Below are 57,671 nucleotides of genomic sequence, written 5' to 3' on the forward strand. Positions count from 1 at the left end.
CATCTTCCAGCTCTATTGTAAACCAATAGTCATCCGCGGGAAGCGTCAGACCATTGAAAGTACCATCCCAACCTTCATCAGATGGATTTATTTTTTTAAGAAGTTTGCCGTAACGGTCAAAAATAAATATAATAGATTTAGAATTAAAGTCTTTATTTGCTCCTTTTAAATTCCAGTAGTCATTATATCCATCACCATTTGGAGTGAAAAATTTTGGCGCTCCAAGTATCGCAATACGTTGGCTGACAATACCACATCCATTTTTATCGTTTACATATACTTCGTGTATTCCTGCAGGAACATTATCAAAGAAATTAGATGATTGAAAAGGTCCGTATGAATCATTTAAGCTATATTCATAATTACCAGAACCAGTTACATTTACGGTAACGGTATTAATATCTGTCATGTCAGCAATGTCAATGGTTTGAATCGTGGCAATATTCGAAGCGGTTACCTTTATAGTTCGAATTCTACTACAACCCCATGAATTGGTTACTTTAACTGAGTATATACCTTCTTCAAATACAAGCAATGTGTAATTTGTTCCTATAGAAGGAGAAACCCCAACTTTATTCCAGGCATAGGCATAATTAGTTATTGATGTGCCATCTTGAATTCCGGCATCAAGTTCAACACTAAATTTAGGGTTATCATCACAAATTAATGCATCCTCATTTCCATTTGTATTTAAGCTGATATTGGGTAAAGGATTAACAATAAAAGGAATAATTAGAGACGCAGTACATGTTGTGTTTATCGTGTTTTCAATTGTGACCTTAATGTTTTGTGTAACAGTAACAAATGGATTGGGCAAGGGACTAGGTAATGAATTTCCATTTTTGTCAAAGTACTTAACAATCATCCCAGTTTGCCCGTTCAGAATTGTCGCCTCAAAAGTTGATGTGTCGAAAGCAAATTGCCCATTTTGAAGTAAAGGCTTTGGCTCGTCATCACATACTGTCGTCAAGGAAGTAGGTATTGAAAAAGCTTCCGGTAGATCATCGACAGTAAATACAATTAGTGTTTCATCATAACACTTTAATGTCGAATTATTAGTCACGACCGCTTTAATGGTTTGCGAAGGTGTTGCAAATGTGGCAGGGAATGGACTTGGCAAAGGATTATTACTTGAATCAAAATAGGTCACAGTTACATCAGTTTGACCATTCAATAACGTCGATTGAAGCGCAGCGGTGTTAAAAGTATAAACTCCATCTTGATTGTCGTCACATTGTCTAGGAATAGTGACAGGATTTGCAAAGGGTAGTTTTTCAACTGATAGTTTAATGAAGTCACCAAAGCCAAAGCCGCAATCATTAGTTAAATTATTATTGACTCTTACCCAAATATTTTGAACATTAGGAATGTCATTCCTAAAGTTTTTATATTCAGTAGGATTTATGGCAAGTGAATTTCCAAAAGTGTCATTTTGAACTAAAGCATCGTTCCTGTTTCTATAATATTTAATATTGTGATCTGATAATGGTAAAGGTAGTTTAGCTTCTACATCTGCAATAGCATTGGTTAAATCAAAAGAAGTTATCCCATCTCTTTTATTTGTATTTAGCTCAGCTGTTGATGATCCGTCTGCCGCTAGAGTGTCATCACAAACAGGAGGTACTTTAAAACTATAGCCTAGTGGGAATTGTGACGATGCAACTTTTAATGTTAATTTGGCAATCCTAAAACAACCAGTAATTTTATCAGCTACTCTTACCCAAACATACATTATTCCTTGGGGAGCTGGAAGGGGGGGATTTATATTCTCAAAAGCAAGTGGTGTTGAAATTGGAACAATTGATAATGGATTATTTGCTTCAGCTTGTGAAGTGTAGTATGTGAAATTTTCATTTATAAAATTGTTAGAAATTACGTTGTTTTTCAATGTTAAATTGAAAAATGTTTTTAAATCTGAATCATCATCACATTGTATAATTGTTGTAACATTTACAATTGGTAATGGATTAACTATTAATGTTGTTGGATCAGAATCCAAACCGCAAGAATTTCCGATTTTGTTCAGTTTAACGCGATATTTGAAATCGTTCATTGCATTGGAAACACTTGTAATAGTCATGGTGTTTGTAGTAGCGTTTGAATACGTTGCAGTATTAGATATATCTGTCCAAGTTGTACCATTGGTAGAAAGTTGCCATTGGTAGCTATCACCATTATCAGTTATTGAAATATTTACATTTTCTGATTCACAAGTTGGCGGAGCATCAGGTTGTGTCGTTATTACAATTGGGGCAGCAATAATGTAGTTTTGATTTGGGGTTGTATAGCCAATGCCGCTCGTAACAACTCCATTAGCATCAACAGTTGGAGAAACAGTTCCTCCGAGAAGTTTATCTCCGTCCGGATCTGTAAATCCAGCTTCAAAAACATCACTACATAAATCATTATCACTGTCTAAGTCACGATAATTCGCTATTCCATTACCATCGGTGTCAGTAATAGAGTATTTTAATATTCCAGAATCTATAAAGGTTTCTACAGAATCATAAAGACCATTTGAGCCAAAACTCGCTGGATTGCCATCTATAATTCCGTCTGAATTAGCATCTATGGCATTACTTCCATCTTCTACTAAATCATAAATTCCATCATTGTCACTATCTAAATCTAAATAATCGGCAACTCCGTCATTATCAGTATCTTTTGGAGTTAGTCCATTAGCTCCAAAAGCATCATACAAACCATCATGATTGGCATCGGTAAATAATGTAATTAGGTTGTTTCCTTGAGCCTCAATACTATCAGGTATTCCGTCGTTATCGCTATCTGCATCTAAGTCATCTGTGATACCATCACCATCAGAATCTCTTGGAACGCAAACGGCAAAAAAGCTAAAACTCGCATTGTTTGTATCTGAATCAGATAAGTTTTTATGGGTAAAACTAATCGATTTTGATAAATAGGTTTGAAATTTAAAATCAACTGTCGGAGCTGATCCAGAAGTAGGTAGTAAGATAGTGCTATTTAATCTAAATCGAATTTCAAAAGAAGAATAAACAATAACACCACTTTCATAAATCCCATCATAATTAGTGTCAATTAACAATTGATTTGAGGGGTTTAAAACAGTTATCGTTTTATTGGTATCAGATTTAATTACAAATTCTTCATTAGATAATGATGATGCAGTTGCAGTAGTACTGGGGTTGTATTTTAATCCGACACTGATTGGGTTGTTGAAATCTAATTTGTAGGTTACAGCATTTGTTATTCCTGCGGCTAAGTTGGTCGTAAAGCTATCACCCGAACTTCCTGTGAAAGTATTTGTTCCTGAACCTGAAATTGTTGGAGACCCTATGTATGAATTACTGTAATTGCCAATAGCAACACTACCTGATGGGCTTGAAACAGGTATTGCTTTGTCTCCATAAGACTCTGTGCAATTTGTTATGCCATCATTATCGTTATCAATGTCAATATTATTATTTATTCCGTCATTATCAGTATCAATTGGGCAGTCACTTACTGGAATTTCATCAGATGGAGTTTCCGTTCCACAACTGATAATGAATTTTTTAACCTTATAATATCCAGGTCCTTTTTCTGAAAGGCTTGGTGTATACGTGTTTGATATTGCTCCTGGAATATCCTGACCATTGTAAACCCATTGAAATCTATTGTTTAAAGGGTCTGACGTGATACTTAATTCAACATTAGGCATACAGCCTGTAGTTGTTGAAGTTATGCTACTAAATGTGATTTCTGGTTTTGTATCAAAACCGGAATAATATCCGCCATAGGTTGCAGCGCCATTAGAGCTATAAAAGGAAACATAAACCTGCTTGCTTGATATCACCGCTATATTTCCCGTTGAAATTGGAATCGAATATCTTTCAAAAGTAGACTTCCCATCTATAGTAATAGGTAAAGAGGTCACAGGATCACCGTTTATTAATATAGTTGCTCCAGCTTCAGTTACGATATTTAAACTACCGTCAGTGTAATTTATATTTCCTATTTGTTCAATATATGGAATGTTATCTACAGTATTAGGTGTGGCACAATTTAAGGGTGGTACAAAGAACATGTTTTGATTGGCCGGTGGAGAATAAACAGTGCTGTTTCCGCCAATACATTGGTAAGCAAAAACCTTATTAGAACTTGAAACATATAAACTCCCATTTGTACTAAATTGGCTTCCATCAATCGCGACATAATCACCCTCATTAGCCAGAGTTGCATAAGGAGCTGAAATTCCATTTAGATTAATGATAGTATTTGGTTTATGAGCAATCAAGATAACCCGTTCTAATTCATCTGTACCCGCTCCTTTTACAAAAATATATTCTGTTCCCGTTTTGTCAAATGGAACTATTTGGTCAAAACCTACATCCCTTCCGCTTGGAACTAGATTTCCATTTTGATTTGGTACTAAATTCGCGCTATTGCTTCCGCCAAAAGAACCCGAATTGACTACCACCGGCTTGTCTGCAGTGACTAGTGCACCAATAATTTTGGAACTGTTTGAAGGAACGGTGTTATCTGTATTTTCTAAGGCTAGAACATAGCTTTCGTTTTTGTTTAAAATCACATTTAATGGACCATTAAAAAAGGTTCCGTTTGAAAGTATTGTACCCGGTGGTATATTCGAAATGGTAATTGTTGTGCCATTCTCCGTTGCTAAAATCGAAGCAAAATTCAATAAACTTGTGTCAAAAAGTGGGTTGAGCATAGCGCCTAATCTGAATTCAGTTCCCAATGCACTATTTCCTTTAGATACTAGCCCCCCTGCGTGATTATAGGACCCACTTGGATTTTCGCCTGCATTTACTCTTACGCTGGTATAAATTAAATCATCAGCTTCAATGATATATCCTTTATTACTTATTTTACCCGTACTGGCTTTCGGAATAAATAACTGACTGTTATTCCCTTGCCCAATAGGATGAATTACTGGATTACTATTAGTAACGACTCGTGTAATTGTGTTTCCTCCAATTTCAATAATTTTGACACTAACGTCCGTATTGCTAGGTGTCGAAATGTATACATATTGATCTTCTGCCAAGTTGTTTTGTGCAGTTAAAGGCGGGATATAATGCGTTTTACTAAACTGTGCAAAGGAGCTTATTGATAAAAAAGTAAAGAAAGTTAGTAAAGCATTTTTCATAGGCTAAAAATAGGTAAATAAGTTTTATTTTTTTAAAGTGAAGTGGCCTTTTATGACTTTTCCATCTTCAAAAGTTAAATTAAACCAATAATCATCAGCAGTTAATGGATGTCCATTGAATGTACCATTCCATCCCACACTTGTATGACTTATTTCTTTTAATAATTTTCCATAGCGATTAAATATGGTTATCGTGGATTTTGGTAATAGATCTAGGTTTTCAATATTCCACTGATCATTATAGCCATCTCCGTTAGGGGTGAAATATCTAGGATAATCCAATACATAAAAGACAAAAGGATTTGATAAACCGCAACCATTTTTATCTCTGGCATAAGCGATATAAGTTCCTGCGGCTATTCCTTCAAATTGAGGGTTATCCTGAAAATAGGAACCATCAATTGAAAATTCATAATCTCCCGCTCCTGTAAATTCTATGACAACTGAATTTTCATTTCCTGAGAAATCATTTATGATAGCTCCTGTTATAGTAGCAATCTCCGAAGCGGTTATATAAAAGTTTTTGGTTGTTTCACATCCAGTTGCATTGCGGACTTTGACGGAATAATCACCGGCTGAAGTTACCGTAATACTGCTGGTTGTTGCGCCGGTATTCCATAAGTAGCTGGAGAATCCTGCAGCGACTGATATGTTTGTCGTATTCCCGTCGCACAGACTTCTGTTTACATCTTGAAAATTCGGAGGGTCAAACGTCGCCACAAGGAGTGTGATAGGAGTAAGGGCATAGCAATCGGGACTATTTACGATTCTTGCAAAAATAGTTTGCTGATTGGGAGTCGTATTTTTGTATGCATTTGGGAGCACATTATTTTGTGAAACAGCATCATTTGAATTTAAATAATATTCGACAACTAAGCCTACCGGCAATCCAGTCAAAACTTGAGGTGTTACTTGTGAATTTAAATCAAAAAGAGACAGGCCGTCTTGGGCTGCGTCTACATCACAAATTTTCACGGGATTTTGTGCTGCGATTGTGTTGCTCGAGATTTGCAGGGTAAGCTCTGCATAATTTGTGCAACCATAGCTGTTTGATGCTCTTGCATAAACGATTTGATTTGCTGAAGTGTTATTATAATTCTTAGGGTTTGCTATTGGATTGGTATCAGTTAAATTTTCATAATACACGACAGGTTTCAAACTCGCATCACTGTTTGTTATGGCATTATCCATTTTGGTCAAATCAAAAACTGAAATTCCGCTACCGTTTTCATCGCACTGTACCATCGTCTTGTTGTTTAGGACAATTTCAGGGGTGTATTGAATTTTAATTTCACTGGCGGCAATGCATGTCGACGGATTTAAAGTGATTTCAACTTTGTACGTTCCTGCATCTGTGACGGTATAAGAAGGATTTGTTTCGGTTGCTAATAAAACATTATTTTTAAACCATTTGTAGCTGTAAGAGGAAGGTAACTGTGTGTCAATCAAATAAGTTTGGCCAAAGCAAATGCCATTATCGGTCGATAATAATCGATCGGCGCCTAAATCTATTTTCGAAACAAAGCTGCCGGCTTGTAGGAAGATGGCGGAGTCATAACTTTTAAGGTCGTCATCCGCTATCACCAGTTTAATATGATAGGACTTTCCTGCGATAACGCTTGCTTGGGCAGTCAGCACTTTGGTCTGCCCAGCATAGTTGATCGGACTTGTATTTGTCGGTGATGTGTTTGATTGCCCGAAATATTCTTCGTTTAATGCAGGGCATCCTTCTATTATTATATCAGGTTGGTCCGTTGCGAAATTAGGGATAAGGGGACGTACATTCATAGATGAAACGGGAGTAGTTGTGTTTGGGAGTACCGCTATATTTGTATAGCTGCCTGTAGCATTATTTTCCTTAATCAAAAAGGCGAATCCGTCTGAATATTCGCAAGGAAAAAAATCCTGATATTCATTTGAGGCAAAAATGTAATCAAAGCTGATGAAGTTTGTCAAAGGGATGAAATCGAATTCTAAAACGGTAGCATTAATTGAAATAGTACCTAAAGCCTCATCCAAATCTATATCGCCAAGCCATGAAGAATTTCCCCCACCGCTGCTCCTTACAAAGCGACCTTCCGCATTTTTACTACTCCAAGTACTTAAAACAATACCCGTTGTAAAAGGAAAACTACCTCCTTGGTTGTCAAAAGAACCATAACTATTTTGAGTCCCTGAAAAGGTATCTCCTGAGACAATATAATTAGAAGTTGTGGCGCAAGTACTATTGTTTGTCAGTATATTTACAAGGCTTTCAAGGCTTTCAAGGCTTTGTGCGGTATATGCATCGTTTACCCTTATTGACTGCGCACTTCCCGTCATAGGAATACAGCCGAAAAAAATACAAAGCGTTATTCTTTTTATAAATTCCATAGACTAGTAAAGATACTATAAATCTCTGTTTTTCAATAATTTATAAGACAATAACATAAATATAATTGACCATGACAATACAATTATTAGTGATGAAAAAGGAACACTGTAATCTTTAATACTGTCTACTCCAATTTGAGTACCGATAGTTTTTATAACTGATAATCTAGAAAAAGGCTCAATTATTAAATTCGACATCGACTCTAAGGGGAAAAATTGCGTTATAAAATCAGCCGTTTTATTATCTGGGAAAATTTTGAAATTCAAAATACCTTTGGCAATTCCTTCTACAATGTTCCATACCAAAAGGAACCCAAGGGCAAATGCAGATCGCTTTACCAGTATGCCTAAAAACAAACAAAAGGAGAAAAAGCCAACTAATTTGATAAAGAATGCCACTAAATATTCCATTTGGGAAAAGACTATGGATAACTCTGTATAAGAAGAAAAGACAAACCCCAATATTAAACTCATGACGAACACGAATACAGTAGAACAAAAAGAAAATAGGAGTACGGTCAAAAATTTAGACAAAATGAACTCCTTTTTACTCAAACCGTCAATCAGGTTTTGTTTTAAAGTTCCGTAACTGTACTCATTTGCCATCATGGATACGATAACAATAGCTAAAAATAATTTTAAAATGGCAGCAATATAGGTGTTGAAGTGCCAAATGAAAGGGAAGTTGAATATGCCCATTTCAGCAAGGTGAATTTTAAAAAAACCAACATCAAATTTTATGGATGCAATCATCGCTATAAAAGAAAGTAAAATGAAATAGGTCAACGTTAAAACCCGACTTGCTTTGTTCATCCATATTTTTTGCAATTCAATCGATAATAATCTTTTCATTTTTTTAGTTTTTAAGTTTTGGTTTAGCATTTTTTGTCAATTCTAAAAATTGCTCTTCCAAACTGTGTTTGCGTTTGACCAAATGACTTAGATTAATGTTTTTATCACAAAGGAATTTATTTAAATCTGCGGCCTCTAAGGGACTTTTTAGATAGACAAAAACTTTCCCTTCCTCTGGTTTGATACTCTCTATGGCAGGATGCGTTTTTAAAACTTGGATCAAGGTTTCGGAATCTTCCGCTTGTAGCTCAAAGAAGCCTTCATTAGAAGACATGCCATGTACACTACCGGAATATAAAACGATGCCTTTATTTAATACTAACACATGGGTGCACACTTTTTCGACTTCATCTAGTAAATGAGAAGCAAGTAAAATAGTGGTTCCCTGCGAGGCAATATTTTTTATGATATCCCTAATTTGATGGATTCCCTGCGGGTCTAAACCATTAGTGGGTTCGTCTAGAATTAATATTTCTGGATCATTTAATAGGGCAGAGGCAATTGCTAAACGTTGCTTCATTCCTAAAGAAAAGGTACTGAATTTACTATCTTTTCTTTCATCCAAACCTACAAGTTGCAGTTTTTCTAGAATTTTAGCATAACTGATATCCTTGATTTTGCAAACCAATCTCAGGTTTTCCTGTGCCGTCATATAAGGGTAGAAGTTGGGCCTTTCAATAATTGCACCCACTCTTTTCAAAGCATCATGGGTTTCTATTTTTCCGTCAAACCAACTGTATTCCCCCGAGGTTTTATTAACTACATTTAAAACAATTCCAAGGGTTGTTGACTTTCCGCTTCCGTTTGGCCCTAGAATACCATAAACGTGGCCTTTTTTTATGTCGAAAGAAATATCTTTTAAGGCTTGCACGCTTCCATAGCGTTTGCTGAGATTTTTAATAGAAAGGATGGTTTCCAAAATGTTCGTTTTTATATTATTTATAGGACGAGTAAAATAAGGAATTGTTACCGTTTTATCAAGATTAGTTTGTTACCCGATTAACTTAATTGCATCTTCTAATTTTTTTACGGTAATTGGTTTCATGATATAGTTTTTACAATATCATACTTTTTTATCATTTCGATATCAGAAGGGCCAATGGAAGAAGTAACAATAAAAATAGATATTTCCTTTTGAATAGGTAAAAGCATAAATTCATCAAGGAATTGCCGTCCATCTAAAACAGGCATATTCAAACCCAGCAAGATTACGTCAGGAAGGTTTGAGGAGTTGTCACAATTATGAGCCAGCTCATTTAAAGTAGTTTGAGGATTGTAAAAGGATATTATTTCTTCACAAAGTTTAATTTTTGAAATCTACATACTCATCAATTATATAGGTTGTTTTATTTTTCATTTATATAAATTTTAAAAGTGGTACCATAACCAACTTTGCTTTTTACCTCAATCTTACCATCCATAGCCTCTATTTGATTCTTGGTTATATATAAACCAAAACCTTTTGCATCTTCATTACTTTGAAATGTTCTATACATTCCAAATACTTTATGACCGTTTTTCTTTAAACCTAAGCCTAGTCCATTGTCTTTGAAGCTTATAATAGTGTGGGATTCGTTGATTTCTTAATTAATTGCAAGAAAGGCTTTGCGTTATGGAGATTTGTCTTTAAAGAGGTTTAATTAACGAAGTGAGAATCGTTTTTTAATTGAGTAGCAAGAAATCGTTTAATTGCTTTTCTTATAACAATTGGAAAAAGTTCTGAATTATGAAGGCCTAATAATTCAGAAGTATCATAGTCGCTGAGTTTGTAAGTTCGGGCATTACAGTCTATAATAATTCCCGTTGCCGAGTCAATAATGAGATAGCATCATTAGTACTTGAAAAGATAGAAGAGAATTTTGCTACACTTAATTCTAATTTATGAATCAGGTTCTGTTCTTTCGTAATATCCTGAAAAGGACCTATTAAATGAGTCGGTTCACCATTTTCGAATTGGACCTAGCAAATACATTCGACATATCGCATATTATTTTTAGCCGTTATGATTTGGAATTTTTCGTGAAATGAAAGTCCTTATTCAACTGCTTTTTTTATAATGATTTCGGATCGCATCCTAATTTCTCCTTCCAAAAAAAAAAATTGATTGCATGTCCTCTAATTGGTTCGAAATCTTTAGAAACTTCAAGAATGCTTTTTGTAACAGCGTCCCAATAAACGGCATTGGCTTTTATGTCTATTTTCCATATACCAATTTTATCAGACGCTGCCGCTTTAACATAAATATCATGTTACTCTATCTTAGTAGGTTTAGAATATCGATTTAGCCGTAGGAGCTCTCAAATTTATAATAAATATTTTGCACCATTTTTTTAGGAATTAATTTTAAATTAGTACTTGATATCCAGCCGTGAATAAGGCAAGCCATTGTAGATTTATGATTTTTTTGTTTTTATATGGGGGATTTTAAGTAGTTCAGGATAAAATTATTCTTACGGGGAGTCTGCTGTCGGTACAGCAGCTAATTGTATTTATGAAGGGTAGGTTCACTTGTCTGTTATGCTTTGTTAAAAACTAAGTAGTTTCTGTTTTATTATCATTTAGCTTTAAATTGATGTAAATTTGTAGTAAATTCACCTTAATGAGCGATTCTGAAGTACTATTTAAAAAACCAACCTACCCGATAAATCAATCCCTTTCTGATTATTTAGGTCGTTTTGATCGTATCTCAAAAGTTCCTATTGTCTATGATGATTTGTTGCGTTTCTCGGGTTTCATAAACGTTTACGATAAGCAGGAGGAAGATACCTTATGGATTAGGGTTTATTATAGTGAATTTGAAAGAATGGAAATTGATCTGACTTTGAAAAAGATTTATTCGCTTTTGCATTCAGATGGAAATTTAGAAATTATTAAGTTTTTGAATATCGATTCCATCGATTATTGCACTTTTGGGAATTCGAAGCCTTTTCGAATAAAAGTCAGAAACATCTTAAATGATAATTATACTCATTTTTACGTCAAAAAAGCGGATGCCTCGCGAGTATATGGACTGGAATTGGAGCATATTCTGTCTCCTGATAAAATTAATTTTTTAGTTTATGAGGATACTTTAGTTGAAGAACATATAATGGGAATTGCGGGAGATGTATTTATAAAAACACTTTTGGATGATTGCAGCGAAACCGAAAAATCACAGATAGCAAAAGAATTTGTTAAGTTTAATGAGCGCTGTATGATACGGCTTTTGGGGGATATGAGATCTTATAATTACGTAATTGTCCCGATTCACGATTTTGATCAGGTAGTATATAGAATTCGCCCCATCGATTTCGATCAGCAATGTTATGAGGGGAATTTCAAGATTTATAGACCGCAATTCTTTAAAGAGAATTATCCTATGGTAAAATTAGTCAAAGATAAATTGCAGGATAGCTCCATTGAACAATATAAGAATGAAGAACGTGCCGTATTAGCCAAAAGAATACTTTCGGCAGAAACGCGTATTAAAAGGTTATTGAAGATTATGGGAAATGATCTAATTGCCCCTGATGAACATGTACAAAGGTTAAAGAATGATTTGTACTTATTTACAAATGATTTAAATTTTAAAAATGCCAAAAGGATGGGGAATGTTTTAACTGCAGCCTTTCGATTTGTTACTAGAAACTATAAAAATGCCAATTTATTTAAGCCTGGATTTTGATCGATAAATCAGGTTTTTTAATAACATAATTCTCCAGGAAATGAGGAACCCAATCGCGATTGTAGTACTGTCAATACTGTTATTGTCTTGTAAGCAAGATTCTAAAGTAATAAGCTCATTATATGCTTTTCCTGAAAAATTGAAAGAAGTTTCAGGAATAGCCTATATAGCGCAATCGAAGTTGCTTTGGGTGATTGAAGATAGCGGTAATGCCAATATAATTTATGGGTTAAACCCAACTGGGAAACTTGAAAAAAGCCTCACAATCCAGAATGCTGAAAATATTGACTGGGAAGATATTACTAAGGATAAAGAAGGGAACTTATACATAGGGGATTTTGGAAATAATGAAAATAAAAGAGAAGATTTATGCATTTATAAAATTGAAAAGGATGTTTTACTAAAGAATATTATAAATTCATCTTATAAAGTTTCATTTGCTTATCCTGAACAAAAAAAGTTTCCCCCAAAGAAGAAGAATCTTCTATATGATGTGGAAGCTTTTTTTGAGTTTAAAAATAACTTTTATCTTTTCACTAAAAATAGAAGCTCCAAATTTGATGGTACTACATTTCTGTATAAAGTCCCAAATAGAGAGGGTTTTCATCAGGCTAAATTACTTGGAGAATTTAAAACGGGAGGGAGCTATGAAAATAATGCCATTACTAGTGCAACAATAAGTCCTGATGCATCTAAAGTACTTCTTTTATGTCATAGTAAAGTTTGGCTTTTTCAAAATTTCACTTCAGATAATTTCTTGTCAGGAAAAGTAAACGAACTTCAATTACATCATTTTTCACAAAAAGAAGCGATTTGTTTTAAAGACAATTCAACACTTTTAATTGCTGATGAAAAGAGTAAAAAAACAGGAGGCTTCGTTTATGAAACAACTTTAGAAAGGCTAGAAGCCAAACCCTAAACCAAAAGTGATACGCCCTTCATCATTGGCGCTTTTAAAATAAGTTAGCCTTGTTGTTAAGGTACTAAGACCATTAAGCCATATACCACCACCGATAGATTGATGCCATTTGTTAGATGTTTCTCCATCTAACCAAACTCTTCCATAATCAAAACCACCAAAGATTCCAAAGGACATAGGAATTATACTGTTTTTAATATCTCCTAAGGCATATCGAATGTCGCTACTTTGAAAAAAAGATTGTTTTCCCAAAAAACGTTGGTTTCTAAATCCTCTTAAATCATAATCACCACCCAAAGTTGCCCCTTGATAAAATTCATAATTATTATTCAAGAGTACTTTTCCTTTTAGTAGAGTGGCTAATACAAGTTTCCCTTTAGAGTCAATTTTATGGTTAAAATTAATTTTAGATTCTATAGTAGGAAAGTTGCGCTTACTGTCGTTAAGATTCATTTTCCAGCTTCCATCTATTGAGAATCCCATTCCCATAGTTGGTAAAGACGGGTTATCATAGTTCTCATAGCTGTACTTTATGCTGGCTCCAGCAAATTGTTGACTTTTAAAAACCCTTGGGTTCACACTGTTTGGAATTGCTACAAAACGATTGTTTGTCTGTTCTATATCAAAGCTCTCAAAAGAGGTCTGGAAAAGCAAAGTGCTTCCGTAAAGCCCTATTTTTTTAACTTGGGGTATTAATTTGAGCATTCTTATTCGTACTCTATTATAATCCATACCATTTAGCTCGTCATTATTGAGACTGTTATTTCCATAGCCAAAATAGTTAATAGCAAAATTAGGACTCGTGATTTGGGATTCTAAATTAAAGTCCCATTTCCCAATTATTCTAGGTACATGTAGGTTGTATAGTAATTCAAATCCTTCTGTAGCAAAATAATAATTAGCTTTAAGAGTGTGTTTTCTGGTGTATGGATTTTGTTTAAAATGATTGATAGTGTAGTTTGTAATAATTCCAAGCTTTATTCCATCATCTGGGTTAAAACCAATAGTAGGTATGCCTGAAAATGCATTGTATTTTGGTTTCCTAAAATCATAAAGGTTTGCTGTATAATCATCAGTCAATATTTTTTTAGTTTTTGAGTCAACAGCATAACTGTTTATTTTTGATTTAAAATCAATTATTTTAGTTTTGTGGCCATTTGTAATAGTATATATGTCATGGTTTTGCCCGCCAATAAGTCTGATGTTTATACTTGATTTTTTATTCCCTGTAACTTCAAACTCATCGTCATCATCTAAGCCATACACCCAGATATTCTTAGTTTTTGAATCGGTGAATGATTTGGTGTAAACTAATTCATCACCTTCTTTTTTTATTCGATAAACGCTAATTTCAATTTTACTTTTACCAACATGATTTATTATAAATTTATCATCTTTATGGGTACCAACAATCAAAACAGTTTTTTGCAATACACGGTTGTACTCACTTGCATATTTTACTAACTGTGCTCTTCTTAATTTTAGATTTTGTTTAATTTGAGCTATAGTTTCGTCCTGTACGTCTGTGGGTAAGTTGTCAAAAGCATGATCAATGGCTTCATCAGAGAGGTGATCTTGAATGTATTTAGCTTGTTCGATCCAGTCCTTTTCGGTCGATTTTCTTAAAAGAGCAAGATCTAAAGGATAAGGTTCTCTATTAAACCATTTTACATTTTTAATGTCACTCCTAAAAGTTTGCATATGACGAAGCGTCGGAATATTCATTAGGATAGAAAACAATACCCCATCAAATTTAGAGAAAGCCTGATCTCTGTCACGTGGAATAGGCTTGTAAATAACTTGACCCTTTTTTTTGTGTTCAGCCCAGCGCCATTGGTCATAATGTCGATCCCAGTCCCCAATAAGCATGTCAAATAAACGAGCTTTTATGTATTCGTTTTCGTCAACGGTATATTTTTCGTCTTTGTGTAAATTTTCCAGTAAATCTTCGGTACTAATGATATCATTAGGTTCTCCAAAGGTCTTTAAATCTTTTTGACTTTCAGAGGGACGTTCTTCTACTAAATACAATTCATTGCCAAAATCAGCATTAAACTGTCCTAATTTTTTTTGTTTTGGAATATAATATAAATAAGGATTTGTGTGTAAAACACCAATTTCATCGGCTAAATTACCAACGCCCAATGGCGCATAAGGATGTGAGGTCGTATAAAAATCATAAAGAAAACTTTCGGCGTAGGTATTTTTAAACTCATTCTCTATATATTGATCTTTGAAAGCAACATTTTGCAAAAAACGACCCACACTTTTCTTTACAGCACGCATTACGTATTCCTTGCCATCTGGATCAATCAGTCGTAATGATTTAGTTTGATGACCACCACCAGCTCTCTGTGGTGTTAAACCACCATATAGAGTATCTAGAGATGCTGTTTTAGAATCAATCAAGGTGCCGTAAATTTTGCGGTAATGAGTACCAAAAATAAGATTATGAATAGCACTTTTATCAGTCATTTCGGGGCCATACACTGATGTTTTCTCAGTTGAAGGAAAGTGGTTTGCATATTCAACTTTGATCTTTTCCTTAGGATAAAGTACTGTTTTCTTATAAAGTAGTTGGGTCTGATTGTTGTCTCTACCGAAAAAAGAGACCGTTGTTTCTCCATTTTCATAGACGTCTAATGTAGCATAGCCATTTTTCCCATAGGAGAAATCATTAGCATTAATAGCTCGTGCTGCCGCAGATTTAGATCCTGCACCGCTTATGATTTGTTTGATGTTATCGCTATCAATATATTGCAAATTATGATCATGGCCTGATACTACAATTACATTATCTTGACTTTGTAAAAGAGTTTTGATGCGTTTTACATAAGCAGTATATTGTTTGTTTTGGATATCTTGAGGACTAGCTCCTGTCGTTTTTCTTAATAAATTAATAAAAGAACCTATAACTGGTAACGGAATTTTCTGCTCTAGTGGGAAAATTTGTTTTTTTAAAGAAAACTGTCCGCCATGGCTGCCATTACTCATCAATGGATGATGCATGGCCAAGAGGACTGTTTTGTCTCTGTTTTTACTCAAGATGCTTTCTAACTCTTCAAAAAAAGCTTCTCTACTTTTAATAGAACAGTCATCATTTAGTGTTGGGGTTTTATTCCAGTCTTCAAAAAACCATTGGCTGTCAACAGTAATAAGAAGTAGGTTATCATTTATTTTCTCATCATTAATAGGGCAGCCTTTTCGGGGTGAGAATGATTCTTTATCATCAAAGTAATCCGTGACTATTTCTTCTTGTCTTTCTAGTCCTTTTATGCCATTATACCAATCATGATTTCCTGGGATAAAAACAGTTTTGCCCTTAAAGTTTTTTGAAATCTTTAATTGATTTTCGAGTTTATTGTAAGCGATTTCATAATTTATTTTATCTTCTTTTGGAGGCATTCCTTTTGGATAGATATTATCACCCAGGAATAGGAGCGTACTGTTTTTATTAGCCAGAACAAGCTTTTCATGAAGCGAGTTTAATAGGTTTTTAGCGTTTTCTTCGTCAGCATTGCCCGCATCACCAATTAGGAAGAAAGTATGGTTGATTTTTGAAGTATCGGTTGCGTTAGTAGCCACTTGATTTTCAGTCTTATTTCCGAATTGCGGATGATGTGTCGCACAGGACTGTAGTAAGATTAAAAATAAAGCTAGGGATTGGTATATTTTATTTTTCAAGAAACGATTATCCGAAAACAATTTCATAGTTTAGTGGTATAAAAATTGACTTATGAATCTTATAGAAGAAGCCGAAGATTTTGTTTGTAAATTACTCAAAGATAAACTTTATGATTTATATTTCTATCATGATTGTAACCATACTTTAGAAGTTGTTACTGCAGTTAAAAAACTTTCTAAAGAAGAAAAGTTAAGTCCGTTGGAAAGCGAAATGGTAATTTTAGCAGCTTGGTTTCACGATACTGGATATATACAAGGAAGTGACAACCATGAAAATGAAAGTGTAGACATTGTTTCTAACTTCTTAAAGGAAAAAGATAAATCAGAGGAATATATAAAAAAAGTTTCTAGTATTATAAAAGCGACTACTTACGATTATATACCGCAAACGCTTCTTGAAAAAATAATTAGGGATGCTGATTATTTTCATTTTACAAAGGAAGATTACCCAGTAAAGTGCAATCTGTTAAGAAAAGAATTGGAAGGTACAAACAAAGCGAAGTTTACTGATTTAGAATGGGCTAACGAAAATTTGAAAGTGTTATCCCAAAATCACGTGTATTATACAGATTATGCCATTGCAAATTGGCAGACTTTAAAAGAAAAAAACATCAAACTAATTGAACAAGAAATTCTAAATATGGAAAATGATTTAAACGATCTGCAGGAAGCAAATGAAAAGAAAAAAAAGAAAGCCAAAAAGAAAGGTAAGAAAGAAAAACCAGGTCGCGGAGTTGATACCTTGTTCAGAGTAACGCTAAGTAATCACATTCGTTTAAGTGGGATTGCGGACAGTAAAGCCAATATATTACTATCTGTAAACGCGGTTATTATCTCGATAGCATTATCTTCGTTAATTCCAAAATTAGACAATGCTAATAATTCTCATTTAGTAATCCCGACTTTTATAATGTTGATGTTTAGTGTGGTATCCATTATTTTTGCGATACTTTCAACGCGTCCAAAAGTGACTACTGGAACTTTTACTAGACAAGATATAGAAGATGAGAAAGTGAATTTACTGTTCTTTGGGAACTTTTATAAAATGCCATTGGCAGAATACGAATGGGCTGTAAATGAGATGATGAAAGATAAAGCATATTTATATAATTCAATGATTAAAGATCTGTATTTTCTCGGTGTTGTTCTCGAAAAAAAATATAGATTATTAAGGATTACTTATAATATTTTTATGATTGGAATAATAATTTCAGTCATCGCTTTTGTAATAGCGTTTAATTCTGTCTGGATTTAATTCAGCTCGTCCAGCAATTCCTGATACGTATATCTGTTGTCAGGGGAGTTTGGGTCAACGGTGTTTGAAACTTTTATTCGCAGTGCTTTTAGCCCAGAAACACCTTGCAATTCTTCGACATCAAATTGCTCTATTGAAGGCTCTACCATTCCTTTAAATTGTAGGAACTTGATATACTTTAAGTATTCTATTTCTTCATTATTGTGGGAGTACACAATCGTAATTTTCTCTTTTTGTGTAATTCTTTCCATCGTCCCTTTGATGTTGGCTTTGTCAATACGTTTTTTTACGACCTCATAACGGGCATTATAGGTTCCGTCGACATCAAAACGTTTTTCATCCATTCTAAAACGAATTGTAATAGGGGAACTAAACACTAAAATTAAAGAGGTGACATCCAGTTCATATGGGAGCGCTGATTTAAGCTGATAATGTTCAAGTTCCATTTTGCACAATGTTTGAAGTTGCCACAATCTTAAATTATTCAGATACATTAAATTAAAGGGCTGTGAAGGAGAAATAGAGGCTCCAATATAGAGATTATGCTCGACTCCATCTGTTTTAAATCTTTCGAAATAATGAGGAAATATATTTTGTGCTTCGACTTGCTCCTTGTCTAGAACGGTGGCCATTTTTTTATTGATGATAGACATTGAAGCATCAAATTCTTTCCGTGCTTGATAGAACAAACCGGTTTTTGGATCTAATTTTTCAAAATAGTTATTTATCAATGATTGACATTCGCCCTCAATTTTTGAATTGGATAAAATAGGGTGTATTTCTTTTTGAATGTAGTTTTGAATTTGTTGCTCCGTATCTGCTTTTAATTCTAATTGCAATTCTTTAGAGTAGGATTGCATTTCAAATTTTCGCTGCTCCAGTAAAGGAAGCACGCTGTTAGCCTCTAAATTTGTAAAGATCTCAGATAATACACTTAGTTGATTTTTTAAATCTTCTTTTACAGTTGAATTTCGGTGCTCAGAGGAACCTCTGATGTCAATCTGACCGTACAATGGATATACTTCTTTGAAAACAATCTCCTTAAAAATATACTCCTTATCAGAGGTATTTGTATGAAAATAATTTTGCGCTTCATTTCGGAATTTCCAATAAACACTGGAGTGTATTGCGGTATATTCACGTTGAATTATAGCTTCTAATTGGTTCTCTAAATCGGTGCTATATCGTTCCAGAGTATCTACAATATATGGCAATATAAGATCTAAATTGTTTGCATTAATACTATTTAGTTGTCGTGGCTTGGATGAAACGAGTTCCATTATTCCCAGTAACTTATTGTCTTTTATCACAGGTGCCAGAATGCAGCTTTTAATACCTTGGGCAAGTAAATGTTGTGCAAACATTTCATTACCGGGAAGAGTGGAGAAATGTTCCACATTTGAAATTGAAAATGGTTTTTTATCTTCTAATAGAGTGCTGAAAGAACAGCCGAGAAAAGCTTTTTCGCAAGGAACTTCGTTTTCATCTAAAAGAACAAAACTTTCCAGTTCTCCGTTTTTAAAAGGAGGTTTTATAAATTTGCCTTCTTCCTCATTATATATAAGGAGACCTATCCTTAAATCAGGAACTTTAAATATTGATTTAAAGATCGCTTCTGAATTTTTATTAATGTCGGTTTGCCCTTTTTCAGATTTTAGAAGATTAGTTTTTAAATTAGATATGGCACTTTCCTTGGTGGCGTCATATAAGGTGACTATTCCAAAACCTTTTAGAATCCAGCTTTCTAAAGGAAATTTTTGTTTCCATAAATCGATATTACTATAATTGTCCATCAATTCATCAATGTCTATGGATGATAATGGAACTGCTTTTTCTGTGGGGTAGACTCCTATAAAATCAGCGTTGTAAAGGATGCGATAATGATTTATAATGCCATCTGAGTTTGGAATGTCATAGAATAGGGGCTTGTTGTAATCAAACTGCTGACGGTAATAGGAATTTAATATTAAGATACAACTTAGCACATAATATTGATCCTCGTTAAAATCTCTTATGGTTAGATCAAAATCTCCTGCAGCATTTAATATTCTTTTGAATCTTTCAGAATAATTAAAAGTCAAATTTTGAAATGGAATAGTAACGGCTTTAATCTCATTATTTGTTAATGAAGTAGGGAATAGGTCAGCCAGTAAATACTTTATAAGTGTTTTATTATTTTCAATAATTGATAAATCGGCAATGCCAGTTCTAAACTCAGGTACTGGTTCAATTTCTTTTAATACAGCCTTTGCATATTTAGAACGATAATCAACATCTGAGAGTGCAATTTCTTCCAATGATTCGATTAGTTTATGAAAGGAAATCAGCGTTTTAAAAGGACTGTCTTTGAATATATTAAGGTTCATTATTAAGCGGATTTGAAAATGCAAAATTACTAGTATATGAGCTTTTTTATCTTTGTAAATTTATAAAAAAAACTCCAACTGCTAGAGCAATTGGAGGTTTAATATTTTTAAGCCGTAGAATAAGTTGTACTAAATGGGATCATTAAAATTTGCAAAATAGCTTAAGGCTTTCGATTTGTTACCAGAAACAAACTATAAAACGCCAATTTATTTAAGGCTGGTTGCACGTACAGTTTGAATAGTAATCGCAATATTCGAAAGTATGAAATTAGGTTTTCAGATTCTTACTTAATTGTTTTGCTTTAAAAGCAAAATACAGTGGGTGAGGAATAATATAATGATATTTCTTAATTTTTGCAGGTTTGAAAAAAAGAGAGCGAATTTAAATAATGGTAATAGCTTAGCTATATCGGACGCTACTCTCAGGTGATTTTAGAGGAAATAAAAGTGAAGTGTAGACTAAATATGTTGAACATCTTTCTTAGAACAGAAACTTTTTAAAGTGTCATTGATATCTTTTAATTCTGGCGTCAGATATGTTTTGTTTCCTTTTTCATCATTTGTGAGCTCTAAAGCGCAAACAGTACATTTATATTCTTTAAAATGATGCGTAATATTTCGGGTCGTAATAATTCTGTGTCCAAAAATTAAGCAATAGAGTCTTTTACTTAAAAAATTTTCTTTGATTTCGATTGTACTCATTATTTAGGCGTTTAGGTAGGTTTGGATTCAATAAAACTAATGATAAATCGACTAAACTAATAATTAATTCGATTAAATACGCTTTTTAGATAAAAAAGTAAATTATTTCTTATCAATAGTAACGAAAATAATGGCGAAAATTAAAATTAATTAATCGGCTAATTACTAGAGTATTAAAAAAAGCCTCAATCACATGATAGTGATTGAGGCTTTTTTAATGACAAAAAGGAGTGCAAAGCGGTTTTAGGATTTTTCTTCTTTGTTAAAGTAAACTAAGTAATAGTACATCTGTTTTTCTTCGTCCCAACCTTTTTCAACATATTTCTCAGCACTTTCAGGATTGATAAAATCCATTTTGATTTGGATGTGTGTATCTAAGTTGATTACGTTTTTTATTGATTTACGGGCATCCGTAACTGCAGCATTAGCAATGGGGAATGAGGTTACGTCTTCAATGCTGTATTTTTCTCCTTTATCAACTTTGTAATTTTTAAATTCCGGAATAAGGTCTGGGTTATCCAATACCTCATTTAAGAAATTAGTTTCTTCAAATTGATCATTTTTAGCAAAATAATTCACAGAACGGTTCATGAACATTACCTCTTCTTTTTTATCTTCTGCAGGAAAAACGACATCCTTCGCAAAGTTTTGGCAGAATTTTAAGTACTTTTTAGTAATAAAATTTTCATCCTCGAAGGCATCAACAGAAAGAAAGTGCTCTAACCAGTATCTGGCATCATAGCGGTTGCTGTCAACAGTCAATATTTTATATCCTTCTTCTTTTTTATGATTAAAAATCAAGCATCCTTTATCTAGTTTACTCAGGTTAATCCCTTGTTGCAGGATCATTTCTAAATGGGTTCCTTTTTCTTCAAATTGTAAAAAATCAGCTTGCAACTCACTTTTAAAAACACCGATGGCATCAACGACGTTGTTATCGATATTAACGTTTGTTAGATAAGTCACGTACACCTCTCCGTTTTTGATGTGAGGGTGATTGGATTGTTCAAATAAATGTTTGGTGATATTCTTTGAATTCTCATGTAAACTGGCTGGGTTTTCAAAAATGGCGGATGCAAATTTATACATGTCGTTGTAATCCAAATCAACTTCATGGGCAAACTGAAAATAGTTTTCTTCTTTTTCTCTAAAAGGTTTCAAGAAAAATTCTTTTATAAGGGGCACAATTTCATCTTGAAGACTAAAAGGTTGCTCTGATAAGAAGAGAGCTTCGTTACGACTTTTATTTCCAACGCGATGAATGGAAAGAGTCTCAATATGAGCGTTGTACAGGTTTATCATTTTATGGTTTATTTTTTTAGATAAAAAAGCCAAGACTAAAGACGAGAGAGCAGTCTTTAATCTTAGCTCTTGATTCTTGTTTTTTACTGTCTTAATTCCAATTTTCTTCAAAACCGAAATCCTCGAAGTTATCGTCTCCTTCAAACATGTCCAAATCATCTTGATCTAAATCATCTTCAAATTCACTTGCAAAATCATCTGCATTATCAGCTTCAAAGTTTTTTTCTGCTGCCTCATCAGGCATTTCACCATGAGAAAAGAGCGTTTCAGGGTATAAATTACCAGCGACCTGCTCTTCGACAGCAGCCAATTCAACTAAGAATGTCCACATGTTGATAAAGTCATACACGTAGATGATTTTTGTATTTTTCTCGTCCAAAAGGTCTGATAATGGGTAAGCACTCATCGTTTTTTGCTCGCCTGGAACATCACCAGTGTCAAAAAGTGAAATTTCATCTTCTTGGTTCCATGTTTCATCACAAGTATAGAATGAAGCCACTTCCATGCCATCAAAACCAAAGGAGTTGAAAATTGCATTGTGTAAATCTTCTAAAGTGTCATCTGCAAGAATTGCAATGTCTCTAAATATATCTTCTTCAGCATCTAGAACTACTCTGAATTTGTAAACCATAATCTTTGTTTTTATTGAAAGGACAAAGGTAAAATTTAATTTTATATTTCATCCCGAAGTTTTGGGACAGATTCCAGATTTGTTGATAAGATTTTTGCGTATGCATTTTTAAAGTGCAAAGTCAATTGTATAGTAATCTACTGATTTGAAAAAAAAATAAACACGTTAATTTAATTAGCAAGAATGAAAATGCAATGTCTATAGTTATTATAGGGTTGAATCATTTGTTTTTAAAAGTGTTGTGGATTCTCTTTCTAAATTTGTGATATTTTTCATGACTCGGATAATATCTGTTTGATGTCATGTTATTAAAAATTAAGGCTACAATCAAGAGGATTAATACGCCACTTAGTACAGGTGTAATCACATACCAATACCCCATGTTTTTTATTTCTTCCGAGCCTGTTACTGCTATCAAAGCAGTAGCCCCTCCAGGAGGATGTAATGTTTTTGTCAATTGCATTAAAACAATTGAAATTGAAACAGATAAGGACGCTGTTAGCCACATGATATCTGGGACAAATGTAGCGACAGTAACCCCCACGATTGCTGAAATGACATGGCCACCAACTAAATTTCGGGGTTGGGCTAGAGGGCTTTGAATTACGCCGTAAATTAAGACGCAGGAGGCGCCAAAGGAACCGATAAGATAAACTACATCAGAATGAGGAAGCGTTTTGGATTGCATGTAGGCAATAATTCCAATTCCTGCAAAGGAGCCTATAAATGCCCAAAAATTTTCTTTAAAATCGACCAGAGTTTCTTTATAAAGGACATATCTGGTTTTGCGGTAACCTCTTTTTATTTTTTGAATTGGCATGAACTACTGAATAGGATGTAAGATAATTAAAGATTCTGTTTTTCGTAAAATTCGATTGGTAAATCATCAGGGTCAGTAATAAAGAAAAATTGTTTTCCGGTGTATTCATCTTTTCGAATGTTTTCTGAGGGAATGTTGTTTTGGACTAAAGAAGAACGTGTTTGTTCCACATTGTCGACTTCAAAACCCAAATGACGCAAACCGCAACTTTCAGGACGAGAAAGTCTTTTAGGCGGATTGGGAAAGGAGAAAAGTTCGACGATGTAATTCCCATTCAAAGTCAAGTCCAGTTTGTAAGAATCTCGTTCAGCACGGTAAATTTCTTGAAGTACTTCTAACCCTATAATTTGTGTGTAAAAGCTTTTTGATTTTTGATAATCAGAGCAAATAACGGCAGTATGGTGTACTTTATTTAATTGAAGCATAGAAGGATTATTATTGTGGAGATGCATTTAACAAAAAATCTATATTGTTACAACGCACAAATAGAAGAGCGATGCAGATCAGTTGCGGTTTATAAATAGTTGTATTTCGTTCTTAAAAAGTGAAATGACTTTATCGATTAATTGTGTTTTGAGGCAAAAATAGACAAATTGTATTATACCCAGCGTGGTATTATTGGTTAAGTTGTCTGATTACTTTTGCTGGGTTGCCCACAGCTAATGAATTGTCAGGAATATCCTTTGTAACAACAGATCCAGCACCTATCACACATCCTTTTCCAATCGTGATACCGGGACAGATTACCGAATTACCACCTATCCAGCAATCGTCGCCAATTGTTATGGGTAAGGCACTTTCAAGCGTTTTTCTTGCTTCGGCATCCAGTGGGTGAGTGGCCGTATACAATTGCACTCCCGGAGCAAAAAACACATTAGAACCAATAATTACGGGAGCGCAATCCAGCACCACGCAGTTGACATTGAAATACACATTCTCCCCACAACTAATATTATAACCATAGTCACAATGAAAGGGCGGCTCAATATACAAGTTCACATCCGCATTCGGAATCAGTTCCTTGATAATATCTCTTGCTTTTTTGGTTATGCGGTATTCGGTGACATTCAGTCTATGGAGTAGGTTTTTGGCGCGTCTTCGGTCTTTTATTAGGATTGCATCGCCGGCCAAATAATATTCGCCGGCAATCATTTTCTCTTTTTCGGTAGTCATATATCGGTTTTAGCTAAAAATTGTTCTTAAATACGGGGGGTCATTTTTATTTAATTTTACTTCAGTTACGCTTTTCTACATTTGTCCCCATTTAGCGACTGTATATATGTGTTAATTTTTCCTTTCGAATTTTACTGTATTCAGTATTTTCTAGAACCTATTAAGTTTATCAGATTCTAGTTAAAAACTGTTTTTGCTCGTGTGAAAGTAGGCTGTTTCATAAAATATTAGGTAGATAGTTCAAATTATGCTTCCTGCTCTTTTTGTTTCAGAAACAAATTTAATGTTTTTAAGTCAATGGGGTAGTCCTTGTAATTAATATTGAATTTAATTTTAAGATGTAAAATGTAAAATAACTCATCGTATATGTTCTGTAATTTACCCTTGTCTGGGTCTTCATGTGGCCTATGATGTATTCCTTTTGCGAGCGTTTAAATTAAACAGCATTGATTACTTTTTAAAAGCAATTGAAGAAGAGGACTTAGGGCTAGCTGTTTCTAAAATTAAAGAACGACTTGCCAAAAAAGAAAAGTTACAGTTCGATCGTGACAAGATAAAAAAAATGTTTTCTAATGCTTTTGAAAAAGAATATAAAAAACGATTGAGCGTAAAAATAGGTCAGCATTTAAAAGTAATTTAAAAAGAGGAGATCGAATTTTTTTTTATCGAAAATAGGGGTGCTTCTATTAACACATTCGACAAAGTAAATTATCTTGTTGAATCAACTTTAGAAGTTTTGGAATAGGAATTATCGGCAAAATATTTTTTTAGAATCAACCAAAAGTTTATCATTCCTATGAAAGCAATTAAGAAAATTGTGCTTTATAGTAACTTTCGTTTGAAAGTGATTTTGCCTTCTTATGGCTATAATGCTATTATTTTAAGTAGAGAAAAAGTAGCCGATTCCAAAGTGTGGATTTTAGAGTAAAAAATTAAAAAAAAAGCAGTTTTAAAAAGGCCTAAATCTAGTTTGATTTTCTCAAAACAAATAGAACTTTTCATGAAACAGCTTCCGCTTATTCATAGACTGAAGGTTAGTCAAATAATGATTTAAGTTCTTTTTCAGTCTTACCTAATTTTTGTTGTAGTTTTCCCCACACTTCATCTTCTTTCCCTTCGTCACATAACAAATCGTCTTCGGTAAGTTCTGCAAATTTTTGTTTTAGCTTTCCTTTCAATTCGTTCCAGTTTCCTTTAATTTGTTCTGAGTTTGACATAGTGTTGGTTTTTTTAGTTGTAATTTTTTACCGTGAAGTTGAATAAGAACGTAACATTAAATATTCTGTACTTTGTAAAGTTAATCTATGGTTGCTATTTGATAGGATTTTTAAAATTAAACTGATACAGTAGATTAAGAGTTATAATAAAATGGTAATCAAGTTGTTGCAGTCCTTATATAGGTTTTGTCTATAGTCACTTTTATGTTTTAAAAAAGCGTTTTCTTATTCCTATTAGTATAAATATGAAAAAGGAATATCCAATTAGAAAAGCGGTTATATATTCGATATATCCCATAGCTAACATTAAGGAGATTAACAGTAACTGAAACCCTAATCCATATAGCGAAACAAAAGTCATAAACCAGTTTGGAAATGTTTTTACCTTGTAGGCACTTTTGTCCATGGTATGAATAATTTTGTCAAATCCTCCGTAAACTATTGTATATATTTTGAATAAAATATCAACTGATTTTTGACTTTCGCCGGCTAATGCTCTAGGTGATTCGTCTTCGAAAATCTTACTCGTTTTATCTCCTCCAACCGATTTATTACGCAAAATTACGTAGTAATAATTGTATAAAGTTCCTTGCAATTGAATACAAAAAAAGGCGCCTAATGCAACAAGAATTGATGTTTGCGAAGCGTAGCATATGGCCGCTAAAAACAAGAAGTTTAAGATGATGTCAAAAACACTATCGAGGTATCTACCAGTGTAGGAGGGTGTGTTTTTTATTCTGGCAAGTTCTCCATCAGCACCGTCAATAATTGATTTTAAAATGATGAAAAAACCAGCTAAGTAATACTGGTTTTGTAATATGCAGTAAATAGCTATTCCTCCCGAAACTCCAAAAAGAAGTGTGACATGAATGGGTGTGAATCGAGTGTTTTTTAATTTTTGCGCAAATAATGTGGCTAGTGGTCTTCCATAATCGGATAGGTCAAGAAATTTATCTTGAGCAGCAAGTTTTGACATTTTGAGTTAATAAACAAGGAAATGTGACAATATAGTCAATTGTAAAAGTACTTTAAAAAAGCATTTTTTTATTATTAGATTCTAAAATTGTGTAAAATTGAACACCAAAAAGGAGCGTGGCTAACACTACATGAATGGTTTGAGTTCCGAACGGGAATGCAAAATAATACATTAATATTCCGGAGATGATTTCAATAAACAGGATGATTATAACCCAATTTATTTTATTGAATCCCAGAGTTAGTTTTCTATTGAGGTAAAATAAATACAAGTTAGTTAATAGGACGATTATTGAAAAAGAGCGATGGATATAAAATGCAATAGTAGGATTTTGAAGCCACATAATTTCAGGAGCACCAGTTTCAGAGACGATATCCACATGCTCACGAACCGTGGTTCCTAGAACGATTTGAATGATGGTCAGACCTAATGCGCCAGCTAATATCCAATTAAACTTTTGATTGAAAACAAGTGTTTTGTTATGTTTTTTCACGGTATAAATCACAATCAATTGAAGCGCTACAATTAATAATGCAGCCAGCATGTGAGTGGTTATTTTGAAAGGATTTAAAACAGAGTCAACAACCGTTTTTCCTAACCAAGCTTGAAAACCCATTAAAACACAAATCAAGAAAGTAAGTAAAATGAGTTTTTTGTTTTCTTTTCGATATCCAAATGATAATATAAATGTGATTACACAAGCGATTCCAGCCAATGCTCCTAATAAGCGATTGATGTATTCAACCCAAGTATGGATTGGATTAAAAATAGCGTAATCATGTTTCGTGTATTTTTCCCAGTTAGTCGAATCGAAAGATGTCTTCGAGGTAAAATCATTTTTAGCTACTAATAATGCTTCTTCTTTAATAATTACTTGCCCTTTATCATATTCTTTTCCAGCAGCGAATAGTAACTCTTGCTGCTCTGTTGGGGGGATATAATATCCAAAACATTTTGGCCAATCTGGACATCCCATTCCAGATCCAGTTAGTCGAACAAATGCACCAGCAAAAATGACAAGATACACTAGAATTAAAGCTATTTGTGCTGAGGTTAAAAAGTATTTTTTCACTTTAAATATTTTTTTGCAAAATTATCTATTTTAGGTTTAGAAATAAAATACACAAAAGTTAAACTTTAACTAATCCTATCTTCTTGGCCCTTTTTAGCATGAAGTCATAAGCGGCTTGATATTCATTAGCGATTTCGCCTTCTAATATGGCTTCTTTTATGGCTTCTTTAAGCATGCCTATTTCTTTTGAAGGCTTAAGATTGAAAATTTCCATAATTTCTTCTCCTGTTATCGGTGGTTGAAAATTACGGACTTGATCGCGCTCTTCTACTTCCACTATTTTTTTTCGGACAATTTCAAAATTGGCATGGTATTTTTTGAATTTACTTGAATTTTTAGTAGTAATATCAGCTTCGCACAAGGTCATTAAGTTCTCTACTTCTTCTCCAGCATCAAAAACCAAACGACGAACAGCAGAATCTGTAACTGTTTCTTGCGATAAAACAATCGGGCGTGAGCTCATCATTACCATTTTTTGAACAAATTTCATTTTTTGGTTCAATGGCATGTGTAAACGTTCAAATATTTTTTTGACCATTTTTCCGCCTAGAAATTCATGTCCATGAAAAGTCCACCCTTGTTTTTTGTTGAAGCGTTTGGTTGGGGCTTTTCCTATATCGTGCAATAAAGCAGCCCAGCGCAACCAAACGTCGTCTGTGTTTGGGCATATATTGTCTACGACCTCCAGTGTGTGGTAAAAATTATTTTTGTGGGTTTGTCCCTCGATTTCTTCCACTTGATTTAAGGCTGTCAATTCGGGTAGAAGGATGTCCAGAAGTCCAGTTTTATATAGTAGTAAGAAACCAACAGATGGTTTGTCGGTCGAAAGGATTTTGTTTAGCTCCTCAACGATACGTTCTCCAGAAATAATTTTGATGCGTTCAGCATTTTTAGCAATAGATTGGAATGACTTTGTCTCTATCTCAAAATCCAATTGATTAGCAAAACGAATGGCTCTTAACATTCGTAAAGGATCATCAGAGTAAGTGATGTCTGGTTCAAGAGGAGTCCTGAGAATCTTATTTTTTAAATCGTCAAGTCCTCCAAAAGGATCTGAAAGCTCTCCAAAATTGTTAGCGTTCAATGATAATGCCAGAGCGTTTATGGTGAAATCACGACGGTTTTGATCGTCTTCTAGTGTTCCGTCTTCTACAACGGGGTTCCTACTATCAAAGTGGTAGGATTCTTTTCTTGCTCCAACAAATTCAATATCTGTATCTTCAAAACGCAACATGGCGGTACCATACGTTTTGAAAACCTGTACTTTTGGTTGTTTTGGAAGTAATTGGGAAACTTTTAAAGCCAATTTAATTCCGCTGCCAACAGCAACAATGTCTATGTCTTTTTTAAAATCTCTATTTAAGATTAAGTCTCTTACGAAACCACCAATCACGTAACTGTCAACGTTTAGTTCTTGGGAAGCTTGTGTGATGACTTCAAAAATTTTATTGTTTAAAAACTCTTTATAGGAAGTTTTAATATTCATTATTATGTGTTTAAAGTTTAAAGTTTAAAGTTGCGAAACTTTAAGTACTAAAAACCGTGACTGAAAACTAATTGCTATTTACGAATTACTTTCACCTGGGCATCATTCGTCAATTTTATGATAGTAGATGGTTTTCCGGCAATTTTATCGCGTTGCAAATTTACAACATAGTCAACACCTTTGATAATCTCGGGGCTGATTTCTTTGAAACTTTTTGGAGTTGGCTGGCCTGAAATATTTGCCGAAGTGGATACCAATGGTTTCTTCATCTTTTCCATTAATTTGAAACAGAAAGGTTCTTTCACGAGTCTGATTCCTAGTGTATTGTCTGTAGCGATTAGGTTTGGCGCTACATTTCGTGGATGGTCCAGAATTATGGTTGTTGGGTTTTCGGACAAATCCATGATTTGCCAGGCCACCTCAGGAATATCCTTAAAGACGTTGTACATCATTCTTTCTCCATTCATCAAAACAATCATGCTTTGGGTTTCGGCTCTTTGTTTGAGTTTGTATATTTTGGCTACAGCTTCAGGATTTGTCGCGTCACATCCGATACCCCAAACGGTATCTGTGGGATATAGTATAATGCCACCTTCTTTTATGACTTCGTATGCTTTGTGAACTTCTTCGTTAAGATTTTCCATCGATGTTTTTTTTACCTTGTTCTACTATTTTTTCAGCCATAATTGTAGTGGTATACTGGCTTAGCAATTTTAGTATACTAATTATAAAAAATAGGTTCTAAAATGATTGTTTCAGTAGTCCTTAATTGTAAATATACCTAAGTTGTTATTATTATTATTATTATTATTTGACGAAATTACAATAATAATTTGAAGTGTAAAATGGTATGTGTATTTTTGTTATTTGATAGGCGATTTTTGGGTTTTAAAATGATTTTAAACTTTTGTTAGATTTCATTAAATAATATTGGGGTTTACTTTACATTCCGTTAATTAGTGCTTTAAGATCCCCATTTTCATCTACTAAAGCATAAAATAAAGCACTTAAAATAATAAAAATGACCATAAAACTGATGTTTTCTAAAACGGTTCAAAATTCTAGAGAAATCCTTCACTTTATTAAAGAATTCAATTCTGATTTGGGAACTGTTTTTGGAAATGGAGATAGAAATGTAATCAAGCTGTTTGATTTAGATGGGCAGATAATTAATATCAAATCCTTCAAGGTGCCGAATATAATTAATAAAATTGCCTATAAGTATTTTAGGAAATCTAAAGCTAAACGGTCTTATGAGTACGCTACTGTTTTGTTAGAAAAAGGAGTTGGGACGCCACGGCCAATTGCTTATTTTGAGAATTTTAATGCCGTAGGTTTAAGCGATAGTTATTATGTAAGTGAACACTTAAAATGCGATTTGATGTTTAGAGATCTTATTGAAACTAAGAACTATCCAGATTTAGAAAATATTTTAAGACAGTTTGCAAGATTTACTTTTAATCTCCACGAAAAAGGTATAGAGTTTTTAGACCATTCGCCTGGGAATACATTAATAAAAAAAGAAGCAAATGATCAGTATAGCTTTTATCTTGTTGATTTAAATAGAATGAATTTCCACGATACAATGGACTTCGAGTTGAGGATGAAAAATTTTAGTCGATTAACCTCGGACAAAGATATGATTACTATAATTAGTAATGAATATGCAAAAAAATCAGAAAAATCAGAAAAAATAATTTGTGATAAAATATTATATTATACTACACAGTTTCAAGAAGATTTTGCAAAAAAAAGAAGACTAAAAAGAAAGTTGAAATTGTGGTAAAATCTATTTTATGTAGAGGCTAAATAATTTCCTTAAAAACAGTTTTTACCCATGATTCTAATGTGTATTTGTTGTAAATTTCTTTAGGGACAGGTATGTATTCTGTTTCTAAAAAATGATTTGGAATAATTGGATTTTCATTATTAATAATTAATATATTTTGAGGGTTGTAAAAATCATAATTAGTTATATTAGGATTATTTGTTATGATTTTTTTACTTAATCCCATTGCCTCAAAAATTCTAAATGTTAGTCCTTTGTGCTTGTCTATAACTCCTAAATCTAGCATGCATAGCGATTCCTGAATATAGTTATGTACAATTTCTAAAGATATTGGTTGTGTGATTATATCTATTAATCCTTTGTTTTTCTTTCCTCCTTTTTTTTTAACAATAATCTTAAAAGATATTTTTCGTTGTTTTAAATTAGTTCCTATTTTTAATAATAAGATATAACGTTTTTTGTCATAACTAGTAATGTTAAATACATTATATGTTTTGTTGTATTTCAATAATGGTTTTGTGTTTTGTTCATAAATAAAATTTGTAATAAATTTTAATTTATATTTTATGCAATCATTGGGTTCGAAACTGAATATTTCATCAAAAAGGGGGATAGTTTTAATTTTTTGCGGAAAACGCTCAATACCATCAAAAAAATAAGATTTGAATATCGTAGATTTTATTTTTAGCTCTTTTAAATAAGTATTTGTGAATAAATCTGGACGAATAACTAAAGTACAGTCATATAATTGATCTCCGATTATGGTATTGATATATTTTTTGCGATAATCGAATTTTACATCTCTTGAAATTTTTTTTAAGAAAAAATTTTTAATTTTAATTTTTAAGTTTGGATACTTGAAAGTAGGTATGTGTATATCGGTGATCTCAAGGTTTTGGTTTTTTCTAAGCTCTTCAGCAACTTTTGCTATGTAGCCCATGTACTCAGGTGCAATAATTAATACCTTTTTCATTGTTCTTTGAGCTTTATTTGCAATAATACATAATTTACCAGTTTGTTAAACAGTATTAATTAATTAATTACATTTTAAGTTATAATGTGCGGATTTTTAATTGCGTTAGTTTTATTTATATGTTATACTTTTGTGGTCAATAAATACAGTATAAAATGAAAATCAGTGGTCTCGTTGTAACTTTTAATGAAGGAAAAAATATTGGTAAGTGTATTGATGCTTTGCTAAAAGTGTGTGATGAAGTAATAGTTGTAGACTCGCTGAGTAATGATAAGACGGTAGAAATCGCAAGAAATAGAGGCGCAATTGTTGTCTCTCAAACGTATTTGGGAGACGGTCCGCAGCGTTTTTTTGGGTTAGATTATTGTAGAAATGATTGGATTTTGAATCTTGATGCTGATGAGTTTTTGGATTTCGACGCAGTTGATTTTATTAAGAAAGGAACTTTTTTTACAGATTCTTTTGATGCTTATAGTTTTAGAGTAAAAAATTTTTTACAAGGCAAGTTAATAAATTTTGCAGGTTGGTATCCGGATTCAAAAATAAGATTTTTTAATAAAGAAACAGCTAAGCCTTCAAGAGATGTTGTTCATCAAAGGATTATTTGTATGAATTTAAAAAAATTGAATTCACATATTTTACATTATGGTAGTAATTCCTTTTTACAAATTATTTCCAAGAAAAATCAATATGCAGAGTGGAATGCAAAACAACTATTTGATAACGGAAAACGAGTTAAATTTTATAAGCCTATTTTAAATGGGATTGTTTCTTTTGTAAGGTGTTATTTTTTTAAAAGCGGGATTATAAATGGAATTGATGGTTTAACTTTTTCATTAATTCAAGGATTTTTTTCTTACATGAAATATGCAAATTTAATACAAATCCAGAAAGAATATTTTAATAAGAAGTTATCTTAGTATATTAGAGTAAGTTAAAAACCAATTTTTAGCAATAACATCATCATTAAATTTTTGAACGAATGTAAAGCCCTTTTCAATCATGTCAGTTCTCAAACTTTCGTTTTCGAGCAATAATTTTATTTTCTCTTTCAATTCATTACTGTCGTTAGGATCAATATATAAACTATTAGGTCCTCCGGCTTCTGGAAATACGCCAAATTTTGTAGTAATAACTGGGACTTTAGAGTATAATGCTTCTATAATAGGTATTCCAAAACCTTCAAAAATGGAAGGGTATATAAAGAGGGTAGCTAACTGATAAGTTATAGCTAATTCTTTACTTGTCAAACCTTTTAGAAATAACACTTTATTTTTTAAATTATGATCTTCTATGTAATCTCTTATTTTTTTTGAATAACTAGTTTCTTTACCAATAAGTACAAGTGTAGTATCGATGTCTTTTATTGACTTTACTATTGTCAAAGCATTTTTGCGTTCTTCAATTGTACCTACGTTCAATATGAATTTTGCTGGAAGATTGTAACGTTTTATTACTTCTTTCTTTTCAAGGTTAGTATAACTATCCTTAAAAACAGAATGGCATCCTTGATAGATTACCTCTACTTTACTAGGTTCAACTTTTAAGTATGTAATAATATCATCCTTGGTTTGTTGACTAATAGCAATTATTTTGTCAGCTGCTTGTGCTGCTTTCTTAAATTTAAAATAGTAAACTTTGCGATCAAAAAAAGAGTACAGTTTAGGATAGCGCATAAAGATCAAGTCATGTATTGTAACAATACTCTTAATATGTTTTTTTTTCAATCCAACGGGAAGCTCCCCAGATAAGCCATGAAATAGAGTGATGTTGTCTCTTTTTAGATCATCCACAATTCCTTTTTGACGCCAATAATTCTTGAATTTTTTGGTGAACTTCGTACTAGGTAGTTTTTCAAAAACGTTGCTGTTATTTGCTTCAAAAAGGATTTGATCGGATGTTTTTGGATTATATAAAAAATAAGAATTATTTGAATAATGATGGCTTAGAATACGTATTATATCACGACTATAATTGCCAAGTCCTGTCTTATTGTGGAAAATTCGTTTCGCTTCGTATCCTATATTCATTTAATTGTATTAATTATTTTACGAATTCTAATATTAAACCGCCACATCATATTCTCTAAGCGCATTGTTTAAAGATGTTTTTAAATCTGTTGATGGTTTACGTTTACCAATGATTAAAGCGCAGGGTACTTGAAAATCTCCTGCTGGAAATTTTTTAGTGTAACTTCCAGGAATCACTACGGAACGTGCAGGAACAAATCCTTTCATTTCAACAGGAGTTTCACCGGTAACGTCAATAATTTTTGTAGATGCAGTCAAACAAACATTCGCACCAAGAACCGCTTCTTTCCCAACATGAACGCCTTCAACAACAATACAACGGGAACCAATAAAAGCACCGTCTTCAATAATTACGGGAGCAGCTTGTAAAGGTTCAAGAACACCACCAATACCTACGCCACCACTTAAATGGACGTTTTTACCAATCTGGGCACAACTTCCCACGGTTGCCCATGTGTCGACCATAGTTCCTTCATCTACATAAGCGCCTATGTTTACATAACTTGGCATCATAATTACACCACTTGAAATATAAGCACCATAACGGGCAATTGCACCAGGCACTACGCGAATTCCTTTTTCGGCATAATCTCTTTTCAATAACATTTTATCATGGTATTCGAAAATACCAGCTTCTAATGTCTCCATTTTTTGGATAGGAAAATACATAACAACTGCTTTCTTAACCCACTCGTTTACCTGCCATGCGTCTCCTTTTGGTTCAGCAACTCGTAATTTACCTGCATCTAACAATTCTATGACCTCTCTGATGGCTTTTGTCGTCGTTTCTTCTTGTAACAAAGCTCTGTTTTCCCAGGCTTGTTCTATAATTGTTTGTAATGGATTCATCTGTGATAATTTTTAAACAAAGATATGTTTTTAAAGCAAAAACAAAAACTCAATTTAATTTGAAAATGTTACAAAAATCTCGAAGTGTTGCTGGATATTGGGGGCTTGTTTTTCAATAGATCATAAATATTAGTTTTACGTTATTGTGATCGTATCAAATTTGGTGTAGTCTAGGGTATCCAGCCATAGTGTTAGTTAAGCCCCATTATATTTTAAAAAAGAGTACGAAGCTTTTGAATTTGATTCTTCATGAAATAGAAGGGCCTTGAGAAAAAGAGATAAGAGCATAAGATTTCCTTTGTTGCTGAGAAACGGAAAATTAAAATAGTTATCTTTGAAAAAAATTAAAAATGCCTAGAGTACTTGCCATAGATTACGGCCAAAAACGCACCGGTCTTGCCGTTACAGATGAAATGCAAATTATTGCCTCTGGATTAACAACCATTCCGAGTGCAACTGCCATCGCCTTTTTAAAAGATTATTTCTTTAAGGAGAAGGTAGAAGTCGTGCTTATTGGTGAGCCTAAACAAATGAATGGGCAGCCCTCAGAAAGTGCTTCCATGATAAAAGGGTTTGTGACCCATTTTAGCAATCATTTTCCAGATATGAAAGTGATTCGGGTCGATGAGCGTTTCACTTCAAAAATGGCAGTTCAATCTATGCTTGATAGCAGATTGAAAAAAAAACAACGACAAAATAAGGCGTTAATCGATGAGATTTCGGCTACGATTATGCTTCAGGATTATTTGAATCGAAAAATGTTTTAAACAGTGATTTTTAAGATGGTAAACTAAGCTAAAACGTTTTCGTAATTTATAACTTTTCTCTCTTAATTTATGGTTTTTTTTGCAATTTTAAAAAGTACCTTTGTGCTTTAATATTTTTGCTATGCCCGATACAACAATTCGTTCAAATACTGAAGTAGTACTTATAGGTGCTGGAATCATGAGTGCTACTCTTGGATTAATTCTGAAAGAACTTCAACCCGATATAAAAATTGAGATTTTCGAAAGATTAGATAGGGCAGCTGCCGAGAGTTCTGATGCATGGAATAATGCAGGAACAGGTCATTCTGCTTTTTGTGAGCTCAATTATACTCCTGAAAGTGAGGATGGAACTATTGATCCAAAGAAAGCGATTAGTATCGCTGAATCTTTTGAAGTTTCGAGACAGTTCTGGTCTTATTTAGTAGAACAAAAAAAGATTTCTTCTCCGGAAGAATTTATCAAAAGTATTCCGCATCTCAGCTTTGTTTGGGGTGATAAAAATGTAGAATACCTAAAGAAAAGATTTGAAGCCTTACAAAAAAACCAACTTTTTAAGGATATGGTTTTTAGTACTGATTTGGCTCAATTGAAAGAGTGGATGCCGCTAGTGATGGAAGGCAGAGATGAATCAATAAAAGTAGCTGCAACTTCTATGGCTATCGGTACTGATGTGAATTTTGGAGAATTAACTAGAAGTATGTTCAATCACTTGAGTGAGCTTGAAGGTGTCTCTCTACATTTCAATCATGAGGTTCAAACCCTAAAACAAAGAAAAGATAAGACGTGGCGGATTAAAATTACTGATTTGGCTACAGGCCAAAAAAGAAAAGTCTACACTAAGTTTGTATTTATAGGTGCTGGTGGTGGTTCACTGCCGTTATTAGAAAAAGCAGATGTTCCAGAAGGAAAAGGTTTTGGCGGTTTTCCCGTAAGCGGTCAATGGCTCAAATGTATTAATCCGGACGTTATTGCACAGCACCAATCAAAAGTATACGGTAAAGCTAGTGTGGGAGCACCGCCTATGTCGGTTCCACACATAGATTCAAGAATGATCAATGGAGAAAAGCAGCTGTTATTTGGCCCATTTGCTGGTTTTTCAACTCGATTTTTAAAAAACGGATCTTACTCAGACTTGCCTTTATCAATAAAAATAGACAATATTTTTCCGATGTTGTCAGCAGGAATAAAAAATATACCGTTGACTAAATATTTGATACAGCAAGTACGTCAATCACCGAAAGATAGAATTGATGCACTTAGGGAATATGTACCGAGTGCTACGTCTAAGGATTGGGTAATTGAAAGAGCGGGTCAACGTGTGCAGGTTATTAAAAAAGATAAAAAAGAAGGTGGGATACTTGAATTTGGCACTGAGGTAATCACCACCGCTGACGGATCATTATCCGTTTTACTTGGAGCTTCACCAGGTGCCTCTACGGCAGTATCGATTATGATAGACGTAGTGGGAAGATGTTTTAAGGAGGAGTTAGCTTCACCTGAATGGCAGGAAAAAATTAAAAAAATGATTCCATCACATGGTCAGGACTTAAATGATAATCCGGCGCTCTCAGACGAAATTAGAAAAAATACCGCTACAGTATTAAAATTGAATAATTAAATTTTTATAAAATGAACTCTAATGATTTATTAGAGTTCATTTTTTGTTTTAATTAATATCTGGGTAGTTTTAACTATATTCTCAGAGAGGCTAGTTAGCCATATTAGCTGTTCAATTACTAATTGCGTTTCCTGTTTTTTTAACTCGATTTCTTCCTGATCTATAATGTTTTCATCTTGTAATTCACGGGTACGAATTTTATTTAATTCAATAAACCTATTGCTTAAATCCTCGTTTATTAGATTTGTTTGGGGCACTACATCACCTTCTTTTAAGATAGTTATCGCATTATCTAGTTTTATAATAACTTTATCAAATACTGCATTAAATGCTTCTGAAGCTTCAGACGTTTTATGTGACTGAATATAGGTTCCTAAAGAAGCGGCAGATGATAATAGAGTGTGATTTAGTACTGTCAGTTTATACACTTGTGCTAATTTGTTCTGTTTTGATTTAGGTTCTTGTAGCATTCTTTGAAAGGAAGCCATCAGATTACCAATTTCAATAAAGGCATGCTTTCTCGCTAAGCGGTAGGGTGCAGAAACAGTTCCTTTTTTGTTGTAAAATAGTGAGATTTGTTCTAGGTAATTCCTATTTGCTTCAATTGATTTTTCTAAGTAAACCGGGATTTTTACAAATTCCCACGAAGGCCATAAAAAGTAATTAGCTAGAAAGGATAAAAGGGCACCAACTAAAGTATCCACTATACGATATTGAATTAGATTATCGATGTCTGGAGCTAGAATTCCATAAATAAAAATAACATAAATGGTGATGAATGTGGCGCCAACTTTATAATTAGTTGGAGTGAATGAAAATCCAAAAAGTAGTGCGATGATTGCTAATCCACCAATGATTGTTGAGTCATGAACTAAAAAAAGGACTCCAAAAGCAATAAAGGCACCTAGAATTGTTCCGAAAATTCGGTGAAAGGTGCGTTGTTTTGTTAAGCCATACCCTTGTCTCATGATAACAACAATGGTTAACACGATCCAATATGCATTTTGAAAGGGAAGGGCTTTTCCAATAATAAAACCTATCAGAATAGTAATTGTGAGCCGAAGGGAATGTCTGAAAACAGTGGAGGAGAAACTTAAATTCTCAATCATTGTTCGTATCGGGTAGTACTGAGGAGTTATGAATTTTTCTAAGTCTGTATCTTTTCCTTTTAAGTCTTGTAATTTGACAACGGCTGTAAAAGCACGTTCTAGTGTTTTATTGATCTCTACTTGTTTCTCGGCATAATACAGCATATTTGTAAGCATTAAAACACCTTCTGAAGCGTTGACTTTACCTAAATCATTTTCATAGTTGGTGATGGCAAGTTCTAGATCATGCAGATCACTAACGAGGTTGTGTTTTGCGATATATTTTTCCCCGTTTTCAATACTTTCAGATAATGTTTTAAGGCTTTTTGCTAAGTTGTAGGCTAGTTTTTGGTATGTTTCTAAGACTCGGGGATGATTGTCGAATTTTTGATGTAATTTATTGTGATCAAATGAAGTAGCTATAGCCAACTCCATAATTTCTACTAATGAAATAAATACGAGCAGAAGTTTTCGATTTTGATTAGACGAGCCGGAAGTAGTTCTATTCCGGATAAGAATTTCTCTTATATTCTCATGAATAGTGTTTAATTGTACTTGTAAATTTAATTGTTTTTCAGTGATTGTTTTTCGGTCTGAATGTACTTCCCATAAATCGCCTCTTAATTTTAAATATTTGGAAGTTAATTTGATACATTCGGCAATTTGTAATTCAGCATACCGGTTCGGTCTGATATAAAAGAAAATTAAAGAAACAATGAGGTAGAATAAACCGCCTAAAAGTATTAATCCTGAATATTGAATCCTGTCCCAGCCTGTTTGCAAATGAGCAAAAGCCAATGAGATTGCTAATAAAGCTGAAAATGAAACCATAGTTGCCCTTTGTCCGTAAACTGAAATCATCGACAGGAAAAACAATAATATAGTTAAAAAAGGATAAAATACCCAAGGGTAGGGATAGACAAGGTTTATTAATAAATTGACTCCAGAAACGATAAGAACCGTGACAAGAATTCCGTTAATTTTATGTTTCAGATTACTTGGGATATCACTGGGATACGTAAAAAAAGCCCCAAGGGCTATAGTAAAGCCAATTTTGAAATGGCCTAAGTAAGAAAACAATAAAACAGGTAGAACTGCTGCAATAGTTATTTTTAAAGCATTTGTAAAATAAGTGCCGTCTGTAAATTTCTTGACTTTAGGAATCATATAAGTGGTATTGCATACAAATATAAGGATTGTACGATTTATCCACAGCGGAAAAGGCTTTGATTTGCGTTTAAAATAGAAATAAATGCTAAATATCCATTAGGATTTATTCATTGTCTAAATTTTTACTATTTTTGCCAACCGTAATAAAGGAATGAAAGTCCTGAATTAATGGCTGATAATATTTAATATAACAATAATGATTTTACCAATTGTAGGATATGGCCATCCTGTTTTAAGAAAAGTAGGAGAGAATATTTCACAGGAACTTCCTGACTTGAAAGAAACGATTGCTAATATGTATGACACGATGTATAATGCATGTGGAGTAGGTCTTGCCGCACCGCAGGTAGGGAAAGCGTTTCGTTTGTTTATAATAGATACCACACCGTTTAGTGAAGATGAAGATTTAGAGTCAGCAGAACAAATAGAATTGAAAGGTTTTAAAAGAACTTTTATCAATGCCAAAATGTTGAAAGAAGAGGGCGAAGAATGGTGCTTTAATGAAGGATGTTTGAGTATTCCGGATGTCCGTGAGGATGTTTACAGAAACGAAAGGATAACTATTGAGTATTGTGAAGAGGATTTTGTTGTAAAAACAGAAGTTTTTGAGGGTTTAATAGCGAGAGTTATTCAACATGAATACGATCATATTGAAGGAATCTTGTTTACCGATAAAATATCATCACTTAAAAAACGTTTGATTCAAAAGAAATTGAAAAACATTACTGAAGGGAAGACATTCCAAGACTATAGAATGCGATTTATTGCCAAAAAAGGAAGGTGATAAAATTCTAGGTGCTCTATCTAGGCATTTATTTTGGAGTTTAATAAAGAATATATACAAATCGAATTCTTAATAATAATTATAACAATATGAATTTAGAAAAAATACTAGCGATTTCAGGGAAGCCAGGTTTATACGTACTTAAAGTGCAAACTCGTACTGGTTTTGTTGCAGAATCATTAGCGGATGGGAAGAAAATCACGGTAAATTTAAAAAGTAATGTAAGTTTATTATCTGAAATTTCAGTTTATACTTATGAAGGTGAAAAGCCATTAGCAGAAATAATGGACAAGATCGCTGCCAAAGAAAGCAAGGGGCCTTCCATTTCACATAAAGAAGACAATGCTAAGTTAGCTTCTTACTTTAAAGAAGTTTTACCTGATTATGATGAAGAAAGAGTTTATCCGTCAGATATTAAAAAAATAGTAAACTGGTATAATATGCTTCAGGCTAAAGGTTTGGTCGTTGATGAAGAACCAGCCGTTGCCGTTACAGAAGAAACTCCTGTTTTAGAGGATGCTGAAGCTGTTGTCGAAAAACCAAAAAACCAAAAAAAGATTAAGGAATAATACATTCTGAATTTTATAAATAATCCTGTCTTCTATAATTTTAGAAGACAGGATTTCTTATTTTTACGCTCCTGAGGTCAAAGACTGAACTGAAGAGGAAAAATCATATACCATGAATACAAGAGAAACTCAACTTAAGGCTTTTGATAGATTGTTAACTATTATGGATGAGTTGCGAGAGCAATGCCCGTGGGACAAAAAACAAACACTTCAAACTTTACGTCATCTTACCATTGAAGAAACCTATGAGCTAGGGGATGCTATTCTAGATAATGACTTGAATGAAGTGAAAAAGGAATTGGGAGACGTTTTGTTGCATATTGTTTTTTATGCCAAAATAGGAAGTGAAACAGAGGATTTTGATATTGCAGATGTTTGCAATGAGATTTGTGAGAAGTTAATTCACCGCCACCCCCATATATACTCGGATACTGTGGTAAAAGATGAAGAAGAAGTTAAACAGAATTGGGAAAAACTAAAGCTAAAGGAAGGAAGGAAATCCGTGCTGGAAGGAGTTCCCAAAAGCTTACCAGCATTGGTGAAAGCCAGCAGAATACAAGATAAAGTAAAAGGGGTGGGGTTTGACTGGGAAGAGCCACATCAAGTTTGGGATAAAGTACAGGAGGAACTACAGGAACTGCAAGTAGAGGTTGAAGCCGGAAATCAAGATAATATTGAAGCCGAGTTTGGGGACGTTTTATTTTCAATAATTAATTATGCTCGATTTTTAAATGTAAATCCCGAAGATGCTTTGGAACGTACCAATAAAAAATTCATCAAACGCTTTCAATATTTGGAAAGTAAAGCGGGCGAATTGGGGAAACCACTGATGGACATGACTCTTGCCGAGATGGATATTTTTTGGAATGAAGCGAAGCTTCTTGCCAAAAAGCAGGAATAGGAAAATTTCTAATATTCAAATATTCACATTTGAATGAAGTAAAAAAACTGTAATACCATTTTTTATTTTTAAAAGTCAATTTAAATTATATATGTCGGAAATTAAAACGGAGTTAAAACGTTCTTTGGGGTTAATTGATGCTACAAGTTTGGTGGCTGGTTCGATGATTGGTTCTGGTATTTTTATCGTTACCGCTGCTATGGCTCGTGATATTGGTTCTGCAGCCTGGCTTTTGATAATTTGGTTAGTGACTGGTTTGATTACCGTTGCTGCCGCATTAAGTTATGGTGAATTAGCGGGGATGATGCCTAAGGCAGGCGGTCAGTTTGTTTATATTCAGCGTGCCTATGGAAGATTAATTTCGTTTCTGTATGGTTGGACCGTTTTTACCGTTATTCAGACTGGAGTTATTGCTGCGATTGCAGTTACGTTTGCAAGCTATTCTGCTATATTTTTTCCAGTTTTAGACAATACGCTTTTTACCTTGGGAGACAGTTTTGTTTTTCCTAATAGTAAACTTTTGGCTATCGCAAGTATAATTATACTGACGTTCATCAATACTAAGGGAGTGGAAAGTGGGAAGTTGATTCAGTTAATTCTAACATCCGCTAAGTTAATTGCGCTTTTTGCGTTAATTGTTTTTGGTTTGTATGTTGGTTTTCACACAGACGTTCTTTCTAATAATTTTAACAATATGTGGGAAGCCAGTCGCACAGTTTTAAATGGTGATGGCTCAATTACTGTTACAAAGCTAACCGGAATGGCAGTTCTAGGTGCAGCAGGTGCTACAATAATAAACTCTTTGTTTTCGAGCGATGCTTGGAACAATGTTACTTTTATTGCAGGAGAGATTAAGGAACCAAAAAAGAATATACCACGAAGTTTATTTCTGGGTACTTTGATTGTCACCGTTATTTATATCCTGGCTAATTTGGCTTATTTGGCTCTGTTACCCATGCATGGTACTCCAGATGCTGCCGGAATCGCGGGTAACGGAATCATGTTTGCAAGTAATGATCGAGTGGGCGCTGCAGCCGCAGGCATGATTATGGGAAATAGTAGTGTTTTCATTATGGCTGCATTAATTATGGTTTCTACTTTTGGATGCAATAGCGGCCTCATTCTTTCGGGTGGGCGTTTATTTTATGCTATGGCAAAAGATGGACTTTTCTTTAAGCAAGCTAAGATTTTGAATAAAAACCAAGTTCCTGCGAAAGCTTTATGGGTACAATGTGCTTGGGCTTGTGTGCTTTGTGTTTCAGGTAAGTTTGGAGACTTATTAACGTATGCAACTTTTGCATCATTACTGTTTTACATTTTAACAATATTTGGCGTGTTTATATTAAGAAAAAGGGAACCCAATGCCGAAAGGCCGTATCGTGCTTTTGGTTATCCGATTGTGCCAGCACTGTATATAATTGTCACTACCGCAATTTGTATCACATTACTGGTATACGATACTTTAAATACTGGTTTGGGTCTGGGAATTGTAGGCTTGGGAATACCAGTTTACTATTTTATGATGAATAAAAAAGAATAGTAAGAACTTTTATTCGGCTTTTTTTTAACTAATCGATGTTTTTAATTGTAACCTTTTTGCCGACTAATGCTATTAATTCCAAATATTAAAAAGTGAATTACGGAACAATTAAATATTGATTTCCAAAGAGGGACCATAGGTGAAACGCTGTTCTAGCCTTTAGATTTATATAAGTGACTGTCTGTATTATTCAGGAAAAAAAGCTCTGTAGTGATTCACTTCGCAGTACTAGGAGCTCTTTATTAAAAGGCTATCTTTTTTTAATTTGGTACAATTTTCTGATTAACTGTAAGGAAATTATTAGGACCGTATTTCTTTTTTATACCAGTCAATCGTTTAAAATTGTCTTTGTAACTCGCTTATATCCGTTGCATTCCTTCATCCATTATAAAAATTCAGATAGACACCACCAGAAGAAAAAGGGTGCAATGCATCCCAATATTCTCTACACCATTTATTAATTATTTTTGAATAAGAGAGTTTTTCATGATATGTCAATGTTTATTGATTAAAAGTAATTTGATATTATAAAAATTAAAATAATCATACGGAGATGATCATCACAAAAAAAAAGCCTCATTCTGGTTCTAGAATGAGACTTTTATTTATAATGGGTGATTGTTTTACTCTTGCTTTAGATTTCTTAGCTGTTTTAGTTTTTCTTTCCAAACGTCTAAACCTTCTTTATGAATAGCGATGTTTTTTCTAACTTCTAGAACAATTGAATTTTCTTTTTTTGCATTTCTCGTGTTCGTAAAAAATTGAATATTGTTTTCCAATTGGAAAATTTCATTTTTAACTTCATCAATCTTACGCATCAAGAAAATCTTTTCATTTTCTATTTTTCGAGTATCGTTATTCTCGGCTAAATGATCCATTCGATTGGCAAAACGCAACAGGTCTGTGTCTTTTTTGCTCAAGCTCAATTTATCAAAAAGAGCATCTAGGATTTTATTAAATTTCCCTTCAATATGTCTTCTCGGAAAAGGTACTTTTCCAAAATTTTTCCAAGTTTCGATATGCAGCTTTATAGCATCCAAATCAGTTTTATGATCCCCCGTCAATTGGTATTCACGTAAGGTTTCCAAATAGGATTTTTTCCTGTCAAAAGCTTCAATTTCTTCAACGTTGTGTTCGTCTTTTTGCTCTTTCAATTTATTGAAATAATGATTGCAGGCATCCTTAAATTCTTTCCAGATTTTGTCTGAATGTTTCCTTGGGACATGGCCTATTTGTTTCCAATCATCTTGAATTTTCTTCATGATTGTAGTAGTGGCAGCAAAGTCAGTGCTCTCTTGTAATTCTTGTGCTTTGGCCACCAAAGCATTTTTCTTGGTTAAATTCTCATTTTGTTCTCTTTTGATCTCTTTGTAAAACGAATTTTTAAAGGAATTAAAATTCCTGACCGCTAATTTAAATGCGGCCCAAGTTTCTTCATTAACATCTGAAGGCACTTTTCCGGCAGAGAAAAAATCAGTTCTTAACGCTTCTACTTTTTCAATTTGAGCAAGCCATTGTGAATGGGCATTTACTTTTACGGTTGCGAAAACTTCAATTGCGGCAATAATTTCTTTTTTCTTTTCTAAGTTTTCGAGTTCAGTACCTCTTAATTTTTCAAACAAAACTTCACGCTTGTCGTGCATTTTTTTTGTCAAATCGCTAAATTGGTTCCAGATCTCATCGCGGTGTTCTTTAGAAACAGGACCTATGTCCTCTTTCCAGATTCTATGCAGGTCTTGTAATTCTCTAAAGGCTTTATTTACATCCGCTTCATTCACTAATTCCTCAACGCGTGCAACGATTTTTTGCTTTTGCTCTAAATTATGTTTAAAGTCTAGGTCTCTGGCTTCACGATCAAGATGCAAGTAGTCATAGAAATTTTCTACGTGAAAATGATAATTATTCCAGACGTGATTGTATTTGTCTTTGGGTATTGATCCAGCATTTTTCCATCGGTCTCTTAACTCATTAAAATGTTTTAAGGTGTCTTTGATGTTTTCCTGCGGATTGATTAGTTCTTTTAATTCTTCAACAATGGCTAATCTATTTTCTAAATTGGATTTCAAGTTTGTTTGTAAGCTCTTGAAATGGATGTTTTTATTGTCTCTGTAGATAGAGTAAGACTGATCAAACTTTACTTTTAAAGGGAAATGGTATTGAAAATCTTCTGTTGTGTCAGGATTTTCAGTATGGTATTCCTCTTTTTTCTCTTCGATAAAATGACTATATTTTGCTAAAAATGCTTTTTTGATTTCTTCAACATGATCTTTCACTGACATCACCTTGTCGTTTTCAACCAGGATTTGTAGTTCGTCCACAAGTTGTTCCATCGACAACGTATCATAATCTTGCATCGGAATATGATGACGCTCTTTTAGGGTTTCGTCCTCGCTTTCTTCTGCATTGGAATCCTCTATTGAGCTTAACGCTTTCTGATTTACGTTTTCAGTCACGGCATCTATGGGCGCCACTTCTTCCTCAGCTGGCGTTGCACTTTTGTCTTTTACAGGTTCCGTTATTTCATTTTTCGGAGTATCGGAAATCGCTGCGGTTTCTGAGGTTGTTGTCTCAACTTGAACAGATTCGTTTGAATCATGTGCTACATATCCATCTGCTTTTTGCAGGTTGTCATTCTTTTCTTCTAACATTTTTTCAATGTTTAAGGTTTTTATTTTATCGAGAACGAAAGATAGTAAAGGAATCTGAAAATACAAAGTAATTGCCTTATTTATAGTAGTTTTATGTTACTTTTTTGGTTTTTTTGAAGCAATTTCCTGCTATTCGCTGTACCTTTTTTATCTCTTTGGTTAAGATAAAAAAGGATGACGTTGCTATCACGGCTTACTTTTAGTATCTTAATTATGAATTGATTAGCTATTATATGTAAAAAATCCTGTGCTAAATGGAAATACCGGAGTAAAGCCATTTAAAACAGGATTGTATTGAGAAACGTAACTCTTTATTTATTCCAGATTTTCCACGCCTTTTCCGCTTGAAAAACAAGCATATCCAATCCATTTTTGATTTGCGCTCCGCCAGCCTTCGCTTTTTTTAGAAATTGCGTTTCAGCAGGATTATAAATCAAGTCAAAAGCGATATGGTTTGCCGTGAAGTGTTCGTACGGAAGTAAAGGGAATGCCTCTGTATTGGGACTTGTCCCCACAGGAGTGGCATTTATTATAATTTGGTAATTGTCAAAAGTGGTCGCATTGATTCGATCATAGTCAATGGCGTTTTCTTTGGCTTCTCTGGAAACAAAAGTGTATGCAATGTCTAATTCATCTAAGGCAAAAGCAACTCCCTTTGAGGCCCCTCCCGTTCCCAGGATCAGTGCCTTTTTATGATGCGGCTGCAATAAAGGTTCTAGCGCTTTCTTGAAACCGTAGTAATCCGTATTGTAGCCCTTTAGCTTTCCTTTTTTTGTAATTTTAATGGTATTTACAGCTCCAATAAGTGCTGCTTTTTTTGATAATTTATCTAAAAAAGGAAGTACGGCTTGTTTATAGGGAATGGTTACACTCAGTCCTTTTAAATCCGTATTGTTCTCCAGTATCTCAGTAAAAGAGTCAATCTCTTGAATATCAAAATTTTCGTACGTACAACCTTCAAAGTTTTCGTTATTGAATTTATCGGTGAAATAGCCTTTCGAAAAGGAATAGCTAATATTTCGACCTAATAAACCAAAGCGTTTTCTTACTATATCCGACATTTTTATTTTTTATGTTTTGCAATGTAATTCTGAACCATTTTTTTTGTCCAAACTACAGGGAATAAATCTTCAAGAATAATGTAGTTGTCAAAGTTTAAACGCAAGGCGTTGCTCAAATGGAACTTGGCTTTTGTATTGTCTTTAATCATAAAGTACAATCCGGCTAAACGATATTCTATTTCATTTTCTTCAGGGTAATATTCACATGCTTGTAACAAGGTTTGGATAGCGCTTTCAAATTCTCCCAAGAACTGGAGCATATCAACCCAAAATAACCAAGTGTCTAATTCATGATCACCAAATTCCACTGCTTTTCTGAAACCAAATTCGGCTTCCTCAAATAGGTCCATTTTTTTGTTTATCGTAGCATAACGCTTCCAATACAAACGATTTTGATTATCGATTGCTAACGCTTTGTTGACATAAAATAACGCTTTCTGATAGTTTTTTTGACGTATATAAAAATCGGTGATCGCAATCCACCCTTTGTCTAAAAGAGGGTCTTCATGAACAGTCTGATTGAAGAACTTAAGAGCTAAAGCTTTATTGCCTAATTTTTCGTGACATTTACCTATTCGAAGTAAAGCGTAGCTGGTAGCATCGTCTAACTCGATGGTACGGCTGTAACTTTCTATCGCTTCCTCGTATTTATTTAGTCGCTCAAAAGCTTTTGCTTTTTCCATGAACGCGCCAAGGAATTCATCATCGATTAAAGTAGCGTAATCAAAGGCACGGATGGCATTTTCATAATCTTTCACTCCATAATACAAACGGCCCACCTGATGCCAGGCTATTTCGCTGTATGGATTTTTATCGATGTATTTGTTCAAATAGGCAATAGCTTGTAAGTTTTGATCTAAAAACTCAAAACAATAGACCACATTGTATAGTGCCGATTGATCGTCAAGATCTTCTTCAAGGCATTTGATAAAACTCTGTTTTGCCATTTCCAGATTATCCATAAATAGATATTCCATCCCAATTAAATTATACACATCGGCATAATCATCAGTATATTCCAAAGCAGTATTTAGTAATTCAACGGCTTTATCATGTTGGTCTCTTTTCGAGTAGATATTTGCCTTTTGAATAAAAATTTCTTCGTTAGTAGGTTCAATGGCATACAGCTCATTGAGTAATTTCTCAGCTATATCCAGTTTTTCATCATATACGAGCATTTCCACTTGAACAAGCTTCAAGCCGGTTGATTTAGGGTGTTGATCCAGTGCAAGTTTAAGTGCTTTTTTTGCCAGTGCGGCCTTACCCATATCGAGATAATGAAGAATAATTTCTTCAAATTCTTCCGAGTCAAAAAAGAGTACTTTGTTGGTTTTCAACATAGACTCAAATTTTTTAAGCGATAAGTTATAGTCTTCTTCTTCGTTGCTTAATTGCATACTTTGTTTTTTAGAATTTGGCCTACTTAAAATTAGGCATCCTTACTGTTGTTGCGAAGAAAATTCAGAATTGTTGTGAACAATTTAATTAACAAAAAATAATATTTATTAGCTGTTATTATTTGTTAATCAATTTTAGTTGACAAAAGTATTTCATCCATTACTTCTAACATTATTGCGCAACCTTCACGTATTTCGTCGTCTGAAATTGTAAGTGGTGGCGTAATTCTTATGGCACATCCTTCAAATAGTAGCCAGAATAAAATAAGACCTTTATCTTGACATTTTATTATCACTTCATTCGTTATTGCTGCGTTATCTGCCATTGCGGCCAGCATTAACCCTTTTCCTCGCACTTCTAGTATCAAAGGGTGTACCAAAAGTGACTTAAACAGGTTTTCTTTGTCTAAAGTTCTAGGCATCAGGTCGGTTTCGGTAATTTCCTGCAAAGTAGCCAAACAGGCTGACGCAATGACAGGGTGTCCCCCAAAAGTGGTGATATGACCGAGTTTTGGATTATCACTCAATAAATCCATCATTGCTGTTGATGCGGTAAAAGCACCTACTGGCATGCCGCCACCCATTCCTTTTCCCATAACGACAACATCAGGGACAACATCATAATTCTGGAATCCAAAAAGTTTTCCCGTTCTTCCAAAGCCCGGTTGAATTTCATCCAAAATCATAAGGGCGCCTACTTCGGTACAGCGTGCGCGAACTTTTTTTAAAAAATCATTATGCGGTTGGATAAATCCGGCACCACCTTGAATAGTCTCTAAAACGATACCTGCCGTTCTCGTGGTTATTTTAGATAAATCAGCTTCGTTGTTGAAGGTTATAAAATCAACATCAGGAATCAAGGGACGAAAAATCTGTTTGCGCTCTTCAAAACCCATTATACTCAAGGAACCCATGGTGTTACCATGATAGGCATTATGACAAGAAATCAATTGACTTCGACCTGTGACACGTCGAGCCAACTTCAGTGCGCCTTCAATGGCTTCCGTTCCTGAGTTAACTAGATACGTCTTGTCTAAAGGTTCCGGTAATAGTGTTGCTAAAAGTTTGCAATATTCCACGGCCGGACTTTGGGAATATTCCCCGTAAACCATAACATGCGAATATTTGTCCAGTTGATCTTTGATGGCTTGATTTACTCTTGGTGGTTGGTGCCCTAAAGTACAAGCTGATACTCCTGCTACAAAATCCAGGTATTTTTTATTATTTGTATCGTATATATAAGAACCCTTTGCATACGAAATCTCCATACCCAATGGATAGGGAGAAGTTTGTGCTTGGTATTTTAGGAAATCAGTATTCAAAATTATTATTTATTTTATTATTTTACTTTTGCCGCTGGTTTTTTCTTTTTATCGTAGTTTAAGGTTTCCTTTCGGATTGTCATCGGGACATTTTCTTTTGCATCCTCTTTTTCGCCTTCTTTTATCATTTTGTCGTTGAGTTCGTTTTCTTCATCCGAAAACAGATCCTCTTTTGATTTTATCCTTTCTTCACCCCGCCAGACAAGGCCCCTAAGTTTTCTTGCATTTTCCGGCAGCTCTTTTTCAGGATAAATATCACCGTCAATTTGGTTGAAAAAAGTAATCGTCTCCACGGCGTTATTTTCTAAAATAAGATTGATTTTACTACTCACATTTTTATTGATACCAATGAGCTCTTTTGTCTCGTTACGCATATAGTAGAGTACCTCTGCATTTTTTATGATGTCCACTTCATGTAACTTGCCTTCTTTAAACTGCCCGTAGAGATTTTGCCCTTTTACCTGATTGTATCCGGTTCCTAAGGTGTCTTTTGAGACTAGGAAGGTGTTGTTGAGCACCTTGAGCGAATCAAGTTCCTTGGTGGCATTGTTGCCTATCAAATGCATCACATCTCCTGTTATCTGGCTTTCTCCGTTCCACAGTACCGGATTTCCTATGAGTTTAGTTAAAGCTGTTTTTGAACTCGAATGTATCGAATCGCATTTTCCGCTCATGTCTGTTTTGTAAAACCGAACATTGCTATAGGCGCGAATGATTCGGTTGTCTTCTTTACCCGTCACCATTAATTTTTTACCGTGAATGTAAACGGAGTCGTTTTCGACAAAATTCACGGCCACCGCTCTTTTGGTGACAAACATAGAATCCTGTTTTTTATATATTTCGGCATAGTGCCCTTTTACAATTCCGCGATTGACAGAATCCGTGATTTTTACATTACGGGTAGCGGAAGCAAAGTCTTTATTTCGATCATAATACAAACTGTCGCCTTCAATTAATCGATCTTCATATTTTATAAAGGACTTTCTAAGAAAATGCCCGCGATTTTTTTTTGTGTCGTAAAACCCTTTTTCGGTATAGATATAATTTTTCTTACTTGTAATTGTCGATGGTCCAAAAAGATAGGAGTGACCTGAATTCGTGTAATAATCCAAATGATTGGATTTAATCACATAAGTAGGGTTAGTAATCGTAACGGCGGTCAGGAACTGGAATTTTTTTTGATTCACATAATATTTACCGGATTTACTGATCAAGGTATTGTCTTTATTGATAATTGTTCCTTTCGTATTGTAATATACTTCTTGAGTATTTCGATCAAAATTTATGGTATCCGTCGCTAATGTAGCATCTGGAGAACTCATAAAAGCCTCGCCGGAAGCAAAAGCTTTTTTTACATTACCGCTGTACTCTGCGTATTTACTGTTCAGGAACAAGGTATCTCCCTGAACCAATTGTACATTTCCAAAAGCTTTAATGTAATTTTCTTTCTGAAAATAATAAGCCTTATTGCACGTTAGGACAACACCATCATGGTTAACTCGCACGTTTCCGGTAAGTAAAAAGGCATCTGGCATTTCCACCTGATTCACATCTGCAAAATCAGAATGCTCAACAACAATTTTTTTGGGTGCTTGTGCTAAAACGGATTTTGAAATTAGTATTGCCAAACAACAACAGATGAAAAATAAGGACTTCTTCAATGGATTTAATTTTTGTCAAATTTAAGAAAAAGGAAACAATCCTAATCTATATTAGCATTTATTTATAAATTCAAAACCAGTACGCAAGTAAGGTATTTTAATTCGATTGTTAAGTTATAAACAAATAGGTAAACTCTTTCGTTGTAGTGCTTATTTTCTTTGCTTTATTCTTCGTGATTGAAGAAAAGTAGTCCCGAAATTTAAAAAAATAGATTAAATTTAAAAACTAATCAGGTACGTCATTCCTTTTGTGAAAAAGAATGCAAACAGCTATTAACATTAACGATAAATGATAAAGAAAACGATTCTTATTACAGGGATAAGTTTGATACTTTTCACAGCGGCTTGTAAAACTAGGGCTTTAAATTTGCATGCAGAAAAAGAGAACGCCCCCGTTGAAAATAAAATAGTGGTCTATCAGGTTTTCACCCGGTTATTTGGGAATAAAAATACAAATAACAAACCTTGGGGAACCATTGAAGAAAATGGCGTAGGAAAGTTTAATGACTTCACTGATAAGGCACTTGATGAAATCAAGGGTTTGGGTGTCAGCTATATTTGGTATACCGGAGTATTACACCATGCTTTGGTAAGGGATTATACTGCAATTGGTATTTCAAATGACGACCCGGATGTTGTAAAAGGTAGGGCGGGTTCCCCTTATGCAGTCAAGGATTATTACAATGTTAATCCTGATCTGGCCGTTAATCCGGCGCACCGATTAGCAGAATTTGAAGCACTGATTGCGAGAACGCATAAGGCAGGTGTGAAGTTGATAATTGATATTGTACCCAACCATATTGCACGAAAATATGAAGGAAAAAACAATCCTCAAGGAGTCAGGGACTTTGGAGCTGATGACGATGTAACTGTAGCGTATAAAAGAGATAATAACTTCTATTATATTCCGAGTTCCAATTTTGAAGTGCCAGAGACAGGTAAACCTTTGAATGGAGAGGCTAACCCGTTAAGCGACGGTATTTTTACTGAAGTTCCGGCTAAATGGACCGGGAATGGTTCTAAGATGCCAAAACCAGATAAGAACGACTGGTATGAAACAGTAAAAGTGAATTACGGGATACGTCCGGACGGTTCCAAAGATTTTCCGGAGCTCCCTGCAGGGTATGATACATTATCAGTTGCAGAACATTTCGAGTTCTGGAAAGGCAAAAACGTACCCGATTCATGGATAAAATTCAAGGACATTGCGTTGTTTTGGACAGGAAAAGGGGTGGATGGATTTCGTTATGATATGGCCGAAATGGTTCCTTACGAGTTCTGGAGTTACATAAATTCAGCGATAAAGATGCAAAATAAGGATGCTTTTTTATTGGCAGAAGTATACAATCCTAAAGAATATCGCAATTACATTCGGTTAGGGAAAATGGATTATTTGTATGATAAGGTGGAAACCTATGACAAATTGAAAGAAGTGATTCAAGGGAAGTCATTGCCTGACGGGCTTTCAGACATTCAATACGGAATGAAAGATATTGAAAACCATATGTTACAATTTTTAGATAACCATGATGAGCAACGATTGGCCAGTCCAGAATTTGCAGGGACTCCAGAAAAAGGAAAACTTTTAATGGTCGTTTCCACAACAATCAGTTCAGCGCCAACAATGATTTATTTTGGTCAGGAAGTGGGCGAGTCTGGCAATGAAAATGGAGGGTTCGGTACACGCTCTAGAACTTCAATTTTTGATTATGTTGGAGTACCAAGTCATCAGCGCTGGATGAATAACGGTAAATTTGATGGAGGGCAACTAACGGATAAGGAAAAGTCGCTTAGAGATTTTTACAAAAGATTGCTTAATTTTTCGGTCAGCAGTTCAGCATTAATGGGAGAATTTCAAGAAATTCAAACAGTGAACAGGCAATCAACTGTGGGCTTTGACCCCGGTATTTATGCGTTCACACGTTGGTCAGACACTCAAAAATTAATTGTAATCACTAATTTCTCCTGGTGTACCACCAGTACTTTCGAACTTAAAATCCCTTCGGATATCATAGGAAAATGGAATTTAAAGGATGGTAATTATACGATTACGGACCAACTTTACAACAACAGCAAAATACAGATGCAGGTGGTCAATGGAGCAGGAAAAGCGCAAATTAAAATGGCTCCTTCAGAGTCTTTTATTTACCAATTGTAAGCCTTTGTTGAATGAATAGTTTCACATTGTTAAAGTGCTAAAATAAAAAATGCTGATGCGCCACCAAAGTAGGATGCATCAGCATTTTTTAAATCGAATTGACTTTTAGTATTTTTTTCTAAATGCATCTTCATAATTCTCTTCAACTTTCGTCCAATTGATCACATTGAAAAAAGAATCAATGTAATTTCTTCTTCGGTATTGGTACCCTAAGTAGTAGGCATGCTCCCATAAATCCAAAGCCAATATTGGAGTTCCTGGAATAAGGGCATTTTTCATTAAGGGGTTATCTTGATCTTGAGTGCTTGTTACTTGTAGTTTTCCTGATTTATCAACGACCAGCCAAACCCAGGCAGAACCAAATTGTTTCGTTGCTTCAGTTTTAAAAGTAGTGACAAAGTTTTCATACGAGCCAAAATCTCTTGATATCGCTGCTGCCAGTGTATCGGTAGGTTTACCGCCGGTATTTGGAGCCATGGATTTCCAATACAAGGAATGGTTATAATACCCTCCGGCATTGTTTCTTAAGTCAGCATTGTCAAGATCTAACTTCGATAAAATATTTTCGATGGATTGATTTTGATATTCAGTTCCGGCAATGGCATTATTAAGATTGTTAGTGTAGGTAAGATAGTGTTTGGAATAATGCATCTCTAATGTCAAAGGGGAAACTGTAGGCGCCAATGCATCATATGGATAAGGCAGCTTGTCCAATTGAAACGAACCTTTGTTTGCTTTCACATCGTCAGGAAACCCAATAGTTACTTTTTCTTGGGCAGTAGGCAATGGAACTTCCACTACTTCAGTTAGTTTTTTGTTGTTGCAGGAAACTAAAAAGCTAAGTAGTAGTAAAGACGATATTAAAAAATATATTTTTCTCATTGATGCTATTATTTTTTCAACAGGGAATTAATTATTTCTATGTACTGTTCTTTTGCTTCGTCAGCTGTCAGATGACTGATCTGCATCCAAGCATTAGTTTTAAAAGCATCCCGTAAATGGTAAGTCGGTGTTTTTCTTGGCTCTAAAGAGCCAAAAGTAGCCTGTTTGTAGAGGGCATATAAACGGAGTTGGACATCTTGTGGTAAAGATCCCTGAGTCATTCGGGAAGCGATAGTAAGCGCTTCCTGAAATTGAGTGTCTAATTCTTTTGCAATCATTATCCTTTTGTTGCAATAATCGTTTTCCCTCCAACTGCTTTTTGATTAAGTACAACATTTATTGGAGTTCCGATAGGTAAAAACAAATCAACTCTAGAGCCAAATTTAATGAAACCAGCATCGGTACCTTGTACAACCTGCATGCCTTCTTCAGCATAATTTACGATTCTTCGGGCTAATGCACCGGCAACTTGACGGTATAAAATAGCGCCGAACGTATTGTTTTCGACCACTATGGTAGTTCGCTCGTTTTCCTCACTTGCTTTAGGATGCCATGCAACCAAAAATTTCCCGGGATGGTATTTGCTGAATTTTACAACTCCACTAATTGGATAACGGGTCACATGTACATTAATTGGCGACATGAATATAGAGATTTGCAAACGCTTGTCTTTGTAGTATTCGGCTTCATAAACTTCTTCTATTACAACTACTTTCCCATCAACTGGAGCCAGTATCTGGTTTTCACCGATCAGAACAGTTCTCTTAGGATTTCTAAAAAATTGTAGGATGATTACCAATATCAAAAAAGCGCCAAGCTGAATTAGCTTCTTAGGCCACATGTTGTCAATAAAATTGTCAGATAGTAATAATACAGTCGCTGTAAAAATAATACCTAGTAAAATAGTCTTGGTTCCTTCTTTATGAAACATAATTTAAAATTTGATAAAATAAAAATACAATTGGTGCTACAAATATAACACTATCTAGTCGATCTAGCACGCCACCATGGCCCGGCATTATTTTCCCGCTGTCTTTGACCCCAGCAAAACGTTTGAATTTAGATTCAATTAAATCACCCGTAGTTCCAAATACCCCTACGATTAAGGCAATAATAATCCAAATAAACATTTTACCTTCAGCAATCTCGATGTAATATTTTGAAATTAAATAACTGGCAATAACGGAAAATACAACTCCCCCCATAAAACCTTCTATCGTTTTCTTTGGAGATATACGTTCGAACAATTTCGTTTTTCCGATGGACTTCCCCACTATATAGGCAAAGCTATCGTTTGTCCATATTAGTATAAAGATGCTTATAAGGATTTTAGGGTTATAACCATTTATTCCAAAGGGAATTTTTGTCATGATAACGAATGGAAGTATAATGTAGCCTAGTAGGTAAATGTATTTTGAAAAGGAGTCAATTTTGATGTTTTTATTATCAAAAAGAAAGTGAATGCATTTTAAGAATACAATTAGGGTAAAAGTGAGAACAATCAGATCGAATGTCTTGTTAAATCTTAATTGGTAAAGTAATCCGGCTGTGGCAATAGTTATCTGATAAAATAGGATGTAAGTTGCAGCAGCAAGTATAAAAGGAATAATTTTATTAAGATGTACCAAGTTACAAAACTCTACCGTAGCTATAAGGAGAAATACGCCAAACAGAATGAAAAAACTTTCTGTTGAAAATAGGATGGAAGCTATTAATAAAATAACATAAATAGCTCCAGAAATAGATCTCTTAAGGGTTTCATTCATTTTAAAGATCTTCTAAAAGCAACAAATAAAGATTTTTTGCGGCACTACCATATTGGGTAAAGTCTTCTTCTTTTGCTTTTTCAAAATATTTTATAGCGGTAATATTCGTTGGGATATCTTTTTCGTACTTCTTTTTTATTGCACTAAGTCCGTCGCTTTTTATTGCAAGAATTTGTGACGTTGTTGCGAAAACAACAATATTGATAGGCAGCTCATTGGGCTTGTGCTGTTTTATCTGTTTTGAACAAAATAAGATAGAACCTTCTCCAGCTATCAGATTTTCGCAATTGGAAAAAAGGAACTTAGGGTTTGGTGACTTTTCATAACTGAGTTTGTTTTCCTCTAGTATATTGAAAAGTTTGGGTTCATAACATAGCACGTTACTTTCATACCAGTCATTTTCTTGAAGAATGTTTTCGAATTGTTCTTTAACTTCCTCTAAATTTTCACAGTATAGAAATTTACCACCGTTTTTTTTGAAGTTATAGATGAATTGTTCATCGATAGACATATTGGCCGTGTCAGGAAGAAAACTACTGTTATCTTGCTTTTTTTCGTCATCTGACGATGAAAGACTTGAACCAAAAATTTTTCTGAAAAGACTCATATGTTGTTAAGGTGCTTTATTTATTAAGTTTAAACTCTTCAAAGATAAAAAAATCTTAATTCAAAAGTGGTTTTTGAATTAAGATTTTAAAAATAATTAAATTAGCTGTCTTATTTAAGATACTGTTTCTTCAAGGTTTTTATCAAATGTTCGTTTTCCGAAAATAGCTTCTAAATCATCTTTAAAGATAACTTCTTTTTCAATTAGTATATCTGCTAGTTGATTCAGTTTGTCTTTATTCTCTTCTAAGATGTCGATAGCTCTTTGGTATTGAGTTTCAATAAGTAATGAAATTTCAGTGTCAATGATTTTTGCAGTTTCCTCAGAATAGGGCTTAGCAAAATTATATTCGCTTTGTCCAGTTGAATCATAATAAGTTACATTTCCTATTTTATCATTCAATCCGTAAACGGTTACCATAGCACGAGCTTGTTTAGTTACTTTTTCTAAGTCACTTAAAGCGCCTGT

47 protein-coding genes and 1 pseudogene (2 of these 48 cut by a window edge) are annotated in these 57,671 nt (G+C 34.0%); 14 read left to right on the top strand and 34 right to left on the bottom strand.

Annotated features, from left to right (window positions below):
- The 5 genes from CXF59_RS00410 to CXF59_RS00430 all read right to left on the bottom strand — a co-directional run.
- Positions 1-5,131, bottom strand: the 5' portion of a protein-coding gene (locus tag CXF59_RS00410; protein WP_101135757.1) for a T9SS type B sorting domain-containing protein. It extends 38 nt beyond the left edge of the window; the window shows 5,131 of its 5,169 coding nt (coding positions 1-5,131); it begins with the start codon at positions 5,129-5,131; the stop codon falls past the left edge of the window.
- 24 nt (positions 5,132-5,155) lie between these two features.
- Positions 5,156-7,504 carry a T9SS type B sorting domain-containing protein gene (locus CXF59_RS00415; protein WP_198554605.1) on the bottom strand — a complete coding sequence of 783 codons (2,349 nt, stop codon included), beginning with the start codon at positions 7,502-7,504 and terminating at the stop codon, positions 5,156-5,158.
- 15 nt (positions 7,505-7,519) lie between these two features.
- Positions 7,520-8,356, bottom strand: a complete 837-nt coding sequence (locus CXF59_RS00420; RefSeq protein WP_101136105.1) for an ABC transporter permease — start codon at positions 8,354-8,356, stop codon at positions 7,520-7,522.
- A 4-nt stretch (positions 8,357-8,360) separates the two neighbouring features.
- On the bottom strand, positions 8,361-9,275 hold the full coding sequence (locus tag CXF59_RS00425; RefSeq protein ID WP_101135759.1) for an ABC transporter ATP-binding protein: 915 nt from the start codon (positions 9,273-9,275) through the stop codon (positions 8,361-8,363).
- Between the two features lie 427 nt (positions 9,276-9,702).
- A complete protein-coding gene (locus tag CXF59_RS00430; protein ID WP_101135760.1) occupies positions 9,703-9,936 on the bottom strand; it encodes an ATP-binding protein in 234 nt (77 codons plus the stop codon).
- Positions 9,937-10,955: 1,019 nt separating this feature from the next.
- Here CXF59_RS00430 and CXF59_RS00435 point away from each other — a divergent pair.
- On the top strand, positions 10,956-12,020 hold the full coding sequence (locus CXF59_RS00435) for a hypothetical protein (protein WP_101135761.1): 1,065 nt from the start codon (positions 10,956-10,958) through the stop codon (positions 12,018-12,020).
- 40 nt (positions 12,021-12,060) lie between these two features.
- The gene (locus CXF59_RS00440; protein ID WP_101135762.1) at positions 12,061-12,939 is read left to right on the top strand and encodes a hypothetical protein; all 879 of its coding nucleotides are present in this window, start codon (positions 12,061-12,063) and stop codon (positions 12,937-12,939) included.
- On the opposite strand, the gene CXF59_RS00445 is transcribed toward CXF59_RS00440, so the two are convergent.
- Positions 12,922-16,650, bottom strand: coding sequence for a metallophosphoesterase (locus CXF59_RS00445; RefSeq protein ID WP_101135763.1), 3,729 nt, complete (start codon positions 16,648-16,650; stop codon positions 12,922-12,924). The genes CXF59_RS00440 and CXF59_RS00445 overlap by 18 nt on opposite strands.
- A gap of 25 nt (positions 16,651-16,675) precedes the next feature.
- Between CXF59_RS00445 and CXF59_RS00450 the strand changes: the two genes are divergently transcribed.
- On the top strand, positions 16,676-17,878 hold the full coding sequence (locus CXF59_RS00450) for a Pycsar system effector family protein (protein WP_101135764.1): 1,203 nt from the start codon (positions 16,676-16,678) through the stop codon (positions 17,876-17,878).
- On the opposite strand, the gene CXF59_RS00455 is transcribed toward CXF59_RS00450, so the two are convergent.
- The 7 genes from CXF59_RS00455 to CXF59_RS00485 all read right to left on the bottom strand — a co-directional run bounded on the left by CXF59_RS00455 (position 17,875) and on the right by CXF59_RS00485 (position 24,872).
- The gene (locus tag CXF59_RS00455; RefSeq protein WP_101135765.1) at positions 17,875-20,244 is read right to left on the bottom strand and encodes a GAF domain-containing protein; all 2,370 of its coding nucleotides are present in this window, start codon (positions 20,242-20,244) and stop codon (positions 17,875-17,877) included. The genes CXF59_RS00450 and CXF59_RS00455 overlap by 4 nt on opposite strands.
- 459 nt (positions 20,245-20,703) lie before the next feature.
- Entirely contained in the window at positions 20,704-20,946 is a 243-nt protein-coding gene (locus CXF59_RS00460) for a hypothetical protein (RefSeq protein WP_101135766.1), read from the bottom strand.
- Between the two features lie 243 nt (positions 20,947-21,189).
- Positions 21,190-22,248: a nucleoid-associated protein gene (locus CXF59_RS00465; RefSeq protein ID WP_101136106.1), complete on the bottom strand. Its 1,059-nt coding sequence runs from the start codon at positions 22,246-22,248 to the stop codon at positions 21,190-21,192.
- A gap of 91 nt (positions 22,249-22,339) precedes the next feature.
- On the bottom strand, positions 22,340-22,879 hold the full coding sequence (locus CXF59_RS00470; protein WP_101135767.1) for a hypothetical protein: 540 nt from the start codon (positions 22,877-22,879) through the stop codon (positions 22,340-22,342).
- Between the two features lie 220 nt (positions 22,880-23,099).
- Positions 23,100-23,699, bottom strand: coding sequence for an HPP family protein (locus CXF59_RS00475; RefSeq protein ID WP_101135768.1), 600 nt, complete (start codon positions 23,697-23,699; stop codon positions 23,100-23,102).
- 26 nt (positions 23,700-23,725) lie between these two features.
- Entirely contained in the window at positions 23,726-24,124 is a 399-nt protein-coding gene (locus CXF59_RS00480; RefSeq protein ID WP_101135769.1) for a VOC family protein, read from the bottom strand.
- A 190-nt stretch (positions 24,125-24,314) separates the two neighbouring features.
- A complete protein-coding gene (locus CXF59_RS00485; protein ID WP_101135770.1) occupies positions 24,315-24,872 on the bottom strand; it encodes a sugar O-acetyltransferase in 558 nt (185 codons plus the stop codon).
- 400 nt (positions 24,873-25,272) lie between these two features.
- Between CXF59_RS00485 and CXF59_RS15145 the strand changes: the two genes are divergently transcribed.
- A complete protein-coding gene (locus tag CXF59_RS15145) occupies positions 25,273-25,512 on the top strand; it encodes a hypothetical protein (RefSeq protein ID WP_232758542.1) in 240 nt (79 codons plus the stop codon).
- A gap of 120 nt (positions 25,513-25,632) precedes the next feature.
- A pseudogene (locus CXF59_RS15150) lies at positions 25,633-25,800 on the top strand (LytTR family transcriptional regulator DNA-binding domain-containing protein); the annotation flags it as partial.
- 106 nt (positions 25,801-25,906) lie between these two features.
- On the opposite strand, the gene CXF59_RS00495 reads toward CXF59_RS15150, so the two are convergent.
- The 5 genes from CXF59_RS00495 to CXF59_RS00515 all read right to left on the bottom strand — a co-directional run bounded on the left by CXF59_RS00495 (position 25,907) and on the right by CXF59_RS00515 (position 30,267).
- Positions 25,907-26,089 (bottom strand): CsbD family protein, encoded by a 183-nt coding sequence (locus tag CXF59_RS00495; RefSeq protein WP_101135771.1) that lies wholly within the window; start codon positions 26,087-26,089, stop codon positions 25,907-25,909.
- A gap of 202 nt (positions 26,090-26,291) precedes the next feature.
- Positions 26,292-27,065 (bottom strand): CDP-alcohol phosphatidyltransferase family protein, encoded by a 774-nt coding sequence (locus tag CXF59_RS00500; protein ID WP_101135772.1) that lies wholly within the window; start codon positions 27,063-27,065, stop codon positions 26,292-26,294.
- 52 nt (positions 27,066-27,117) lie between these two features.
- Complete coding sequence (locus CXF59_RS00505; protein ID WP_101135773.1) at positions 27,118-28,137, bottom strand: heme A synthase; 1,020 nt, start codon at positions 28,135-28,137, stop codon at positions 27,118-27,120.
- Positions 28,138-28,195: 58 nt separating this feature from the next.
- Positions 28,196-29,623, bottom strand: a complete 1,428-nt coding sequence (locus CXF59_RS00510) for a CCA tRNA nucleotidyltransferase (RefSeq protein ID WP_101135774.1) — start codon at positions 29,621-29,623, stop codon at positions 28,196-28,198.
- A gap of 74 nt (positions 29,624-29,697) precedes the next feature.
- A complete protein-coding gene (locus CXF59_RS00515; RefSeq protein WP_101135775.1) occupies positions 29,698-30,267 on the bottom strand; it encodes an L-threonylcarbamoyladenylate synthase in 570 nt (189 codons plus the stop codon).
- 377 nt (positions 30,268-30,644) lie between these two features.
- Here CXF59_RS00515 and CXF59_RS00520 point away from each other — a divergent pair, with 377 nt between their 5' ends.
- A complete protein-coding gene (locus tag CXF59_RS00520; RefSeq protein ID WP_232758546.1) occupies positions 30,645-31,409 on the top strand; it encodes a lipopolysaccharide kinase InaA family protein in 765 nt (254 codons plus the stop codon).
- 19 nt (positions 31,410-31,428) lie between these two features.
- On the opposite strand, the gene CXF59_RS00525 is transcribed toward CXF59_RS00520, so the two are convergent.
- Positions 31,429-32,385 carry a hypothetical protein gene (locus CXF59_RS00525; RefSeq protein ID WP_101135776.1) on the bottom strand — a complete coding sequence of 319 codons (957 nt, stop codon included), beginning with the start codon at positions 32,383-32,385 and terminating at the stop codon, positions 31,429-31,431.
- A gap of 155 nt (positions 32,386-32,540) precedes the next feature.
- On the opposite strand from CXF59_RS00525, the gene CXF59_RS00530 reads away from it, so the two are divergent.
- A complete protein-coding gene (locus CXF59_RS00530; RefSeq protein ID WP_101135777.1) occupies positions 32,541-33,305 on the top strand; it encodes a glycosyltransferase family 2 protein in 765 nt (254 codons plus the stop codon).
- Here CXF59_RS00530 and CXF59_RS00535 read toward each other — a convergent pair.
- A complete protein-coding gene (locus CXF59_RS00535; protein WP_101135778.1) occupies positions 33,297-34,415 on the bottom strand; it encodes a glycosyltransferase family 1 protein in 1,119 nt (372 codons plus the stop codon). The two genes, CXF59_RS00530 and CXF59_RS00535, sit on opposite strands and share 9 nt — an antisense overlap.
- 33 nt (positions 34,416-34,448) lie before the next feature.
- A complete protein-coding gene (locus CXF59_RS00540) occupies positions 34,449-35,264 on the bottom strand; it encodes a 2,3,4,5-tetrahydropyridine-2,6-dicarboxylate N-succinyltransferase (protein WP_101135779.1) in 816 nt (271 codons plus the stop codon).
- A 350-nt stretch (positions 35,265-35,614) separates the two neighbouring features.
- On the opposite strand from CXF59_RS00540, the gene ruvX reads away from it, so the two are divergent.
- Positions 35,615-36,031, top strand: coding sequence for a Holliday junction resolvase RuvX (gene ruvX, locus CXF59_RS00545; protein WP_101135780.1), 417 nt, complete (start codon positions 35,615-35,617; stop codon positions 36,029-36,031).
- Positions 36,032-36,152: 121 nt separating this feature from the next.
- Entirely contained in the window at positions 36,153-37,649 is a 1,497-nt protein-coding gene (locus CXF59_RS00550; RefSeq protein ID WP_101135781.1) for a malate:quinone oxidoreductase, read from the top strand.
- Positions 37,650-37,678: 29 nt separating this feature from the next.
- On the opposite strand, the gene CXF59_RS00555 is transcribed toward CXF59_RS00550, so the two are convergent.
- A complete protein-coding gene (locus tag CXF59_RS00555; RefSeq protein ID WP_101135782.1) occupies positions 37,679-39,904 on the bottom strand; it encodes an FUSC family membrane protein in 2,226 nt (741 codons plus the stop codon).
- A gap of 199 nt (positions 39,905-40,103) precedes the next feature.
- Between CXF59_RS00555 and def the strand changes: the two genes are divergently transcribed.
- The 4 genes from def to CXF59_RS00575 all read left to right on the top strand — a co-directional run bounded on the left by def (position 40,104) and on the right by CXF59_RS00575 (position 43,701).
- Positions 40,104-40,691 carry a peptide deformylase gene (gene def, locus CXF59_RS00560; RefSeq protein ID WP_101135783.1) on the top strand — a complete coding sequence of 196 codons (588 nt, stop codon included), beginning with the start codon at positions 40,104-40,106 and terminating at the stop codon, positions 40,689-40,691.
- Positions 40,692-40,780: 89 nt separating this feature from the next.
- Positions 40,781-41,260, top strand: coding sequence for a DUF5606 domain-containing protein (locus CXF59_RS00565; RefSeq protein WP_101135784.1), 480 nt, complete (start codon positions 40,781-40,783; stop codon positions 41,258-41,260).
- Positions 41,261-41,372: 112 nt separating this feature from the next.
- The gene (gene mazG / locus CXF59_RS00570; RefSeq protein WP_101135785.1) at positions 41,373-42,161 is read left to right on the top strand and encodes a nucleoside triphosphate pyrophosphohydrolase; all 789 of its coding nucleotides are present in this window, start codon (positions 41,373-41,375) and stop codon (positions 42,159-42,161) included.
- Between the two features lie 91 nt (positions 42,162-42,252).
- Positions 42,253-43,701 carry an APC family permease gene (locus CXF59_RS00575; protein WP_101135786.1) on the top strand — a complete coding sequence of 483 codons (1,449 nt, stop codon included), beginning with the start codon at positions 42,253-42,255 and terminating at the stop codon, positions 43,699-43,701.
- A gap of 260 nt (positions 43,702-43,961) precedes the next feature.
- On the opposite strand, the gene CXF59_RS15630 is transcribed toward CXF59_RS00575, so the two are convergent.
- From CXF59_RS15630 to CXF59_RS00610, 6 genes are all read right to left on the bottom strand, one after another.
- On the bottom strand, positions 43,962-44,033 hold the full coding sequence (locus tag CXF59_RS15630; RefSeq protein WP_101136108.1) for a hypothetical protein: 72 nt from the start codon (positions 44,031-44,033) through the stop codon (positions 43,962-43,964).
- A 291-nt stretch (positions 44,034-44,324) separates the two neighbouring features.
- The gene (locus CXF59_RS00585) at positions 44,325-46,349 is read right to left on the bottom strand and encodes a DUF349 domain-containing protein (RefSeq protein ID WP_101135787.1); all 2,025 of its coding nucleotides are present in this window, start codon (positions 46,347-46,349) and stop codon (positions 44,325-44,327) included.
- Positions 46,350-46,660: 311 nt separating this feature from the next.
- Complete coding sequence (locus CXF59_RS00595) at positions 46,661-47,410, bottom strand: shikimate dehydrogenase (RefSeq protein WP_101135789.1); 750 nt, start codon at positions 47,408-47,410, stop codon at positions 46,661-46,663.
- A 2-nt stretch (positions 47,411-47,412) separates the two neighbouring features.
- Positions 47,413-48,807 (bottom strand): tetratricopeptide repeat protein, encoded by a 1,395-nt coding sequence (locus tag CXF59_RS00600; protein WP_101135790.1) that lies wholly within the window; start codon positions 48,805-48,807, stop codon positions 47,413-47,415.
- A 125-nt stretch (positions 48,808-48,932) separates the two neighbouring features.
- Positions 48,933-50,129, bottom strand: a complete 1,197-nt coding sequence (locus CXF59_RS00605; protein WP_101135791.1) for an aspartate aminotransferase family protein — start codon at positions 50,127-50,129, stop codon at positions 48,933-48,935.
- Between the two features lie 17 nt (positions 50,130-50,146).
- Positions 50,147-51,757 carry an OstA-like protein gene (locus tag CXF59_RS00610; RefSeq protein ID WP_101135792.1) on the bottom strand — a complete coding sequence of 537 codons (1,611 nt, stop codon included), beginning with the start codon at positions 51,755-51,757 and terminating at the stop codon, positions 50,147-50,149.
- A gap of 322 nt (positions 51,758-52,079) precedes the next feature.
- Here CXF59_RS00610 and CXF59_RS00615 point away from each other — a divergent pair, with 322 nt between their 5' ends.
- A complete protein-coding gene (locus tag CXF59_RS00615) occupies positions 52,080-53,948 on the top strand; it encodes an alpha-amylase family protein (protein WP_101135793.1) in 1,869 nt (622 codons plus the stop codon).
- Between the two features lie 105 nt (positions 53,949-54,053).
- Here CXF59_RS00615 and CXF59_RS00620 read toward each other — a convergent pair whose 3' ends face one another.
- The 6 genes from CXF59_RS00620 to ftsH form a co-directional block, all read right to left on the bottom strand.
- The gene (locus tag CXF59_RS00620) at positions 54,054-54,830 is read right to left on the bottom strand and encodes a superoxide dismutase (protein ID WP_101135794.1); all 777 of its coding nucleotides are present in this window, start codon (positions 54,828-54,830) and stop codon (positions 54,054-54,056) included.
- 8 nt (positions 54,831-54,838) lie between these two features.
- Positions 54,839-55,108 carry an acyl-CoA-binding protein gene (locus CXF59_RS00625; protein WP_101135795.1) on the bottom strand — a complete coding sequence of 90 codons (270 nt, stop codon included), beginning with the start codon at positions 55,106-55,108 and terminating at the stop codon, positions 54,839-54,841.
- Positions 55,108-55,761 (bottom strand): phosphatidylserine decarboxylase family protein, encoded by a 654-nt coding sequence (locus CXF59_RS00630; RefSeq protein WP_101135796.1) that lies wholly within the window; start codon positions 55,759-55,761, stop codon positions 55,108-55,110. The genes CXF59_RS00625 and CXF59_RS00630 overlap by 1 nt, the downstream gene beginning before the upstream one ends.
- Complete coding sequence (locus CXF59_RS00635; protein WP_101135797.1) at positions 55,751-56,596, bottom strand: phosphatidate cytidylyltransferase; 846 nt, start codon at positions 56,594-56,596, stop codon at positions 55,751-55,753. The genes CXF59_RS00630 and CXF59_RS00635 overlap by 11 nt, the downstream gene beginning before the upstream one ends.
- A 1-nt stretch (position 56,597) precedes the next feature.
- Positions 56,598-57,203, bottom strand: a complete 606-nt coding sequence (locus CXF59_RS00640) for a lactate utilization protein B/C (RefSeq protein WP_101135798.1) — start codon at positions 57,201-57,203, stop codon at positions 56,598-56,600.
- Between the two features lie 114 nt (positions 57,204-57,317).
- On the bottom strand, positions 57,318-57,671 hold the final stretch of the coding sequence (gene ftsH / locus CXF59_RS00645) for an ATP-dependent zinc metalloprotease FtsH (RefSeq protein ID WP_101135799.1). Its footprint extends 1,572 nt past the window's final position; only the last 354 of its 1,926 coding nucleotides appear in the window; the start codon falls outside the window, past its right edge; its stop codon occupies positions 57,318-57,320.

This window comes from Flavobacterium sp. ALD4, assembly GCF_002836475.1.
In the GTDB taxonomy this organism is placed as follows: Bacteria; Bacteroidota; Bacteroidia; order Flavobacteriales; family Flavobacteriaceae; genus Flavobacterium.

Excerpts from the sequence above, each read along its gene's own strand:
- CXF59_RS00465 (WP_101136106.1), bottom strand. The coding sequence starts at position 22,248 with ATGATAAACCTGTACAACGCTCATATTGAGACTCTTTCCATTCATCGC.
- CXF59_RS00630 (WP_101135796.1), bottom strand. The coding sequence starts at position 55,761 with ATGTTTCATAAAGAAGGAACCAAGACTATTTTACTAGGTATTATTTTT.
- CXF59_RS00625 (WP_101135795.1), bottom strand. The coding sequence starts at position 55,108 with ATGATTGCAAAAGAATTAGACACTCAATTTCAGGAAGCGCTTACTATC.
- ruvX (WP_101135780.1), top strand. The coding sequence starts at position 35,615 with ATGCCTAGAGTACTTGCCATAGATTACGGCCAAAAACGCACCGGTCTT.
- CXF59_RS00510 (WP_101135774.1), bottom strand. The coding sequence starts at position 29,623 with ATGAATATTAAAACTTCCTATAAAGAGTTTTTAAACAATAAAATTTTT.
- CXF59_RS00565 (WP_101135784.1), top strand. The coding sequence starts at position 40,781 with ATGAATTTAGAAAAAATACTAGCGATTTCAGGGAAGCCAGGTTTATAC.
- CXF59_RS00440 (WP_101135762.1), top strand. The coding sequence starts at position 12,061 with ATGAGGAACCCAATCGCGATTGTAGTACTGTCAATACTGTTATTGTCT.
- CXF59_RS00415 (WP_198554605.1), bottom strand. The coding sequence starts at position 7,504 with ATGGAATTTATAAAAAGAATAACGCTTTGTATTTTTTTCGGCTGTATT.
- CXF59_RS00460 (WP_101135766.1), bottom strand. The coding sequence starts at position 20,946 with ATGAGTACAATCGAAATCAAAGAAAATTTTTTAAGTAAAAGACTCTAT.
- CXF59_RS00550 (WP_101135781.1), top strand. The coding sequence starts at position 36,153 with ATGCCCGATACAACAATTCGTTCAAATACTGAAGTAGTACTTATAGGT.
- CXF59_RS00620 (WP_101135794.1), bottom strand. The coding sequence starts at position 54,830 with ATGAGAAAAATATATTTTTTAATATCGTCTTTACTACTACTTAGCTTT.
- CXF59_RS00575 (WP_101135786.1), top strand. The coding sequence starts at position 42,253 with ATGTCGGAAATTAAAACGGAGTTAAAACGTTCTTTGGGGTTAATTGAT.
- CXF59_RS00640 (WP_101135798.1), bottom strand. The coding sequence starts at position 57,203 with ATGAGTCTTTTCAGAAAAATTTTTGGTTCAAGTCTTTCATCGTCAGAT.
- CXF59_RS00530 (WP_101135777.1), top strand. The coding sequence starts at position 32,541 with ATGAAAATCAGTGGTCTCGTTGTAACTTTTAATGAAGGAAAAAATATT.
- CXF59_RS00495 (WP_101135771.1), bottom strand. The coding sequence starts at position 26,089 with ATGTCAAACTCAGAACAAATTAAAGGAAACTGGAACGAATTGAAAGGA.
- CXF59_RS00555 (WP_101135782.1), bottom strand. The coding sequence starts at position 39,904 with ATGATTCCTAAAGTCAAGAAATTTACAGACGGCACTTATTTTACAAAT.
- CXF59_RS00500 (WP_101135772.1), bottom strand. The coding sequence starts at position 27,065 with ATGTCAAAACTTGCTGCTCAAGATAAATTTCTTGACCTATCCGATTAT.
- CXF59_RS00595 (WP_101135789.1), bottom strand. The coding sequence starts at position 47,410 with ATGTCGGATATAGTAAGAAAACGCTTTGGTTTATTAGGTCGAAATATT.
- CXF59_RS00525 (WP_101135776.1), bottom strand. The coding sequence starts at position 32,385 with ATGAAAAAGGTATTAATTATTGCACCTGAGTACATGGGCTACATAGCA.
- CXF59_RS00435 (WP_101135761.1), top strand. The coding sequence starts at position 10,956 with ATGAGCGATTCTGAAGTACTATTTAAAAAACCAACCTACCCGATAAAT.
- CXF59_RS00445 (WP_101135763.1), bottom strand. The coding sequence starts at position 16,650 with ATGAAATTGTTTTCGGATAATCGTTTCTTGAAAAATAAAATATACCAA.
- CXF59_RS00485 (WP_101135770.1), bottom strand. The coding sequence starts at position 24,872 with ATGACTACCGAAAAAGAGAAAATGATTGCCGGCGAATATTATTTGGCC.
- CXF59_RS00470 (WP_101135767.1), bottom strand. The coding sequence starts at position 22,879 with ATGGTTTACAAATTCAGAGTAGTTCTAGATGCTGAAGAAGATATATTT.
- CXF59_RS00635 (WP_101135797.1), bottom strand. The coding sequence starts at position 56,596 with ATGAATGAAACCCTTAAGAGATCTATTTCTGGAGCTATTTATGTTATT.
- CXF59_RS00540 (WP_101135779.1), bottom strand. The coding sequence starts at position 35,264 with ATGAATCCATTACAAACAATTATAGAACAAGCCTGGGAAAACAGAGCT.
- CXF59_RS00475 (WP_101135768.1), bottom strand. The coding sequence starts at position 23,699 with ATGCCAATTCAAAAAATAAAAAGAGGTTACCGCAAAACCAGATATGTC.
- CXF59_RS00480 (WP_101135769.1), bottom strand. The coding sequence starts at position 24,124 with ATGCTTCAATTAAATAAAGTACACCATACTGCCGTTATTTGCTCTGAT.
- CXF59_RS00455 (WP_101135765.1), bottom strand. The coding sequence starts at position 20,244 with ATGAACCTTAATATATTCAAAGACAGTCCTTTTAAAACGCTGATTTCC.
- CXF59_RS00420 (WP_101136105.1), bottom strand. The coding sequence starts at position 8,356 with ATGAAAAGATTATTATCGATTGAATTGCAAAAAATATGGATGAACAAA.
- mazG (WP_101135785.1), top strand. The coding sequence starts at position 41,373 with ATGAATACAAGAGAAACTCAACTTAAGGCTTTTGATAGATTGTTAACT.
- CXF59_RS00615 (WP_101135793.1), top strand. The coding sequence starts at position 52,080 with ATGATAAAGAAAACGATTCTTATTACAGGGATAAGTTTGATACTTTTC.
- CXF59_RS00600 (WP_101135790.1), bottom strand. The coding sequence starts at position 48,807 with ATGCAATTAAGCAACGAAGAAGAAGACTATAACTTATCGCTTAAAAAA.
- CXF59_RS00535 (WP_101135778.1), bottom strand. The coding sequence starts at position 34,415 with ATGAATATAGGATACGAAGCGAAACGAATTTTCCACAATAAGACAGGA.
- CXF59_RS00450 (WP_101135764.1), top strand. The coding sequence starts at position 16,676 with ATGAATCTTATAGAAGAAGCCGAAGATTTTGTTTGTAAATTACTCAAA.
- CXF59_RS00585 (WP_101135787.1), bottom strand. The coding sequence starts at position 46,349 with ATGTTAGAAGAAAAGAATGACAACCTGCAAAAAGCAGATGGATATGTA.
- CXF59_RS00515 (WP_101135775.1), bottom strand. The coding sequence starts at position 30,267 with ATGGAAAATCTTAACGAAGAAGTTCACAAAGCATACGAAGTCATAAAA.
- CXF59_RS00520 (WP_232758546.1), top strand. The coding sequence starts at position 30,645 with ATGACCATAAAACTGATGTTTTCTAAAACGGTTCAAAATTCTAGAGAA.
- def (WP_101135783.1), top strand. The coding sequence starts at position 40,104 with ATGATTTTACCAATTGTAGGATATGGCCATCCTGTTTTAAGAAAAGTA.